This window comes from Aeromonas sp. ANP5, from assembly GCF_963870295.1.
Taxonomy (GTDB): domain Bacteria; phylum Pseudomonadota; class Gammaproteobacteria; order Enterobacterales; family Aeromonadaceae; genus Aeromonas; species Aeromonas veronii.
Genome location: NZ_CAWMRY010000014.1, coordinates 57,672 through 103,968, shown reverse-complemented (window position 1 = coordinate 103,968; position 46,297 = coordinate 57,672). Strand labels below are relative to the sequence as shown.

Annotated in this window: 40 protein-coding genes and 1 pseudogene (1 of these 41 running past the window's edge); 21 read left to right on the top strand and 20 right to left on the bottom strand. The window is 58.3% G+C overall.

The features are described from left to right. Positions 1-88: 88 nt before the first annotated feature. Together AACT07_RS10260 and AACT07_RS10255 are read right to left on the bottom strand one after the other, a co-directional pair. Positions 89-775, bottom strand: a complete 687-nt coding sequence (locus tag AACT07_RS10260; protein WP_069527592.1) for a DUF2987 domain-containing protein — start codon at positions 773-775, stop codon at positions 89-91. 16 nt (positions 776-791) lie between these two features. Beyond that, the gene (locus AACT07_RS10255; protein WP_005351939.1) at positions 792-1,529 is read right to left on the bottom strand and encodes a hypothetical protein; all 738 of its coding nucleotides are present in this window, start codon (positions 1,527-1,529) and stop codon (positions 792-794) included. Between the two features lie 201 nt (positions 1,530-1,730). Between AACT07_RS10255 and potA the strand changes: the two genes are divergently transcribed. The 13 genes and pseudogenes from potA (at position 1,731) to AACT07_RS10190 (ending at position 14,870) form a co-directional block, all read left to right on the top strand. Continuing rightward, positions 1,731-2,834 carry a spermidine/putrescine ABC transporter ATP-binding protein PotA gene (potA, locus tag AACT07_RS10250; protein WP_069527590.1) on the top strand — a complete coding sequence of 368 codons (1,104 nt, stop codon included), beginning with the start codon at positions 1,731-1,733 and terminating at the stop codon, positions 2,832-2,834. Continuing rightward, positions 2,821-3,708 carry a spermidine/putrescine ABC transporter permease PotB gene (gene potB / locus AACT07_RS10245; RefSeq protein WP_052200020.1) on the top strand — a complete coding sequence of 296 codons (888 nt, stop codon included), beginning with the start codon at positions 2,821-2,823 and terminating at the stop codon, positions 3,706-3,708. The genes potA and potB overlap by 14 nt, the downstream gene beginning before the upstream one ends. Beyond that, entirely contained in the window at positions 3,705-4,475 is a 771-nt protein-coding gene (potC, locus tag AACT07_RS10240; protein ID WP_005336644.1) for a spermidine/putrescine ABC transporter permease PotC, read from the top strand. Before potB ends, potC begins: the two co-directional genes overlap by 4 nt. Before the next feature lie 81 nt (positions 4,476-4,556). After that, on the top strand, positions 4,557-5,624 hold the full coding sequence (locus AACT07_RS10235) for an extracellular solute-binding protein (RefSeq protein ID WP_083249957.1): 1,068 nt from the start codon (positions 4,557-4,559) through the stop codon (positions 5,622-5,624). A gap of 496 nt (positions 5,625-6,120) precedes the next feature. After that, the gene (locus AACT07_RS10230) at positions 6,121-7,458 is read left to right on the top strand and encodes a Vps62-related protein (protein ID WP_069527589.1); all 1,338 of its coding nucleotides are present in this window, start codon (positions 6,121-6,123) and stop codon (positions 7,456-7,458) included. A gap of 436 nt (positions 7,459-7,894) precedes the next feature. Next, positions 7,895-8,230, top strand: coding sequence for a hypothetical protein (locus AACT07_RS10225; protein ID WP_083249955.1), 336 nt, complete (start codon positions 7,895-7,897; stop codon positions 8,228-8,230). A 324-nt stretch (positions 8,231-8,554) separates the two neighbouring features. Further along, a pseudogene (locus AACT07_RS10220) lies at positions 8,555-8,734 on the top strand (glutathione binding-like protein); the annotation flags it as partial. A gap of 233 nt (positions 8,735-8,967) precedes the next feature. Further along, the gene (gene rbsD / locus AACT07_RS10215) at positions 8,968-9,387 is read left to right on the top strand and encodes a D-ribose pyranase (protein WP_069527587.1); all 420 of its coding nucleotides are present in this window, start codon (positions 8,968-8,970) and stop codon (positions 9,385-9,387) included. Between the two features lie 36 nt (positions 9,388-9,423). Further along, positions 9,424-10,953, top strand: coding sequence for a ribose ABC transporter ATP-binding protein RbsA (gene rbsA / locus AACT07_RS10210; protein WP_069527585.1), 1,530 nt, complete (start codon positions 9,424-9,426; stop codon positions 10,951-10,953). After that, positions 10,950-11,918, top strand: a complete 969-nt coding sequence (rbsC, locus tag AACT07_RS10205; RefSeq protein ID WP_005336670.1) for a ribose ABC transporter permease — start codon at positions 10,950-10,952, stop codon at positions 11,916-11,918. The genes rbsA and rbsC overlap by 4 nt, the downstream gene beginning before the upstream one ends. 30 nt (positions 11,919-11,948) lie before the next feature. Further along, positions 11,949-12,824 (top strand): ribose ABC transporter substrate-binding protein RbsB, encoded by an 876-nt coding sequence (rbsB, locus tag AACT07_RS10200; protein ID WP_005336672.1) that lies wholly within the window; start codon positions 11,949-11,951, stop codon positions 12,822-12,824. A gap of 109 nt (positions 12,825-12,933) precedes the next feature. Next, a complete protein-coding gene (rbsK, locus tag AACT07_RS10195; protein WP_069527584.1) occupies positions 12,934-13,866 on the top strand; it encodes a ribokinase in 933 nt (310 codons plus the stop codon). After that, positions 13,866-14,870: a substrate-binding domain-containing protein gene (locus tag AACT07_RS10190; protein ID WP_069527582.1), complete on the top strand. Its 1,005-nt coding sequence runs from the start codon at positions 13,866-13,868 to the stop codon at positions 14,868-14,870. Before rbsK ends, AACT07_RS10190 begins: the two co-directional genes overlap by 1 nt. Positions 14,871-14,956: 86 nt before the next feature. Here the strand turns inward: AACT07_RS10190 and AACT07_RS10185 are convergent, their stop codons facing one another. The 14 genes from AACT07_RS10185 to AACT07_RS10120 form a co-directional block, all read right to left on the bottom strand. Continuing rightward, entirely contained in the window at positions 14,957-16,606 is a 1,650-nt protein-coding gene (locus tag AACT07_RS10185) for a GGDEF domain-containing protein (RefSeq protein WP_069527580.1), read from the bottom strand. After that, positions 16,606-17,082 (bottom strand): hypothetical protein, encoded by a 477-nt coding sequence (locus tag AACT07_RS10180; protein ID WP_069527601.1) that lies wholly within the window; start codon positions 17,080-17,082, stop codon positions 16,606-16,608. The genes AACT07_RS10185 and AACT07_RS10180 overlap by 1 nt, the downstream gene beginning before the upstream one ends. Before the next feature lie 91 nt (positions 17,083-17,173). Next, complete coding sequence (gene cobB / locus AACT07_RS10175) at positions 17,174-17,947, bottom strand: Sir2 family NAD+-dependent deacetylase (RefSeq protein ID WP_069527578.1); 774 nt, start codon at positions 17,945-17,947, stop codon at positions 17,174-17,176. Between the two features lie 60 nt (positions 17,948-18,007). Then, entirely contained in the window at positions 18,008-18,649 is a 642-nt protein-coding gene (locus AACT07_RS10170; RefSeq protein ID WP_069527576.1) for a GNAT family N-acetyltransferase, read from the bottom strand. A gap of 3 nt (positions 18,650-18,652) precedes the next feature. Then, positions 18,653-19,897, bottom strand: coding sequence for a response regulator (locus AACT07_RS10165; RefSeq protein WP_069527574.1), 1,245 nt, complete (start codon positions 19,895-19,897; stop codon positions 18,653-18,655). Continuing rightward, entirely contained in the window at positions 19,884-23,873 is a 3,990-nt protein-coding gene (locus AACT07_RS10160; protein WP_069527572.1) for a response regulator, read from the bottom strand. The genes AACT07_RS10165 and AACT07_RS10160 overlap by 14 nt, the downstream gene beginning before the upstream one ends. A 15-nt stretch (positions 23,874-23,888) precedes the next feature. Next, on the bottom strand, positions 23,889-24,185 hold the full coding sequence (gene ihfA / locus AACT07_RS10155) for an integration host factor subunit alpha (RefSeq protein WP_005300715.1): 297 nt from the start codon (positions 24,183-24,185) through the stop codon (positions 23,889-23,891). Positions 24,186-24,188: 3 nt separating this feature from the next. Beyond that, positions 24,189-26,576 (bottom strand): phenylalanine--tRNA ligase subunit beta, encoded by a 2,388-nt coding sequence (gene pheT, locus AACT07_RS10150; protein WP_069527570.1) that lies wholly within the window; start codon positions 26,574-26,576, stop codon positions 24,189-24,191. Positions 26,577-26,588: 12 nt separating this feature from the next. Further along, a complete protein-coding gene (pheS, locus tag AACT07_RS10145; protein ID WP_005336686.1) occupies positions 26,589-27,572 on the bottom strand; it encodes a phenylalanine--tRNA ligase subunit alpha in 984 nt (327 codons plus the stop codon). Positions 27,573-27,951: 379 nt separating this feature from the next. After that, positions 27,952-28,308 carry a 50S ribosomal protein L20 gene (gene rplT, locus AACT07_RS10140; protein ID WP_005336687.1) on the bottom strand — a complete coding sequence of 119 codons (357 nt, stop codon included), beginning with the start codon at positions 28,306-28,308 and terminating at the stop codon, positions 27,952-27,954. A 15-nt stretch (positions 28,309-28,323) separates the two neighbouring features. Beyond that, entirely contained in the window at positions 28,324-28,521 is a 198-nt protein-coding gene (rpmI, locus tag AACT07_RS10135) for a 50S ribosomal protein L35 (protein ID WP_005336688.1), read from the bottom strand. Between the two features lie 86 nt (positions 28,522-28,607). Beyond that, positions 28,608-29,138, bottom strand: a complete 531-nt coding sequence (gene infC, locus AACT07_RS10130) for a translation initiation factor IF-3 (RefSeq protein WP_196783562.1) — start codon at positions 29,136-29,138, stop codon at positions 28,608-28,610. Positions 29,139-29,159: 21 nt separating this feature from the next. After that, positions 29,160-31,088, bottom strand: coding sequence for a threonine--tRNA ligase (thrS, locus tag AACT07_RS10125; RefSeq protein ID WP_069527569.1), 1,929 nt, complete (start codon positions 31,086-31,088; stop codon positions 29,160-29,162). A gap of 232 nt (positions 31,089-31,320) precedes the next feature. Then, positions 31,321-31,908, bottom strand: a complete 588-nt coding sequence (locus AACT07_RS10120) for a tetratricopeptide repeat protein (RefSeq protein ID WP_069527567.1) — start codon at positions 31,906-31,908, stop codon at positions 31,321-31,323. 173 nt (positions 31,909-32,081) lie between these two features. On the opposite strand from AACT07_RS10120, the gene AACT07_RS10115 reads away from it, so the two are divergent. Then, positions 32,082-33,137: a PA0069 family radical SAM protein gene (locus AACT07_RS10115; RefSeq protein WP_069527566.1), complete on the top strand. Its 1,056-nt coding sequence runs from the start codon at positions 32,082-32,084 to the stop codon at positions 33,135-33,137. A gap of 158 nt (positions 33,138-33,295) precedes the next feature. Here AACT07_RS10115 and AACT07_RS10110 read toward each other — a convergent pair whose 3' ends face one another. After that, positions 33,296-33,451 carry a hypothetical protein gene (locus tag AACT07_RS10110; RefSeq protein ID WP_005345370.1) on the bottom strand — a complete coding sequence of 52 codons (156 nt, stop codon included), beginning with the start codon at positions 33,449-33,451 and terminating at the stop codon, positions 33,296-33,298. A 298-nt stretch (positions 33,452-33,749) separates the two neighbouring features. Between AACT07_RS10110 and AACT07_RS10105 the strand changes: the two genes are divergently transcribed. Next, on the top strand, positions 33,750-35,111 hold the full coding sequence (locus AACT07_RS10105) for an alpha-amylase family protein (RefSeq protein ID WP_139123791.1): 1,362 nt from the start codon (positions 33,750-33,752) through the stop codon (positions 35,109-35,111). Between the two features lie 118 nt (positions 35,112-35,229). Here the strand turns inward: AACT07_RS10105 and gyrA are convergent, their stop codons facing one another. Next, positions 35,230-37,977, bottom strand: a complete 2,748-nt coding sequence (gene gyrA / locus AACT07_RS10100; RefSeq protein ID WP_005352118.1) for a DNA topoisomerase (ATP-hydrolyzing) subunit A — start codon at positions 37,975-37,977, stop codon at positions 35,230-35,232. A gap of 198 nt (positions 37,978-38,175) precedes the next feature. Between gyrA and ubiG the strand changes: the two genes are divergently transcribed. From ubiG to yfaE, 5 genes are all read left to right on the top strand, one after another. Beyond that, complete coding sequence (gene ubiG, locus AACT07_RS10095; protein WP_064341269.1) at positions 38,176-38,892, top strand: bifunctional 2-polyprenyl-6-hydroxyphenol methylase/3-demethylubiquinol 3-O-methyltransferase UbiG; 717 nt, start codon at positions 38,176-38,178, stop codon at positions 38,890-38,892. Then, on the top strand, positions 38,892-39,587 hold the full coding sequence (locus AACT07_RS10090) for an HAD family hydrolase (protein WP_069527562.1): 696 nt from the start codon (positions 38,892-38,894) through the stop codon (positions 39,585-39,587). Before ubiG ends, AACT07_RS10090 begins: the two co-directional genes overlap by 1 nt. A gap of 592 nt (positions 39,588-40,179) precedes the next feature. Continuing rightward, positions 40,180-42,447 carry a class 1a ribonucleoside-diphosphate reductase subunit alpha gene (nrdA, locus tag AACT07_RS10085; protein ID WP_069527561.1) on the top strand — a complete coding sequence of 756 codons (2,268 nt, stop codon included), beginning with the start codon at positions 40,180-40,182 and terminating at the stop codon, positions 42,445-42,447. 80 nt (positions 42,448-42,527) lie between these two features. Next, positions 42,528-43,661: a class Ia ribonucleoside-diphosphate reductase subunit beta gene (gene nrdB / locus AACT07_RS10080; protein ID WP_005336708.1), complete on the top strand. Its 1,134-nt coding sequence runs from the start codon at positions 42,528-42,530 to the stop codon at positions 43,659-43,661. Further along, on the top strand, positions 43,658-43,981 hold the full coding sequence (gene yfaE / locus AACT07_RS10075; protein ID WP_021230069.1) for a class I ribonucleotide reductase maintenance protein YfaE: 324 nt from the start codon (positions 43,658-43,660) through the stop codon (positions 43,979-43,981). The genes nrdB and yfaE overlap by 4 nt, the downstream gene beginning before the upstream one ends. 117 nt (positions 43,982-44,098) lie before the next feature. On the opposite strand, the gene mltA is transcribed toward yfaE, so the two are convergent. Then, positions 44,099-45,250 (bottom strand): murein transglycosylase A, encoded by a 1,152-nt coding sequence (mltA, locus tag AACT07_RS10070; protein WP_069527559.1) that lies wholly within the window; start codon positions 45,248-45,250, stop codon positions 44,099-44,101. Positions 45,251-45,400: 150 nt separating this feature from the next. Between mltA and AACT07_RS10065 the strand changes: the two genes are divergently transcribed. Continuing rightward, the gene (locus AACT07_RS10065; RefSeq protein ID WP_040065610.1) at positions 45,401-45,652 is read left to right on the top strand and encodes a DUF1289 domain-containing protein; all 252 of its coding nucleotides are present in this window, start codon (positions 45,401-45,403) and stop codon (positions 45,650-45,652) included. A gap of 131 nt (positions 45,653-45,783) precedes the next feature. On the opposite strand, the gene AACT07_RS10060 is transcribed toward AACT07_RS10065, so the two are convergent. After that, on the bottom strand, positions 45,784-46,297 hold the end of the coding sequence (locus AACT07_RS10060; protein WP_069527558.1) for an inorganic phosphate transporter. The gene runs 956 nt beyond the window's last position; the window shows 514 of its 1,470 coding nt (coding positions 957-1,470); its start codon lies beyond the right edge, outside the window; it ends in the stop codon at positions 45,784-45,786.

Here is a 46,297-nt window from a genome sequence, read left to right as displayed (position 1 = left end):
CGGGACACACGCAATAAAAAAGGAGCGATCATCGCTCCTTTTTTGCTTTCTTGATCTGCCTGTTACCAACGTGACAGCACCACCAGCATCAGCCCTTGTGCAGCCAGGGGGTCAGTCGCAACACGTCACCCTGCAAGCGCAGTTGCCCGGCAGCGAACGCGGCCAGTTGCTCATTGCTCAGCTGCAGGTGGCCTTCCTCCCAGGACAGCGCCTCCTGACGGGCGCCATCAATCAGATAAGCCGTGCCGCTCTGCTGCACCAGGGTAATGCGTACCCCTTCCATCTTCGGCAGGAAGTGCTTGCCGACCATGCCCGCCATCTTGTCGAGCAGCGACTGCATCTGCTGCTGACGGGCCGCCAGCTCAGCCAGCGGCAGCTCGGGTCCTTTCGGCGCATCGGCCATCACCTGTACCGTCATATCGCATGTGACGTGCTCCTCTTTCAGGCCAACGGTCACGATCCCCTTGTCGAGGTTGAGATCCTCATCAAAAGGCAGGCGTAGTTCGCTATCGACCGTTACCTCGCCCGCGACCTCCTTGCTGTCGGTTGCAGCCCGGGCAAAGGTGAGGCCACAACGCTGACCATTTTGCGGATCGGTCAGATAAAACCCCAGTCTGGCGTGACCAAACTCCCCTTTGGCAAAGGTCTTCATCTGGCTGTAAAAGGTGCTGTATTGCAGATCCAGCACCGGCTCAGCCAGCGCCAGCCCTGGCAGCAAGAGCGTGGCCAGCAGGCTCAGGCGCAAGGCTTGGGTCACTCCATATCGACGGGTCATTCAACGTCCTTTTGCATCATGCATTGAAATGGTTGGGGCCTTCTGTCACCTCGTTAACCTCTACCCCCACCCCGCAGAGATCCCGATAGAGGATCCCCTTGCAGTTGAAATAGAGCGGTGCCACCCAGATAAGCCCCAACCCCATGGGGATCAGAGCCAGGAAGAAGAGCGCGGTCATCACGCCATGGAACAGCACAATGCTGGGCCAGCCGCGCGCAAAGAGCTTGAGAGAGACCAGAATGGCCTGGGGTGGCGTCAGGCCGCGCTCCAGCACCAGCGGCACGGTAAAGAGCAGCCCCATGCCGATCAGGGCCGAGGGAATGAAAGAGAGTACGGCGGGCAATCCCAGCAGATCGAATAGCGGGCCAAACAGGCTGGTGAGCAGACTGCCAAGCAGGCTCAACATGCCGAGGCGCACAAAGTGGCGGAAGAAGTCGAACACCTGGTTGGCCCGGGCACGCACCCCGACCGACTGCTGCAACCCCAGCATATCGAGGGAGCTGGTCATGGGGGCCATTACCACCGTCATCAGCAGGCTCAGCACCATGGCCACATTCATCTGGCTGTCATCCCCCAGATAGGGCAACAACAGCACATTGCTAAGCAGGATCCAGATCGCCGTCACCCCGACAATCGCCAGCAGCAGGCCAAATCCGGTACGGCGGGTCTGTTGCCATCCCTCCTGGATGACCCCTTTCAGATCAAGGCGGTAGCCCTGGTTCAGAGACTGCTCAAGGGAGCCGCCAATACGCATTTTATTACTCAATTGACTATCCAATATCGAAAACGACCAAATCAGGTGGCACATTATAGCGATTTGGTCTGCTATTCGTAGCCGTTTTTCCTGCGCACTTGCGGCTAATTCGGGCCAAAAAGCCTTTAATTTCATGTGTCGGCTGCATAGAATGCGGCCCTCTTTCAACACGATGGCCACTGGCTGGGGTGAGACTGGCGGATGATGAACAATCCACAGGTAATTGTCGCGCTGAACAAGATCAGCAAAAAATACGATGGCAAGGTGATCCTGAGTGACCTTGACCTTGAAATCTACGACGGTGAATTTCTTACCCTGCTGGGCCCCTCCGGCTGTGGCAAGACCACCCTGCTGCGCCTGCTGGCCGGGCTCGAATCGGTCGACGGTGGCACCATCCATCTGGCCGGTGACGAGATCACCCATATCCCCGCCGAACACAGGCACATCAACACCGTGTTCCAGAGCTATGCGCTCTTCCCTCATATGACGGTGTTTGAAAACGTCGCCTTTGGCCTCGAGATGCAGAAAGTACCGGCCAGCGAGATCCGCCAGCGGGTCGAGGAGACCCTCGCTATGGTGCAGCTCACCGAGCTGGCCAATCGCCGCCCGGATCAGCTCTCCGGCGGCCAGCAGCAACGGGTCGCCATCGCCCGCGCCGTGGTCAACAAGCCCCGCCTGCTGCTGCTCGACGAATCCCTCTCGGCGCTCGACTACAAGCTGCGCAAGCAGATGCAGAGCGAGCTCAAGGCGCTGCAGCGTCGCCTTGGCATCACCTTTGTCTTCGTTACCCATGATCAGGAAGAGGCGCTCACCATGTCGGATCGCATCCTGGTGATGGAGGGGGGCCAAATCATCCAGCGTGGCACTCCGCGCGATATCTACGAATCGCCAGCCAATCTGTTCGTGGCCCGCTTTATCGGCGAGATCAACGTGATGGATGGCAAACTGATCAGCCAGCGCGAACCCGGTATCTGGCAGGCCGAGGTAGAGGGGCGCGAATGCCTGCTCCATACCACCTTGCCATTCCAGCCAGACGACAAGGTGCTGGTGCTGCTGCGCCCGGAAGATCTGCGCATTCTCGATCAGGATGACGATCAGAGCGGCGCGCTGCGTGGCAATATCCGCGAGCGCAACTATAAGGGGGCGACGCTGGATTCGGTGATCGAGCTCGAAAGCGGCAAACAACTGCTTATCTCCGAGTTCTTCGACGAGGATGACCCCGATTTTGACTACCGTCTGGGTCAGGAGGTGGCGATCCACTGGGTCGACAGCTGGGAGGTGGTGCTGCCCTATGAGCCTCACTAATCTGCGGGTAGCGCACAGCTTTGCCCACAACGGCTTTCGCAACACGGCCATCGCGCTGATCCTCGGCTGGCTGACGCTGTTTGTCTTCCTGCCCAACCTGATGATCATCGGCGTCAGCTTCCTGACCCGTGACGAGTCCGAGCTTATCGCGCCGCTCTTTACCCTGAGCAACTATGGCCGCTTGCTGGACCCGCTCTATTTTGAGGTGCTGCTTCACTCCCTCTGGCTGGCGCTGCTCGCCACCGCCATCTGCTTGCTGGTGGGCTACCCCTTTGCCTGGCTGCTGGCTCATCTGCCAGCGCGTATCCGCCCGCTGCTGCTGTTTCTGGTGGTGGTGCCGTTCTGGACCAACTCCCTGATCCGCACCTATGCGCTCAAGGTGCTGCTCGGCACCCGGGGGCTGATCAATGGGTGGCTGCTGGATCTGGGGCTCATCGAGCGACCGCTGCAGATGATGTATACCGAGGTGGCCGTCATCATCGGGCTGGTCTATGTGCTGCTCCCCTTTATGGTGCTGCCGCTCTACTCCAGCATCGAGAAGCTGGATGGCCGTTTGCTGGAGGCGGCGCGAGATCTGGGCGCCAACGGCTGGCAGCGACTGGTGCGGATTATTTTGCCCCTCACCCTGCCCGGCATCATCGCCGGTTGTCTGCTGGTGTTCCTGCCCGCCATGGGGATGTTCTACGTCTCCGACTTGCTGGGGGGCGCCAAGCACCTGCTGATCGGCAACCTGATCAAGACCCAGTTCCTCAACAGCCGTGACTGGCCCTTTGGCGCCGCCATCAGCGTGATGCTGACGGTGCTGATGGCGCTCTTGGTCTACTGCTACTGGCGGGCGGGCAAGCTGCTCAGCAAGAAGGGGGAGCTGGCATGATGCGCGCACTGAAAGCTCTGTTCCTGCTGCTGGTGTTTGGCTATCTCTATGTGCCCATCGGGGTGCTGATCGCCAACTCTTTCAACCTGTCGAAATATGGTATCGACTGGCGCGGCTTTACCCTGGGCTGGTATGAGAAGCTGTTTGCCAGCGCCAGCCTGATGCAGGCGGCCCAGCACTCCCTGACCATCGCCGCCCTCACCGCCACCGCGGCCACCCTGATCGGCACCCTCACCGCCGTAGCGCTGTTTCGCTACCGCTTTCGCGGCAAACAGTACGTGAGCGGCATGCTGTTTGTGGTGATGATGTCCCCCGATATCGTGATGGCCATTTCGCTCCTGACCCTGTTTGTGGTGACCGGCATTGCGCTGGGCTTCTGGTCGCTGCTGATCGCCCATATCACCTTCTGCCTGCCGTTTGTGGTGATCACCGTCTACTCGCGGCTGTGCGGCTTCGATGTGCGGATGCTGGAGGCGGCGCGGGATCTGGGGGCTGGCGAGTGGATCATCCTGCGCCGCATCATACTGCCGCTGGCCCTGCCGGCGGTGATGGCAGGCTGGCTGCTCTCCTTTACCCTGTCGCTGGACGACGTGGTGGTGAGCTCCTTTGTTACCGGCCCGGCCTACGAGATCCTGCCGCTCAAGATCTACTCCATGGTCAAGGTGGGGGTCTCCCCCGAGGTCAACGCCCTGGCCACCCTGATGCTGGTCGCCTCCCTCGGGATGGTGCTGCTGGCGCAACTGTTACTGCGTAAACGGCAGGGGTGACCCTGCCCGTTTCGTCCCCGCCACCTTTGGCGAACTCTGTCACGGTGGGCCGCAAGGCCCCATAACCCCAAGGAGTTGTTAATGACAATCCAACACAAGGCCGGCGCCCTGCTGGCAGCCGCCCTCACCCTCACCACCCCGCTGCTGAGCCAGAGCGCTCACGCGGCCGATGACAAGGTGGTCTACTTCTACAACTGGTCGGAATATGTGCCGGACGGTCTGCTGGAGCAGTTCCAGCAAGAGACCGGCATCAAGGTGATCTACTCCACCTACGAATCCAACGAGACCCTCTACGCCAAGCTGAAAACCCATGGCGACGGCTATGACGTGGTGGTGCCCAGCACCTACTTCATCTCGAAAATGGCCAAAGAGGGGATGCTGCAGCCACTGGATCGCGCCCAGCTGCCCAACTTCAAGCACCTCGACCCCACTCTGCTCAACCACGAGTACGACCCGGACAACCGCTACTCCATTCCCTATATCTGGGGCGCAACCGGGATCGGCACCAACACCGACATCATCGAGCAGCCGGTCACCAGCTGGAAACAGCTCTGGGCGCCAGAGTGGAAAGAGAGCCTGCTGCTGATGGACGATGCCCGCGAGGTGTTCCATATCGCGCTGGTGCAGCTGGGCTACAGCCCCAACACCCAGGACAAGGCGCAAATTGCCGAAGCGTTCGAATACCTGAAAAAGCTGATGCCCAACGTCAAGGCGTTCAACTCCGACAACCCGGCCGACCCCTTTATCGCCGGTGAGGTCAATATCGGCATGCTGTGGAACGGCTCGGCTTATGGCGCCCAGCGCGAATACCGCTCCATCCAGATGACCTACCCCGAAGAAGGGGCGGTACTCTGGATGGACAACCTCGCCATCCCGGCCAAGGCCAAGCATGTGAAGGAAGCCCACGCCCTGATCAACTTCCTGATGCGCCCCGATGTGGCCGCCAAGGTGGCCGAGGCAATTGGCTACCCCACCCCGGTCAAGGATGCCATTCCCCTGCTCACCCCGGCGTTTCGCAACAACACCATGGTCTTCCCGAGCGACGAAATCAAACGCAAGGGCGAATTCCAGTCCGATGTGGGTGATGCCTCCCGCCTCTACGAGCAGTACTTCCTGCAGCTGAAAGCCATGGTGGCCAAGGCCGGTTAAGTCGACAGTTAATCCGCCCTGACGGGATTAATGGATTAAGGGGGCCATTGCCCCCTTTTACATCTTGGTGCGCATACTCTCACCATCCAAGAAGCAGACTTTAACTACACGGATCTGTGATCCACCTTCACCTGACCCCATCCCCGAGCACAACTAAGGTCCAACGAACTTAAAGAGTTTCCTATCCCGACCTGTCAGAACTGTCAGAACTGTCAGAACTGTCAGAACTGTCAGGTATGACCATATATATCAGGACTTACACTCTGACAGCTGTGTTTAAAGACCTAGTGAACGATATGCGCCCATACAAATTGCACATATCGGCCATTGATGACGCAGCATCAGGTAGACGTGGTGATACGCAGTTTCTCACTACCAGAGATAGAAGCAGTTTGGCTTGCTCCTGTTGTTCGCTGACATTGATACCTGTACTCAATCTCATATGAGTCGACCAATTCAGATCTCGAGCACACTATCCAACAAAAGGACTTTGAATATGGAAACAAACATCATTGCTGAAACAACGTTCAATACTGAAGCCATTTCCAAAACTGATACGATGGTTGCTCGTGTAATGCAGTTCGGCGATCTAGAGCTGGCCTTTACCACCGAGTATGAATATCGCTGGAATGATCGCGGCAGTGGTGCTGACCATGACATCGGATTTTATCACCCGATCCCGCCAGCAGGTTTTTATGCACTGGGTAGCATCGGAGTGAACAATTACGATAATCCCAACGGAAAGTTCGCGTCATTGTGCGTGAAAAACGTGTCCAAACCGAATCAAAAGCCCGCCTTGGCACAGCCGATTAGGTTTGACTTAATTTGGACAGATCGTGGCAGCGGTGCCAAAGCTGATGGCTCGTGCTGGCGGCCAGTTCCGCCTGCAGGCTATGTCGCACTGGGCGATATCTTTGTCACTGGATACAACGCCCCTACAGGGCTTCAAGTAATGTGTGTGGCCGAAGAGCTCGTTTGCGATGGAAAAATTGGCAATTTGATCTGGGATGACACCGGCTCGGGGGCAGACCGTGATTTTGGCGTCTGGCAAATCGACGCTAGTAAGTCTTTTCTGGATACGCCAGATGGAATTTTTGCTGTCAACAGTTTCGTTGGTCGCGACAGTCACCAAAAGCCTGACAGCGCTTCCGTCGCTTATAATCTCCGACTGCCATTGCCAACCGAAGTAGTAACCCACTCCATCGATAAACCCATACTCACGGGTCGAACCAAGCCGCCAACACACACCAATCCCAAAGTTGATCGAATCGTCACCGTGCCATTTACAGCTGTACGTGATGACACAAAAAACGTGGAATGGCGAGTGAGGAACTCTCCGTTCTACACAGTTGAACGCAGCGTCGACTACTCATTGGTACTGTTTATCGACAACACGACGCAAACCGAGCAATCCGCATCAACATCCATCACAACAGGTGTGTCAAAAGAAAGCAGCCAGACGTTCTCCATCAATACGGGTATTACCGTCGGTTATGAAAGCGGTATAGATGCAGGTGGTTTCAGTACGAAAGCAAGTGTTTCCCTCAGCATCGAGCTGGGATACTCAACAACACAATCTGTGACCCAGTTTCGCTCGGAGACCGACGAGGCAACCCTTATCGCAGCGCCAAACCACGCAGCAGCGCTGTGGATTGAGTCGAACAGTTTGCAAGTACGGCGTGCGGATCGCTCTCCGGTTGGAGCACCATTGTCTTTCGAAACGATCGATACTGGTTATGTGATCTCCGAATATCCGGCTGATCTCAGAGGTACTGAGAATCGCTCCACAGTGATGCTGCGACGCAATCGCAGTCGCCTTCCGACCCTAGAATAATTTCGAACAATCATCATATGATGACCCCTAGATTGTGACGGTGTAAAACAGTGGCGGCAGTTTGACCTGTCGCCACACTCTATTGCAGCTACGATCTAGGTCATAACTGCTCCGCCAAAAAGAAGAAAGATCAACAAGCCATTTATCTGGTCTATACCATTTTAATGACTGCTGCCTAACAATGACCGCGACTTAGCTTCACTGTTCATAAATCCAGTTTCATTGTAAAAAAATCTCATGTGAATAAATCTAGACAGTTGAGACAAACTTGTAATACCATGTCACTGTTTAGCTGCATAATGACACTGAACATTATTATATCAACCTCTCCCATATAAATTACAATGAGGCTTATGATACTTTTTTGTTAATTCAGCAAAGAATCACAGCCCCCAAAATGCAATGAATTTATAACCTAAGACTAAAAGGGAAATTTATGGAGTCAATTCAGTATAGTGATTTGGAGAATGGGAAATTAAAACAACTAATATCCCAGAGAAAGTCTTTTGAGGTTAGAGGTTTAAGTGGAAGAATGGATAGTGCAGTTACCTACGTTGAGAGAGAGATAGAGTCTTCCGGGCTGAGTTGCCGTATTTATTTATATGGTCGAGTTGCGGCTGCTGGAGCCTCTGTTTTTGGGGGAGTTACCGGTCTTTTGGGTATTGCATCAGCGGTTGGTATGGTTGCTCATAACTTGGCTACGTATGATCCTGATTATGAAATCGCCAAACATAAAATTGATAATAAATTAACGGTTACCTTCAAGAGATAAGTACTATTAAAAATTTAGTGGTCGGCATTTTTACTATGAATTTGTTTTAGGTATATGTTTTTATTTAAATAAAACATATAAATCATGCCTTTCGATCGATGATTGTCAAAGTGTCGACCCTATTTCCATACGATAATCACATGCATTGTTGCATACATACAACCCCCATGGATTTAAATTGCCATATTTATTTCCATACCAAGTCAAGATGTTATATGTGATAAAGCCATCCTCTTATAAAAATAAAATATCGCTTATTACGACACTACCAATTAAAATCAAAAAAATAACAAAATCGAGCTATCGATAGACGCACAGCGATAGCACTATCTGGCAGGCCCCTGGGTGCTCGGCGAGCAGTTCAGCGTGGCGGATATCTATCTGTTCGTGGTCGCGGGCTGGCTGAAAAGCGATGGGGTCGAGATCGGTGAATTCCCCAAGGTTGCCGACCATTATCAGCGCATGCTGAGCCGTCCGGCGGTCGCCAAGGCACTGGACAACTAACCATAAAATCAATAGCTCGATAAATAACAAGGGTGTCAGGGCTCTGCTGACACCCTTCCTATCTCCTCACCTGCACTTCTTCTCCCGCCTTTGAGATCGTTTTCACATTTCCGTGGTATTGCCGTGGCCCTTCCTTAGTAAAAAGCCTATCTTTGCGCCATGACGCAACCGGTTGCGTAACCGGTTGCCTAGCGGTTCACAGATTGACGGGCCAAGGCCTGATGAGGTGCTGTATGAAACGAGGCGTACTGCTCAATGCTCCCCTGAGTGCTCTGGTGGCACAGATGGGCCACACCGACGAGATCACCGTCTGCGATGCAGGCTTGCCCATTCCGGCAGGTCCGGAGCGGATCGATCTGGCGCTGATGGCGGGGACGCCCAGCCTTGCAACCGTACTGACTGCCCTGCTTACCGATCTGGTGGTGGAGAAAGCGATCATGGCAAGCGAGATCAAGCAGATCAGCCCCGCCGCCCATCAGGCGCTGGTCGATCAGCTTGAAGCCCACGCAGCCGCCCAGGGCAAGCCCATCGCCATCGAATACTGCCTGCACGAGGAGTTCAAAACCCGCTCCCGCCAGAGCAAGGCGATCGTGCGCAGCGGCGAGGTGACCCCCTACGCCAACCTGATCCTCTGCGCCGGTGTGGCGTTCTGACATTCTTCAAAGAAGGCCTCTTCAAGGAAGCTGCAAATGAGCACAACCTCCCCCCTCTCACCCATTCTGGAGCTGACCGGGATCGTCAAGACCTTCCCCGGTGTGCGCGCCCTCGATGAAGCGGGTCTGCGGGTCTATCCGGGCCAGGTGATGGCCTTGCTCGGTGAAAATGGCGCCGGCAAATCCACCCTGATGAAGGTGCTGACCGGCATCTATCAGGCCGATGCGGGCAGCGTCAGCTACCGCGGTCAGTCGGTCCACTTCAAGGGCCCCCGCGACTCTCAGGATCAGGGGATCAGCATCATCCACCAGGAGCTGAACCTGCTGCCGGAGTTGTCGATTGCCGCCAACATCTTCCTCGGTCGCGAACCCCGTACCCGTTTTGGCAACATCGACCACAAACAGCTGCGCGAACGGGCAAGCGGCCTGCTGGCACGACTTGGGGTCAAACACGGGCCGGATACCCGACTCGGGGATCTCTCCATCGGCGAACAGCAGATGGTGGAGATCGCCAAGGCGCTGTCGTTTGATGCCAGCGTCATCATCATGGACGAGCCGACCGATGCGTTGACCGATACCGAGACCGAGCAGCTGTTCAAGGTTATCCGCGAGCTGCGTGAGCAAGGTTGCGGCATCGTCTATATCTCCCACCGCCTCAAGGAGATCTTCGAGATCTGCGATCGGGTCACCGTGCTGCGCGATGGCAAGTGGATCGGCGAGAAGGCGGTGAGCGATCTGGACGAAGACAAGATCATCGAGATGATGGTGGGTCGCCGGCTGGAAGAGCAGTACCCGCGCCTTGAGCGCGAGCTCGGCCCCGTCAGCCTGCAGGTGAAAGATCTGGCCGGTCCCGGCGTGCGCGGGGTGAGCTTCTCCCTGCGTCAGGGGGAAATTCTGGGCTTCAGCGGCCTGATGGGCTCCGGCCGTACCGAGCTGATGAAGCTTATCTATGGCGCCAGCCCCATCAGCGCCGGTGAAGTGCAAGTTGACGGTCATGCTCTGGTACCCAAAAGCCCGGCCGACGGGCTGGCCGCCGGCATCGCCTATATCTCCGAGGATCGCAAGGGCGATGGGCTGGTGCTGGAGCTGTCGGTGCGCGAAAACATGAGTCTGTGCGCCCTCGACGAGTTCATCAGCAACGGCAAGATTGACGGCAAGGCCGAGCGGCAGGCGGTGAGCGACTATGTGCGCCTGTTCAACATCAAGACCCCGAGTCAGGATCAGCTGATCAAGCTGCTTTCCGGCGGCAACCAGCAGAAGGTGGCCATCGCCAAGGGGCTGCTGACCCGGCCCAAGGTACTGATCCTCGACGAGCCGACCCGCGGCGTCGACGTGGGGGCGAAAAAGGAAATTTATCAGCTGATCAACCAGTTCAAGAAGGAGGGTATGAGCATCATTCTGGTCTCCTCCGAAATGCCGGAAGTGCTCGGCATGAGTGATCGCATCATGGTGATGCACGAAGGGCGCATCAGCGCAGAGTTCAACACCCGCGATGCCAATCAGGAGAAGCTGATGGCGGCGGCAGTCGGTAAACAGTGGCAAGCAGAGCAAGAGGCATCCCAATGACAACCCAAACCCTTTCCCGCCGTGGCGTTATGAGCAAGGCGTGGTGGATCGAGAACAAATCCCTGGTCGCGCTGCTGGTCCTGATTGGTGTGGTCTCCTTTCTGAGCCCCAACTTCTTCACCGCCGACAACCTGCTCAACATCCTGCGCCAGACCTCGGTCAACGCCATCATGGCGGTCGGTATGACGCTGGTTATCCTTACCGCCGGTATCGATTTGTCGGTCGGCTCGGTACTGGCCCTGTGCGGCGCGCTGGCCGCGACCATGGTCGCCATGGAGCTGCCGATCTGGCTGGTGGTGCCCCTCACTCTGGGTGCCGGTGCCCTGCTGGGCGGCGTCAGCGGCCTCATCATTGCCAAGGGCAAGGTACAGGCATTTATCGCCACCCTGGTCACCATGACCGCTCTGCGCGGCATCACCATGGTCTATACCGAGGGTCGCCCCATCTCCACCGGTTTCAGTGACGGCGCCGATCACTTCGCCTGGCTCGGTACCGGTTACCTGTTCGGTCTGCCGGTGCCCATCTGGCTGATGGCCATCGTCTTCCTGCTCGCCTGGTTCATGCTCAACCATACCCGTCTCGGTCGCTACATCTACGCGCTGGGCGGCAACGAGTCTGCCACCCGTCTCTCCGGTATCAATGTGGATCGGGTGAAGCTGGCGGTGTATGGTCTGTGCGGCGCGCTCTCGGCACTGGCAGGGCTTATCGTTACCTCTCGCCTCTCCTCTGCCCAGCCGACAGCGGGCATGGGTTACGAGCTGGATGCCATCGCCGCCGTGGTGCTGGGTGGTACCAGCCTGATGGGAGGCAAGGGCCGCATCATGGGGACCCTGATCGGTGCCTTGATCATCGGCTTCCTGAATAACGCCCTCAACCTGCTCGACGTATCCTCCTATTACCAGATGATCGCCAAGGCCAGCGTGATCTTGCTTGCCGTGATGATCGATAACAAAAGCAATCGTTGATAAGACAAGCCACACACAAGGAATGAAATGATGAAAAAGCTCAATACCCTGCTCGCTGCCGCCATCATGTCCGTGCTGGGCACCGCCCATGCCGCCGATCAAACCCTGGCGATGGTGGTCTCCACCCTCAACAACCCCTTCTTCGTCACCATGAAAGAGGGTGCCGAAGCCAAAGCCAAGGAGCTTGGCTACGAGCTGGTGGTACTGGACTCCCAGAATGACCCGGCCAAAGAGCTCTCCAACATGGAAGATCTCACCGTGCGCAAGGTCGGCGCCATCCTGATCAACCCCACCGACTCCGAAGCAGTCGGCAACGCCATTCGTCTGGCCAACCGCGCCAGCATTCCGGTACTGACCCTGGACCGCGGCGCTGCGCAGGGTGAGGTCAAGGCCCACATTGCCTCCGACAACGTGGCAGGCGGCAAGCTGGCCGGTGACTTTATCACCGAGAAACTGGGTACCGGTGCCAAGGTGATCCAGCTGGAAGGGATTGCCGGTACCTCCGCCGCCCGTGACCGTGGCGAAGGTTTTGCCTTGGCCGTGGCGGCCAACAAGCTGCAGGTGCTGGCTTCCCAGCCTGCCGACTTTGACCGCACCAAGGGTCTGAACGTCATGGAAAACCTGCTGGCTGCCCACCCGACCGTTCAAGCAGTCTTTGCCCAGAACGACGAGATGGCGCTGGGTGCCATCCGCGCCGTGCAGGCTGCCGGTAAAGAGGTGATGATCGTCGGCTTCGACGGCACTGACGATGGCAAAGCCGCCGTAGCCAAGGGTAAACTGGCCGCCACCGTGGCCCAGCAACCTGCGCTGATCGGTGCCATCGGCGTCGAGACTGCCGACAAGGTGCTGAAAGGTCAACCGGTCGAAAAATCCATTCCGGTACCGCTGCAAGTGGTCAGCAAATAAATCACAAGGGGGAGGCTCGCCTCCCCTTTTTCCCCTCAATTACGGTGCCTCCCGGCTTGGTCTCACTCAATCACAGTGTTCAAGCCAAGATGCATCAGGAGTAGTCAACATGAATCGTCTCGTCGTTCTGGGCAGTGTCAATGCAGACCATGTGCTGCGCGTTCCCCACTTTCCTCGCCCGGGTGAAACCCTGACCGGCCACAGCTATCAGGTGGTGCCCGGTGGCAAGGGGGCCAATCAGGCGGTTGCTGCCGCTCGTCTCGGTGCCCCCGTCTCCTTTATCGCCCGCATCGGTGATGACGCCATAGGCCACCAGATGAAGAGCGGCTTTGCCAAAGATGGCATCGACGTCAGCGCCGTCGAGCTCGATCCCAAGCTCCCGACCGGCATCGCCATCATCTATGTGAGTGATGAGGGGGAGAACAGTATCGGTATCTCCGCCGAAGCGAACGGCGCCATCACCCCTGCCGTGGTGAAAAACCACGAAGCGATGATCGCCGACGCCCACACCCTGCTGTTGCAGCTGGAAGTGCCGCTCGAGAGCGTCCACGAAGCTGCACGCCTGGCCCGCGCCCACGGCACCCGGGTGGTGCTCAACCCCGCCCCTGCCCGTCCGCTCTCAAGCGAACTGCTGGTGCTGGTCGACCTTATCACCCCCAACCAGACTGAAGCCGAGCTGTTGACCGGCGTAAAAGTCACCGACGAAGCGAGCGCCCGCGAGGCGGCCGCCCGCTTCCACCAGATGGGCATTGCGGATGTGATGATCACCCTGGGCTCTCAGGGGGTTTACTGCAGCAACGCACAGCAGCAACAGCTGATCCCGGGCTTTCGGGTCAAGGCGGTGGATACCACTGCCGCGGGCGATACCTTCAATGGCGCCCTGCTGGCAGCGGAACTGGCCGGAGCCGATTTCCACAGCGCGGTACGCTTTGCCCATGGGGCGGCGGCGCTCTCCGTCACCCGGTTCGGCGCCCAGAGCTCCATCCCGAGCAAGCAGGAGGTCGACACCTTCCTGCTTGAGCAGACTGCGCAGGGGCACTGATGGCCAATATCAAGGAGGTGGCGGCGAGGGCCCAGGTCTCTACCACCACCGTCTCCCATGTCATCAACGAGACCCGCTTCGTGGCCGAGGAGACCCGCGAGCGGGTCTTCGCCGCCATGCGCGATCTCAACTATGCCCCGAGTCTGGTGGCCCGCAGCCTCAAGGTGAAGGAGACCAACAGTATCGGCATGCTGGTCACCACCTCCAGCAACCCCTTCTTTGCCGAGGTGGTGCGCGGGGTGGAGCGTTACTGCTTCGAGCAGGGCTACAACCTGATGCTGGGCAACACCGAGGGGCAAGCCGAGACGGCGCTCTCCTACCTCAAGATGATGCTGCGCAAGCGGGTCGATGGCCTGCTGATCATGTGTAGCGAAGGACAGCAAGAGGTGTTCAATCAGCTCGACTGGCTCAAGAGCCTGCCGGTGGTGGTGATGGATTGGGGGCTGGTCAGCGAGGATGTGGATCTTATCGCCGACAACTCCTTCCACGGCGGTTATCTCGCAACCCGCCATCTGATTGAGCTGGGCCATACCGCCATCGGCTGCATCACAGGCCCCCACAGCCGTGCCCCCGCCAACCAGCGCCAAGCTGGCTTTGAGCAGGCGTTGCAGGAGGCGGGTCTCACGATCAATCAAGAGTGGATCCAGGAGGGGGACTTTGACTGCGCCAGCGGCCATCAGGCGATGACCCGTCTGCTGGCATTGCCCGAGCGCCCCACCGCCCTCTTTGTCTGCAACGACATGATGGCGATGGGAGCCATCAGTGCCGCCCATCAGGCGGGGCTGGTGATCCCGCGCGACCTATCCATCGTCGGCTACGACAATGTGGCACTGGCAGAATTTATGTCGCCGCCGCTAACCACCGTCAATCAGCCCAAAGAGGAACTGGGTCGCCTCGCCGTCACCCGACTGCTGGCTCGCATCAACGGCGAAGCGGTGGAGAATCACCTGATCACCGTCGACCCTGACCTGGTGATCAGGCAATCCTGCGCCCCTCGTACCTGATTTTCAGGGGCAATAAAAGAACAAGGCGACCCCGAGGTCGCCTTGTTTCATTTTGTCTCTTGCCGGTGCAATACCGCTTTTTGCCCTCAGGCCAGCGACCGGGTCTCCCTGGCTGCCAGCACTTGCAGTGGCACCAGCCCCAATCGTCTGGACAGAGGCTGCAACAACTCGCCATCATCATCACCCTGCGGCAGCCAGTAGCGGACAGGCCAGCCGGCGACCAACTGCGCCGCGGTGGTACTGCCAATCTCTCTAAGCGCCAGAGTGCAACCCTGCTGGCGCAATCCCGCCAGCAAGACACCATCCGGCTGTAGCGTCGGTACCAGCAACACTAGCGGCGTGCGGGACCCGCCCGGCAGATAGGCCAGTAGATGAGTCAGCTGGGCCTGATTGTCAAGCGGGACCAGCAGTGCACGACCATCGGCATACTGCGCCTCGTGCGTTTGCAGCACACGGGCCAACACGGACCCCAGCACGCCGCACTCCTGCAGCCAGCGCATCTGACAGGGCGCCCCCTGCTCACGCCACTCAAGCGCCAATTGCCACATCTCGGTGCCCTGCCCGTCCGTCAGCGCCTGCAATGCCACTCGCAGCGGGGCTAGCTCGCGCCCCGCCAACCACTCTCGCAGCTGATGAAGCTGCTGCTGACTCAACTGCAACTGCTGCAGCATGGCAGGCTCAAACCAGCTGATCGCCCCCTCCTGGCTACGCTTGGCCTGGTTAAGGGCCAAGATGGCCTGATCCAGCAACCGGGCGGCATCCTGTTGCTGCGCCTTGGCGACCCCGAGCCGACAGGCCAGATCGAAGCTGCACTCCCGGGTCACGAACTCGAAATGGAGCAGATCCACCAGCTCATGAATGGCGGTTTCCAGCGCATCATTCGCCTTGGTCAGCACCACGGCAAATTCATCTCCGCCGAGCCGGTAAGCGTGGCTGCCATGGGCCTGCAGCAGCTTGTTGGCCACCATCTGCAACAGCCGATCACCGACCTGATAACCCAGCAGATCATTGACCTGCTTGAAGCGCTTGAGATCGAGCACCACCAAAGCGCTCACCTCGCCAGCATGCAGAGCGCGAGAGAGCTGTTCCTGCAGGGCACGGCGGTTGCCCAGCTGGGTCAGGGGATCGAGCAGAGCAAGCCGGCGGTTCGCCAGATTGGCGCGAATGAGGGCTGCGACCAGAGCACCCCCGGTCAGCAACAGGATCAGTTGCCAGACCTGCAGCCAGAACAGGCTGTTGCGGATCTGGCTGACCGAATGCTCCCGCTCCTGGCCCGAGAGGATCTGATCCCCTATCTGTTCGATGAGACGGGTCTGGCTGGCGATCGCCTCCTGCAAGCGGGCAAGCTCAGCCCCCTCGCGCAGCGCACCGGCCTCCATCTGGGGTTCGAGCTGCTTGATCTGCTCGAACAAGGTGGCCAGCACTTTGCCGAGCCCATGCCGCTGGCGCATCTCGGCGGTTTCACTGCTGATGAGGAAGATGTCGAGCCGGTTCCACAGCAGATCGTAATCGAGGCTCAGGGTCTCCATCGACAGTCTGCCAGCCCGATAGAGCTGCAGGTCGTAGAGAAAACGCTGGGATTCGAGCATCACCTGGCTGATGTTCCAGTGAACATTGCGGTAGAAGGTATCGACCAACTGCTCCTGCCGATGCTGCAGATAGAGGCTGCTGCCCGACGAGAGTAGAAACAGCAGCGACACCGCAACCAACAGCAGTTTGTGGCGGGACAACCCCATCAGTCGACGATCTCGATGCGGGTAACCTGCCACACCATGCAGTTGTGGATAGCTGGCACGTCCAGCTTGGGATAGGTGGTGAACGGGATGAGCAGCCAGAGCGGCCCCTTGTTGCGCCGGGTCAGCGGTTTGCCGTCCTCCTGACGCACCAGGGTCAGCGGCACGCCGTCGAACAGGGCCAGATCCACCACCTGCTGATAACCGTTGAGGGCCGAGACGGCGATCTTGCGGGCATCCGGGATCCCTTGCGCCGCCAGCACGGCTGACAGGGTCGGCCCGCGATAGTGGCGGGCGCCCTGAGTCCAGGGGGTAGTCGTGGTGAATTCGGTCTGTGGCAAGGCGGAGAGGGCCGCCTCATCGAGGGTCACCTGCTGGCCATCTGGCAGTACCAGGGTCATCAGGGGGATGGAGGCCGATGCACTGGCACTGGCTAGCATCAGGAGAAAAAAAGCGATCCATTGCTTTACTGCGGTCATGGTAATTTGCGCCAACTGCGTCCCATTTTTTAAATGGTTGCCAGTGTGGCGATTTCACCGAACCATTGCAACTGTCCCGTCGCACAGTAGCTCAGGGACCGCGCATCTCCATCCAGTTGTGCCCCTCGACTTGCCTCGGTTGATGAATGCCGCACGCCTCCAGCAACTCATCGACATAGGCGGGCACCAGCAGGGAGGCTGGGCCATAGCGCTTTTCGTCAAACTGGCTACCTACCTCGCTCGGTTCGAGATTGAGCTCGATGGTGTGCGCCCCGTTCAATCCCGCTTCATGGACAAACCCGGCGGCCGGATAGACAGCGCCAGAGGTGCCGATGGAGATAAAGAGATCGCACTGGGCAAGCGCGCTGTAGATGCGATCCAGCCCGAGCGGCATTTCGCCAAACCAGACCACATGGGGACGCATCGGCTGAGGGAACTGGCAGCAGGAGCAGAGCTCGTCCTGATGGAGATCACCGCGCCACTCGATCACCTGACTGGACTCGGGGCAGCGGGCCTTGAGCAGCTCGCCGTGCATATGGATAAGGTTCTTGCTGCCCGCGCTCTCATGCAGATTGTCGATGTTCTGAGTGACCAGGGTCACCGAACCGGGCAGCAGTCGCTCGAGGCGGGCCAGCGCATAGTGGGCCGGATTGGGATGAACCTGGGGCTGTTGCAGCTGTTTACGGCGGGAGTTGTAAAAGCGCAGCACCAGTTCGGGATCCCGGGCATACCCCTCGGGGGTCGCCACATCCTCGACCTTGTGCTCTTCCCACAAGCCGTCGCAGGCACGAAAAGTCTTGATGCCGGATTCGGCAGAGATCCCCGCGCCGGTCAGGATCACGATATGTTTATATGACTGCGCCATAAGCTGCTCCGTCTATCCCCGCACAATAAATGTGACCTTAGCACAGGGAAAAAAGTGTCACTATTCGCCCTTGGTCTTAAGCGGCGCCGCTGGCGGTGCGGGTAACCAGGCATCCAGTACCGACAGATCCAGCCTGACAAAGACCATCTCCCGCCCGGTCACCAGGGTCAGCGGCAAGCCAAGGCGCTTGAGCAGGGTCAGCATGGGCCGGTTCTGGGCCAACACTTCCGCCGTCCACTCCCGGATCCCATCCTCCCTGGCCAGCAGTGCCAGCGCCAGCAGAATCCGCCTCCCCGCCCCCTTGTGCTGAAAGTGATCCGCCACGATGCAAGAAAACTCCGCCCGATCGGGATGAAGGCGGCGGCGGATTGATTGCGCCTGAGCCAGCGGCTCACCAGCCAGATCGGTCAGTAGCAGCGAGATCTGTTGTTCGGGATGGTAATTGAGAAATTGGGCTACCTGTTCCGGTGGCGGCGTCCGTTTCGGACGCATAAAGCGCAGATAGATGCTCTCTTCACTCAATGCATCGTAAGCAGCCAGCATGCGGGCAGGCGGCACCCCATGCAGCTCGCGCAGCAAGCACGGCCCCCCGGATACCTCCATAGCCAGTGGCAGCGCAGCTCGGGAAAGCGGATGGGGCCAGCCCTCCAGTCCTTTGCCAAGGCGCTCCCGGTGCATGGGCCAGCAGAGGTAGCGCGGCATGGCTTACCAGCGCCCCGTCATACCGCGCTCTCGCCACACCTCGACGTCGAGCAGGTTGTAAGGATCATCCAGATAGACGGCGATCCCCAGCTCCCGAACCCTGGCCATAAAGCGTCCCAGCAGGGAGTCACCGGTCAAGGACTCCATCTCCGGCAAGATCCCCTGCCCCAGCAGCAAGGCTTGCAGCGGCAAACGCTCCAGCAGATCGAATGGCAGATGTTGGCTGTTATCGAGCAGCAGCGCAAGCTTGCTCCCCGCCAGACTGGCTTGCAGCACCAGCGCGAAGCGATCGGCATTGCCGAGCAGGTGGTCACGACGGTGGATCAGCAGAGTCAGTTCGGCTGGGGTACGCGACTGCTCCGTCAGCCAATCCTTGAGCGCCTCCCAGCGGCTGGGTAAACCCGTTACCGCCAGCCAGACCGGATGAGGGGTCGCGGGACTGGAGAGCAGCCCAAGCTGACCCTGCACCTCCCCCTGCCACCGGCGGATGGAGCGGCGCTGGCCGCTCAAGCGCTGCTGACGCAGCGGGCCCAGATAGAGTCGACGCAGCAACCTGAGCAGCTCGTCGCAATCAAGCGGCTTGGCCAGCGCCGCCAGAATATTGAAACCGGCATCGTGCAGCAGGCGGCGGGCACCGTCGATCAGCGTCTGCTCATGGGCCGAAAGCAGCACAATGGGCAGCCCGGCCTCCTGCAACTGGGGCTGGTTCATCAGCAGACTGATGGCATCTTGCTCCACCAGACTGAGATCGCACACCAGCAGGCTGATGTCGCCCGCCGACAATGCCGCAAGACAGGCCGATTCATCCTGTACCCACTGACAGGAGAGCCCCAACCCGGCGATGGTCTGTTGCAATTGCATCCCCTGAAACGGGTGATCCTCGAGCAGCAGCACCTTGTTAGCGGCCAGCCAGTTGCACCAGTTACGGTAACTGGCGGCAAGCCCCCCCAGCCAATCCTCGCCGATAGCGTAGATCCCCTCATGCTGCTGCAACTGGGGGAAATAGTCCGCCTGCTGATGAGCGGCGGGGTCGTAAAGGGCAATGGCACCTGCCGCAAACAACCCTTCCCACTGCCAGCAGGCATCCGGTCGGGTACGGTGCAGCGTGACATAGGAGGGCAATGTCATGGTGCTGGCCAACTCATGGGCGGTGCTGTCGAGGGCATAGAGCACAATGGGGCAAAATCCTGCCGCCTCATGCTCTTCCGAATCGAGCAACGCCAGTAATTCTTCATCAGTGATGATCATCTTGAGCCCTCTTTGAAAACTGCTGGCTGAACTCATCCAGTGCCCGGTTCAATCTGGCTTGCAGCATCGGATGGGGCGCCTGTTGCCACTCTTCAATGACTGCCACCAACGCAGTCGCCCCTACCATTCTGGCGGCCCCCTTCAACTTGTGTAAAGCAGCATTCACGCCAACTTCATCTTCTTCTGTGCTGCAGCGCTCAAGTTCGGCCAAATCATCACGGGTAGCCTTGAGATAAAGGGCGGCCAGTTCATCGGTCAGCAGCGAGGCAACCGGTGTCGGGGCGACAACATTGCTCCCCTCTTTGGCAATATGGCGCAGCAAGGTCGCAAGCTCCTTGAGGGCGACCGGCTTGTCCAGATGGCCATCGCAACCGCAGGATTGCAGCTCCCTTGCCGCCTGATCACTGAGATCTGCGGTGATCACATAGACCGGCAGACGGGCCCAACGGGCGGATTGGCGCAATTGCCTGCACAGCTCGGCCCCGTTCATCACCGGCATCTGCAGATCGGTCAGCACAAAATCCACCTCCTGCTGCGCCAGCATCTCCAGCGCCAGCTGCCCGTTGGCGGCAGTGATAACGCTGGCACCAAGTTGGCCTAGTTGCAGGCTGATCAGCTCGCGATTGACATCGTGATCTTCAACCAGCAGTACCCGCATGCCAAGCCCTGGCTGGGTGCCGGCCACCGGTTGATCAGGGGTCAACCGTGGTTGCAGCAGGGTGATGATGGTCCCGGGCACCCAGGACTCCCCTTGCCAGGCCCAATAGTAGAGCCCCTTCTCGTCCACCTCCGCTTGCAGCGTATCAACGGCGTTGCTGACGGTGGCGATCCCCAAGCGACTGAGCCAGGGCGACAGCGCTTGCGCCTCATCGTGGGGTAAAGAGAGTGCCAGCTGCCGCACATTGGGCAGCCAGTCCGGCTCCTGCTGCACCCGCTTCAGGGGCAACTCGCAATAGAAGCGGCTACCACCACCGGCACGCCCCTCGACATCGATAAGACCCCCCATCTGCTCGATCAGCTGCTTGCATATCGCCAGACCAAGACCGGTGCCCGGCGCCCGCAGCTGGCCTTCAACGGCAAACTGCTCGAACGGCATAAAGAGCGTGGTGCGCATCTTGGCGGTGATCCCCGGTCCCTGATCATCCACACCAAAGCGCAAGGTCGATGCGACCACCTCGGCCCACAGCACCACTTCCCCACGCAGGCTGAACTTGATGGCATTGGAGAGCAGGTTGTGGAGCACTTGCCGAACCCGGTGAGGGTCGAGGGTCTGCAGGGCTGGCAGAGCCGGATCCAACTTAAGGCGCAGTTGCAATCCCTTGGCCCGCGCCTTGGTCCAGTGCACCGCCGCCACGTGCTCGCACAGCTCGGCAAAATCGGTGGGCTGGGGCGAGAGGGAGAGTTTGCTGTTTTCGTTGCGGCTAAAGTCGAGCACATCGTTGAGCAGGCCGAGCAGCTCATCCCCCGCCTGACGCACCCGCGCCAGCGCAGAGTCTTGCTCTCTCGACAAAGGAGTACTGGCCAGCCACTCCAGCAAGCCGAGCATGGCGTTCATCGGCGTGCGGATCTCGTGGCTGATGGCGGCCAAAAAGCGCCCCTTGGCCAGCACTGCCTGTTGCGCCTGCTCATGGGAGTGCTGCAATGCTTGATCCTGCTCGACCCGGGCAGTGGCATCCTGCATCACCGCATAAATTCGCCAACCCTGCGGTTGACTGCGGCCACGGCCATAGAGCTGCAACCAGCGCAGACCCTTGGTCGGATGGTGATAGCGCATGCTGAACGCGAAGGGTTTGCCAGCCTGCAACATGGCGAACATCTCACGGCTTACCCGACGGCGATCCTCGCGCTCCAGCATAATGAGCACCCGTTTGGGCTCACGACGGATCTGCTGACTCGCCAGCCCCAGCAGCTCGTAACAGCCCCGGCTGATAAACTCGATCCCCCCTACCCGTCCCCGCTCGAACATAAACTGCAGCACCACGCCGGGCACGGTATTGGTCAGGGCGCGCAGGCGGCGCTCTGCCTGACGCAAAAAACGAGCCTGCTCACGCAGCACACTGATATCCGACAGGGCGATGAGATCGGTGGCGGGTGCTTGCTTGTCCAGTCGCAGCGGATGCTGGGCATAGGCGAACACCTGATCCCCCAGCACCAGCTCCCCTTCGCTCTTTTGCGGCTGTACCGGCGGCAGCATCAACTGCTGCGAATAGCGCAGGGCCAGACGTCGTCCCTGTTTGTTGGATTTGATCACCTTCCCCTGGCTGTTGCGCAGATAGACGGGCACCGGCAACGCCTGAAACATGGTTTCCCGCAGCTCGCTCTCGATGGCCAACGCCTTCTCGGCGGCGTGACGCTGGGCCACCTCCCGTGCCAGTTGCTGACGAGACCGCCAGATCCCGCCGATGACGATACCGCTGATCAACAGTGCCATGGCAATGGAGCCAAACCAGGCGGCGTAGCTCACGCCGGGCTGCTGCACGACGAGCAAGCGGCGCCAGCGCTGGTTAAGTTCGTCAATCTGGGTGCTGGTCAGGGCCATCAGGTTGCGATCCATCACCCCGACCAGCTCGGTCTGACTCTTGTTGATGGCAAAGCCAAGACTGAAGCGATCTTCCAGCTCCTCGATATCGAGCCCTTCCAGCAAGTTGGTACGCTGGGGATATTGCAGCTGATATAGCTCGCTCAGCATGGCGTCAGCCTTGCCCTGTTTGATCGCGGCAAGCCCCTGTTCGATGCCGTCGGTACGAACCCACTCCTGATCACCGAGCAGGGCGAGCAAGGAGGGATCGTAGAGGGATTCCGGCACCAGAATACGCTGCCGCTTGAGTTGGGTAATGCGATCGGCAGCCAGCTTGCGCTTGCTGATCAAGGCAAACCGGTTGGTGGAGATCGTCCGGCTGAAAATGAACTGATCCGTCAATGCCGGGGATTCCGGCAAGCCGGCCATCATATCCGCCTCACCACGGCGCAGCTTTTCTACGGCCTCCGCCTTACTGGCGGCAGGCACCAGCTTGTATTTCAGGCCGGTCTCCTGGGTGACCCAGCCCAGCACATCCGCGCTCCACCCTTTCGCCTCCCCCAGATCATTGACGCCGCTATAGGGCATCAACTCGGGATTGACCACCAGGCGAATGGTGCGACCGCGGCCGGATAACCAGGCCTGCTCGGTATCGCTGAAGTGGGGCTGGTTGACGTAGAGCGACCCCTGATCGAGATAACGGGCCAGATCGGTATAGATAGTACCGGCGGGCATATGACGGATCAGGGTGTCCACCAGATTGGCCAACTCAGGCTGATCACGCATCATCAGGCGATAGCTGATGATCCGATCCTCACCAAACAGGCGGCGCAGGCGCAAACCATCGGCAGGAAACTCGCGCATCAGATAGCGCAGTTGCAGATAGTCCCCCAGATAGGCATCACCCTTGCCACTCTGCAGCGCGTCGTAGACCTTCTCTCCGCTTTTTAGGGAAATAATGCGTGCCTGGGGATAGAGCTCGTGCAGCAGGCGGGCAGAGTCTGCCACCGAGTAGACCAGAAAGCGGGCCTGTTTGAGATTTTCTCCCTTGTAGAGGATGGCTGCATCGGTCTCCATCATCGGACGACTTAACCGCATGCCCTCCACGGCCTTCTTGCGGGTTCCGACATAGGGAATGATGTCGCAGTCACCCTCTGCGAGCCCGTTGCGCAATGTCTGCCAATCGGGCAACTCTTTGAGCACCAGCGGAATCGGGAACAGCTCCTGCAACCGGGCGAGACGATCCTTGAGCAGTCCCCCCTCGGCCATCAGGTATGGTGGAGGAAGCGTCGCAGGATAGCAGAGCGAAAGCTGACTCAGTGAATTTACATAAGCCTGGGTCGCCGGCGCCAACGGCAGCACTGTGGTCTGCAAAGGCTTGGCGTGCAATGGCAGTGCCAGTACGGCACCCAGAAGAAAAACGGGGAATTTGGTCATCTGAAAACAAAAGCCAGGCATCTGCCTGGCTTTTTATCACTCGTTGGGTTCAACATTTTCTACCCTGGCCTTGAGCTTCTGGCCAGGCCGGAAGGTCACCACGCGGCGGGCGCTGATAGGAATATCCTCGCCCGTCTTGGGGTTACGTCCGGGACGCTGATTCTTCTCACGAAGGTCAAAGTTACCGAAGCCTGAAATCTTGACTTGTTCACCACGCTCAAGCGCCTGTCGGATTTCCTCAAAGAAGGCTTCCACCATATCTTTGGCTTCACGCTTGCTCATCCCGAGCTGGGTGAACAGGTGCTCTGCAATGTCGGCTTTGGTAAGCGCCATAGATCAATCCCTCAAGGATGCATTCAACTCTTCACCAAGGGCCCGCACGACATTGTCTACGGTCTCGGCAATCTCTTTCTCCTCCAGGGTGCGCTGGGTATCTTGCAATACAAGACTGATGGCCAGGCTCTTCTTGTCCTCTGCCATACCAGCACCCTGGTATACGTCAAACAAGTTTATTCCAACTACCTGATTTCCGCCAACTTTTTTAATTACCGCAAGCACATCACCTGCCAGAACCTGACGATCGACCACCACGGCGATGTCGCGACGGTTCGCCGGGAACTTGGAAACTTCGGCTGCCACAGGCACCTTGGCCGGGGTCAGCTTGTCCAGCTCCAGCTCAAACATCACCGCGCGGCTCTTGAGGCCCAGCTTCTTCTCGAGGCTCGGGTGGATCACGCCGATGTGGCCGATGACCTCGCCATTACGCAGGATGGCTGCGCTCTGGCCCGGGTGCAGGGCGCTGTGCTCGGTGCGCTCGAAGGTAAAGGTGGCCCCTTCGGCGGTCAAGTCCAGCACCGCTTCCAGATCTCCTTTCAAATCAAAGAAGTCGGCTGCACGGGTTTTGATATCCCAGTGCTCGTCGCTCTGGTTGCCAGTGATGATACCGGCCAACATCGGCTCCTGACGGATGCCGTTCTCGGCGCTTTCATCCTTGATGAAACGCAGACCCTGTTCAAACAGACGCACCCGCGGCTGCTGACGGTTCTGGTTGTAAACGACGGCCTGCACCAGACCCGGGAACAGAGAGACACGCATGGCGGACATCTCGACCGAGATCGGGTTCGGCAGTACGATGGCATCGCTCTGCGGGATCAGGGTTTGCTGGGTTTTGGGATCGACGAAGCTGTAGGTGATCGCTTCCTGGAAGCCGCGGTCAACCAGCAGGTCGCGCACGCGCTTCAGGGTCACCTGCCCTTCTGCCTGCTCCACCATCGCCAGAGAGGCGGCGGGTTTGAGGTTCGGGATATTGTTGTAGCCGTAGATGCGGGCCACTTCCTCGATGAGATCTTCCTCGATGGCGATATCGAAACGCCAGGAGGGTGCCAGCGCAGTCCAACCGTCAGCATCGACAGTGACTTGCATGCCGAGGCGGGTCAGGATTTCGACCACCTGAGCATCAGCCACGCAGATACCGATCACCTTGTCGAGCTTGGTCCGACGCAGCTTGATGGGTGCCGCTTTCGGCAGATGGGCATCGGATTTGACCTCGATGACCGGACCCGCTTCGCCGCCGCAGATATCCAGCAGCAGACGGGTGGCTCTGTCCATCACCTTGGCTTGCAGCTCCGGATCAACCCCGCGCTCGAAGCGATGGGAAGAGTCGGTGTGCAGACCGTAGGCACGGGCACGGCCGGTGATGGAGAGCGGCGCGAAGAAGGCACACTCCAGCAAAATGTCGGTAGTGGTCTCAGATACACCGGTGCGGTTGCCGCCGAAGATACCGGCCATGCAGGCAGGACCTTTGGCATCGGCAATCACCAGGGTGGTCTCTTTGAGCTTCACTTCGTTGCCGTCGAGCAGGGTCATCGGCTCATCAGCGTGGGCGCGACGTACCACCAGTTCCCCTTCCAGGGTAGCCAGATCGAAGGCGTGCATCGGCTGACCGTATTCCAGCAGCAGGTAGTTGGTAATGTCGACAATAGCGTCGATGGAGCGGATGCCACCACGGCGCAGCTTCTCTTGCATCCAGAGCGGGCTCTGGGCCTGCAGGTTCAGCCCCTTGATGACGCGCCCCAGATAACGGGGGCAATCGGCGGTTGCTTCAACCCGGATCGGGAAGGTTGCATCAATGGTGGCAACAGCTGGTACCCAGGTCGGCTCGACCACGTCGACGCTGTTGAGCACGCCGATTTCACGGGCCAGACCCGCGATACCGAGGCAATCGGCACGGTTCGGAGTCAGATCCACGTCGATGGAGACGTCATTCAGATTGAGGTAGTCACGAATATCGGTACCGATGGGGGCATCGGCCGGCAGCTCGATGATGCCATCGGCTTCAACGTCGATACCCAGCTCGCTGAAAGAGCAGAGCATGCCGTGGGACGGTTGGCCACGCAGTTTGGCTTTTTTGATAGTGAAATCACCAGGCAGAGTCGCCCCTACTTTGGCCACGCACACTTTCAAGCCCTGACGGCAGTTCGGCGCGCCGCAGACGATGTCCAGCAGCTCGGCTTCACCCACGTTGACCTTGGTCACCCGCAGCTTGTCGGCGTCAGGATGCTGGGCGCACTCGACCACTTCACCCACAACCACATTATTGAACTGGCCAGCCACCGCTTCCACGGCGTCCACTTCCAGACCGGCCATGGTGATCTGCTCGGCCAGCGCGTTGTCACTCAACTCGGTGCGGACCCACTCCATCACCCAGGATTTACTGAATTTCATGTTCTCTCGCCCTTACTTGAACTGCTTGAGGAAGCGCAGGTCGTTTTCGAAGAAGGCACGCAGGTCATTGACCCCGTAACGCAGCATGGTCAGGCGCTCAACGCCCATGCCGAAGGCAAAGCCGGAGTATTTTTCCGGATCGATGCCGACCGAACGCAGTACGTTCGGGTGCACCATGCCGCAGCCCAGCACTTCCAGCCACTTGCCATTCTTGCCCATCACATCTACTTCGGCGCTCGGCTCGGTGAACGGGAAATAGGAAGGACGGAAGCGAATGGTCAGGTCTTCCTCGAAGTAGTTGCGCAGAAAGTCGTGCAGAATGCCCTTCAACTCGGTAAAGCTGGCATGCTCGTCAACCAGCAGACCTTCAACCTGATGGAACATCGGGGTGTGGGTCATGTCGTAGTCGTTACGATAAACGCGACCCGGTGCAATGATGCGGATCGGCGGCTGCTGATGTTCCATGGTGCGGATCTGCACGCCCGAGGTGTGGGTACGCAGCATCAGATCAGGATTGAAGTAGAAGGTATCGTGATCGGTACGCGCCGGGTGATGAGCCGGAATGTTCAGCGCATCGAAGTTGTGGAAGCCATCTTCAATCTCGGGACCACGGGCAACCTTGAAGCCCATCTCGCCAAACAGGCGCTCGATGCGCTCTATGGTGCGGGTTACAGGATGCAGACCGCCATTCTCGATGCGGCGACCCGGCAGGCTGACGTCGATGGTCTCGGCAGCCAGCTTCTGGTTCAGCACGGCGACTTCGAGCGCTTCACGACGCTCATTCAGCGCATCCTGAACCTGCTGTTTTGCCTGGTTGATCACGGCGCCCGCGGCGGGACGCTCTTCGGCAGACAAGGCACCCAGGCCCTTCATCTGCTCGGTAAAAAAGCCCTTTTTACCCAGATATTTGACCCGGATTTCGTCGAGGGTAGCGATATCGCTCACGCCCTCAATTTCGGCTCTGGCTTGGCCGACTACTTCTTCAAGCTGTTGCATGTCTTCCTCGTCACCACTCCCGGTACAGGAGCCTTTAGGCTAAATAAGGTCAAGAGGGGAATAATACAAAAAAAGCCCCTTCGCTGACCATAGCTAAGGTTGGCTTTTCTCCCTACAAATCATTTTGTTATATCAAGCGAGTCTTATCGTCTCACCGTCACTCCTGAAATAATGGAACAAACATCTAGTTTGTTGGCATATAAACTATTTGTAGAACAGGTCATCTCGCACATATCATCTTGTGTGGAGAAATATGCAGCTCGTGTAAAACAGTGGACAGAATATGGGCGGGAGAAAGGAAAAAGTAATGTAAAACAGAGAGTTATAGATACAAAAAAGGAGGCCTGAGCCTCCTTTTAGTGTTTATAACAGAACTGGATTAAACCAGAGCTGCTTTAGCTTTTTCAACCAGGGCGGTGAAGGCCATTTTGTCGTGAACGGCGATATCGGACAGGATCTTGCGATCGATCTCGATAGAAGCCTTCTTCAGACCGTTGATCAGACGGCTGTAGGACAGACCGTTCTGACGGGCTGCAGCGTTGATACGCGCAATCCACAGCTGACGGAACTGACGCTTTTTCTGGCGACGGTCACGGTAGGCATACTGACCAGCTTTGGTTACCGCTTGTACCGCTACGCGGTAAACACGGGAACGGGCGCCGTAGTAACCTTTGGCGGCTTTCATTACTTTCTTGTGACGAGCTCGAGCAGTCACACCACGTTTAACTCTTGGCATTTTTCACATCCCCCCTTATGCGTACGGCAGACAAGCGACAACACGTTTGTGGTCGGCAGCAGAAACCATGAATTTCGGTCCCAACTGACGCTTACGCTTGCTGCTCTTCTTGGTCAGGATGTGACGCAGGTGGTTGTGCTTGCACTTGAAGCGACCCGAGCCAGTTTTTTTGAAGCGCTTTGCAGCACCCCGGTTGGTTTTCATCTTCGGCATTTCATACTCCGCATTGTGAGTGACAACAAAATCGCAAGGCGAACTAACTCATGGGGCAGGCCCCATGAGTTAATTTCTTGTGGGCCTTAAGATTTCTTCTTAGGTGCGAGGACCATCACAGCTTGACGGCCTTCGACTTTCGGGAACGACTCGACTACGGCCAACTCTTCCAGATCGTTCTTGACGCGCTCCAGAACCTTGATACCAAGATCCTGGTGGGCCATTTCACGACCACGGAAGCGCAGGGTGACCTTAGCCTTGTCCCCGTCTTCCAGAAAGCGAACCAGGTTGCGTAGTTTTACCTGATAGTCGCCTTCGTCAGTGCCAGGACGGAATTTGATTTCCTTAACCTGGACGACTTTCTGCTTTTTCTTCTGTTCTTTGGTTGTTTTGCTCTTTTCGTAGAGGAATTTGCCGTAATCCATGATCCGGCAAACGGGCGGCTCAGCATTTGGACTGATCTCTACCAGATCAACTCCGGCCTCTGCGGCCAAGTTCAGAGCATCCTGAATGGATGTGATGCCAATGGCTTCACCATCCAGACCAGTCAGACGAACTTCTTTCAGACGGATCTCTTCATTGATCCGGTGAGCGCGGGCTTGCGGTTGCTTGCCCAGTTTTTTTCCGCCTTTTATAGCTTATTCCTCCACTTTCTTTTGTCCGCGGGTCTGAACTTCCTGGGTCAACAGAGCGATGAACTCTTCAACAGGATAAGTGCCCAGGTCAGCCCCTTTACGAGTCCGTACTGCAATCTTACCGGCTTCAACTTCTTTATCGCCGCAGACCAGCATGAAAGGTACTCGCTTCAAAGTATGCTCGCGGATTTTAAAGCCAATCTTCTCATTTCTCAAGTCCGCTTTTGCGCGAAGGCCCGCATCATTCAATGCTTTGGCTACTTTCACCGCATAATCGGCCTGATTGTCCGTGATATTCATGACCACAGCCTGAGTCGGTGCCAACCAGGTCGGGAACAGACCGGCGTACTCTTCAGTCAGAATACCGATGAAGCGCTCGATAGAACCCAGGATGGCCCGGTGGATCATCACAGGTACGTGGCGCTCGTTGTTTTCGCCCACATAAGTGGCACCCAGACGACCAGGCAGGGCAAAGTCGAGCTGCACGGTACCACATTGCCACGCACGATCAAGGCAATCGTGCAGGGTAAATTCAATTTTGGGACCGTAGAACGCCCCTTCACCCGGCTGCAGATCGTACTTCAGACCGTTGAGCTCCAGCGCTTCGGCCAGCGCTTTCTCGGCGCGATCCCACATCTCGTCGGAGCCGATACGCTGCTCGGGACGAGTGGAGAGCTTGACCACGATGTTCTCGAAGCCAAAGGTACCGTAGACGTCATAGACCATACGAATACAGCCGGAGACCTCTTCCATGATCTGCTCTTCGGTACAGAAGATGTGCGCGTCATCCTGAGTGAAGCCGCGCACCCGCATCAGACCGTGCAGGGAACCGGACGGCTCGTTGCGGTGGCAGGAGCCAAACTCGGCCATACGCAGCGGCAAATCACGGTAGGACTTCAGACCCTGGTTGAAGATCTGGACGTGACCCGGGCAGTTCATCGGCTTGATGGCGTACTCGCGGTTTTCGGACTGGGTAGTGAACATGGCCTGGGCGTATTTCTCCCAGTGACCTGAACGCTCCCACAGAACGCGGTCCATCATGAACGGACCTTTCACTTCCTGATAGTCGTACTCTTTGAGCTTGCCGCGGATAAAGGTTTCCAGCTCACGGAAGATGGTCCAGCCATCGTTGTGCCAGAACACCATACCGGGTGCTTCTTCCTGCATGTGATACAGGTCGAGCTGCTTGCCGATCTTGCGATGGTCGCGCTTGGCGGCCTCTTCCAGACGCTGCAAATAGGCCTTGAGCTGCTTCTTGTCAGCCCAGGCAGTACCGTAAATACGCTGCAGCATCTTGTTGTTGGAGTCACCGCGCCAGTAGGCGCCGGACATCTTCAGCAGCTTGAAGTGGTGGCAGTGACGCATGTTGGGCACATGCGGGCCGCGACACATGTCGATGTACTCTTCGTGATGATAGAGACCTGGCTGGTCATCACGGGCAATGTTCTGATCCAGGATTTCGACTTTGTAAGACTCGCCGCGCGCCTCGAATACATCGCGAGCTTCTTGCCAGGAGACTTTCTTCTTGATGACGTCGTAATCCTTGGCTACCAGCGCCAGCATGCGCTCTTCCAGGGCAGCCAGATCTTCATCGGTCAGGGTACGGTCAAGATCAACGTCATAGTAGAAGCCGTTGTCGATGACAGGACCGATGGCCATCTTGGTCTGGGGCCAGAGTTGCTTGATAGCATGACCCAGCAAGTGGGCGCAGGAGTGGCGCAGGATGTCCAGACCTTCTTCGTCTTTGGCGGTGATGATGGCCAGCGCAGTATCGGCTTCGATCAGCTCGCAAGCATCCACCAGTTCACCGTTTACCCGACCGGCAATGCACGCCTTGGCGAGACCGGGACCGATGTCCGCAGCCACATCCATGACGGAAACAGAGTGGGCAAATTGACGTTGGCTGCCGTCAGGCAGAGTAATGATTGGCATTATGTGTTTCCTTATACAGTGGTGACCCCTACCAAAGGTCACATGCGGGATGGAAAAGAGATTCAAAAAGGTGATGTTTTGGTTCTCCACAGCACTTTGCGAAGACGGCCTGACACGTAAACCACATGTCTAACGTGACAAACCAAGCCAAAACGGCCCCATGCTACCAGAAGTCGGGCGTGCTGTATCGGATTTGCAGATATTTTCTACAGTCAAATGAGTCGCCTGCCGACTATTCGCCAAGCAGGGATTGCCAGTTGAAGTCAAAGTCACTGCTCCCCTCCTCTGCCAGCGCCAGCTCTTGCAGCACCTGAAGCGCCAGCTTGTTGCCCTTTTGTGCCGCCTGATAGAGCCACTGTTTCGCCTGAGGCAAATCGACCCTGCCGCTGACCCCCATCAGATGAAGGACGCCGACTTTCAGCATGGCCGGGACGTCACCATTGCGGGCTGCCTGATCCATCCAGTGAAAGGCTTGGCGCAGATCTCGCTTGACCCCGACACCGCGCAGATAGAGCTCTGCCAGCCGATATTGGCCGAAGGGATCCCCTGCCTGCGCCGACTGGCGATAGAGGCTGATGGCCTGATGGATATCCTGCTCGCTCCCCTGCCCCACTTCATGGCTCCAGCCCATGAGTGCCTGTGCCCGAGGTTGGCCTTGATCGGCCAGTGGCGACCAGATCCGGGTCGCCTCATCAAAGTGACCGGTACGCCAGGCACGGTTGGCAGCAGCCATCTCCTGCTCGGTGGAGAGCGGAAGCAGACGCCAGATAACCAGCGCAATCAGACCGATAAATAGCCAACGGGAAATGGTGGGGCGCATGATGATTTCCGTGATCCAGTTCTCATTTCGTCTATGTAAACGAAATGTAGCGTTGCGATCAAGCAAGAGATCCCTGCGACAACCCTTTTTGCACCCGCTCGATCAGCAGTTGTTGTCATTTATCCGGGGCACCTGCAAAATAACTGTATGTATAAACAGTATAGGTGCACACCATGGCAGGACGAGGCAGCCCCCACAATATCGATCACCGTTTTAGCGGCCCCCTTGTCGAAGCGGTCGATGACGGCTGGCAATCGTCCGATTGGGATGCCATCTTCACTCCTTCTGTGCCTGGCACCGAGGTGCGGGAGATTGATGCACGCAGCATCATCAGCTACAACAGCTCGCCGGATGTCCCCTTTGGTCGCTCCATCAACCCCTATCAGGGGTGCGAACACGGCTGCATCTACTGCTATGCCAGACCCAGCCATGCCTATCTGGAGCTCTCCCCCGGCCTCGATTTCGAGAGCAAGCTGTTTGCCAAACGCAATGCAGCCGATCTGCTGCGTCGGGAGTTTGCCAAACCGGCCTATCAGCCACAGACCATCTTCATTGGCGCCAATACCGACCCCTATCAACCCATCGAGCAGCGCTATCGCCTCACCCGGCAGTTGCTGGAAGTGATGCTGGCCCACCGCCATCCGGTCGGGCTCATTACCAAGAGCGCCATGATCTTGCGCGACCTTGATCTGTTGACCGAGCTGGCCAGAGAGGGACTGTGTCAGGTGATGGTGTCGGTGACGACCTTGAACGAAACCCTGCGCCGACAGCTGGAGCCCCGCGCCAGCACAGGTGTAGGCCGCTTGAAAGTGATCGAGAAGCTGGCCAATGCTGGCGTGCAGGTGGGGGTACTGGCCGCCCCCATGATCCCGCGGCTCAATGAACCGGAGCTGGAGCAGATCATCAAATCGGCCGCCGAGGCTGGCGCCAGTTGCGCCGATTACATCCTGCTGCGCCTGCCCCACGAGCTGGCTCCGCTATTTGATGACTGGCTCGATACCCACTATCCGGGCCAGAAGGAGGCTATTTTGAATCAGTTGCGAGCCAGCCGCGGTGGCGGGCTCAACAGTACAGCCTTCGGCACCCGCATGCGCGGTGAGGGGCACTTTGCCGATCTGCTGGCCCAGCGCTTTCGCCTTATCAGCAAGCGCCTCGATCTGGGCAAACACCATATTCAGCTCAGGCTGGATGGGTTTATCCGCCCCGGGGAGCAGCTGTCGCTCTTCTAATCCCCCTGCTCACGCCCTTCACACATCAGGTGTGCCAAGAGGTTGAGAGGAAGGCCTGCCGCAACACATCCTGTGGAAACCCCGCTTTTCAAAATTTTCCAACGGAGTAGCCATGTCACGACAAGAAAGCGCTACCCGGTAAAGAGAGGGCTAACGCCTTAGCCTGCGCGCTGATCCCGCCCCTGCTGCACCATTTCAACCGGTAGTCGCGAGGGTTCATGAGCCACTTCGTGCTCATCCTCTTCATACAGCGGCACCTCTGACTCGCCCCATACCCGGCTCCACCAAATTTCCCACGTGATCCAACTGGTCATATGCAGCTCCTGACGGTGAAGGTGATGGCAACAACGCACCACTCGCCCGGCAGGATAACGGCTGGGAATGACAGGGAAATGACAAAAAAATCACTTGTAAAAAGACAACTGGCGGTGGCGAGGAAAAGCCGAAATAGCTCACATAATCGGCGAAATCATCCTGAAAGCGGTCACAAATCTGCAGGTTGTGGATTGCAGCACATCCTGTTCCCGCCAAAGCTGGGTTGCCCATTCAGGCATCTATAAAAACAGGGACATAACAATGAAACACACAGCGGGAATATGGGCGATCGCAGGCATGCTAATCGCCCCCTTGGCGCACGCCGACGTCATATTGCACGCCTTCAACTGGAAGTACAGTGAAGTGACCGCCAAAGCCGACCTTATCAAGTCAGCCGGTTACAAACAGGTACTCATCTCGCCACCTCTCAAGTCCTCCGGCAACGAATGGTGGGCCCGTTACCAGCCGCAGGATCTGCGTCTTGTCGACTCCCCTCTTGGCAACAAACAGGATCTCGAGCAACTGATCGCCGCCATGAAGGCGCGGGGCATCGCCGTCTATGCCGATGTGGTGCTCAACCACATGGCCAACGAAAGCTGGAAACGCCAGGACCTCAACTATCCCGGCAACGAGCTGCTGCAAAGCTACGCCAGCAACCCGGCCTATTTCGAGCGCCAGAAACTGTTTGGCGATCTCGGGCAAAACTTCCTCTCCGGTCAGGATTTTCATCCCGAAGGGTGCATCAGCGACTGGAGCGATCCGGGTCATGTCCAGTATTGGCGACTCTGTGGTGGCGCCGGTGACAAGGGGCTGCCGGATCTGAATCCCAACAACTGGGTAGTGAGTCAGCAACAGGCCTACCTCAAAGCACTCAAGGGGATGGGGATCAAGGGTTTTCGGGTCGATGCGGTCAAACACATGAGCGATTACCAGATCAATGCCGTGTTCACCCCCGAAATCAAACAGGGGATGCACGTGTTTGGCGAGGTGATCACCACTGGGGGGGCAGGCAGCACCGATTACGAGCGCTTTCTCAAACCCTACCTCGACAGCAGCGGTCAGGGAGCCTATGACTTTCCGCTGTTTGCCTCCCTGCGTGGCGCGCTGGGGTATGGCGGCAGCATGAACCTGCTGGCGGATCCGGGCGCCTATGGTCAGGCGCTGCCGGGCAGTCGCGCCGTCACCTTTGCCGTGACCCACGACATCCCCACCAACGACGGCTTCCGCTATCAGATCTTAAGCCAGACTGACGAGAAGCTGGCCTACGCCTACCTGCTCGGCCGCGATGGTGGCTCGCCGCTGGTCTATTCGGATCACGGCGAGACCCAGGCCAAGGATGGACTGCGCTGGCAGGATTACTACCAGCGCGCCGATCTCAAGGGGATGATCCGCTTCCACAATGCGGTGCAGGGTCAACCCATGCAACAGGTCGGCAGTGGCGACTGCTTCGTGCTGTTCAAACGGGGCAAACAGGGGCTGGTCGGTATCAACAAGTGCGACTACGAGCAGGAGTATTGGCTCGATACCGCCAGGTTCGAGATGAACTGGTATCGCATCTATCGTGACGTGCTCGACCAAGGTGCCGTGGTCAACGTGCAAAGCCAGTGGGTACGGGTCGCCATTCCCGCCCGCAGCGCCAGAATGTGGCTGCAGGAGTGATCAGGCCAGCACCCGGCCCTACTTTCATCTGCCTGTCATAAAAAGCAGACAAATAAAAAGAGCGACCACCAGGGTCGCTCTTTTTGCTCAGAGACGTTGCTCGGGTAACAGGTGACGATTACTCGTCGCCCGCTTCCCCTGCATCGACTGCATCAGTACCGGTCGCGGTATCGGTACCTTCAGATACCTCACCGTCAACGGCCAGTGCGTCGTTCTCGTCTTCGTCGCTCTCGGCGATGCGCTGCAGGCCAACCACGGTCTCGTCTTCACCGGTACGGATCAGACGGACACCGCCGGTGTTACGGCCAATGACGCTCACCTCGGCAACACGGGTACGCACCAGGGTGCCGCCGTTGGTGATCAGCATGATCTGGTCGGTATCTTCGACCTGGATCGCATCGATCACCTTGCCATTGCGCTCATCCACCTTGATGGAGATAACGCCCTGGGTACCACGGCTCTTGGTCGGGTATTCGGCCAACGCAGTCCGCTTGCCGTAACCGTTCTCGGTGGCGGTGAGGATGGCACCTTCGCCGCGCGGAACGATGAGGGAAACCACCTTGTCACCTGCGCCCAGCTTGATGCCACGGACACCGGCTGCGGTACGACCCATCGGACGCACACCCTTGAAGGTACCCTTGCTTTCGGTGCCTTCGCCGTTGTCGCTACCATCATCGTCGTTGCCGGCATCGTCGTCGGTTTCAACGTCATCGCTGACATCCGCATCGGCGCGACCGCTGCCTTCGGCGAAGCGAACGACTTTGCCCGCGTCGGAGAAGAGCATGATCTCGTTGCTGCCGTCGGTGATATCCACCCCGATCAGCTCATCGCCCTCTTTGAGGTTGATGGCGCGGATACCGGAGGAGAGCGGACGGCTGAAGTCAGAGAGACTGGTCTTCTTCACGGTACCGTTGGCGGTGGCAAAGAACACATACTTCTCGGCGTCATATTCCTTCACCGGCAGGATAGCGGTGATACGCTCACCCTCTTCCAGCGGCAGCAGGTTGATGATCGGACGACCACGGGCGCCACGGGACGCTTCCGGCAGCTGGTAAACCTTGAGCCAGTAGACCTTGCCACGGGTGGAGAAGCACAGAATGGTGTCGTGGGTGTTGGCCACCAGCAGACGCTCCACAAAGTCCTCTTCCTTGATCCGGGTGGCCGACTTGCCACGACCACCACGGCGCTGGGCCTCGTAGTCGGAGAGCGGCTGATACTTCACATAGCCCTGGTGAGACAGGGTAACAACCACATCTTCCGGGGTGATCAGATCTTCGATGTTGATCTCGGCACTGGACATGCTGATCTCGGTGCGACGCTCGTCGCCATACTGCTCACGCACAGCCAGCAGTTCATCGCGGATCACTTCCATCAGACGAGCCGGGCTCGCCAGGATGTGCAGCAACTCGGCGATGAGATCCAGCAGAGATTGGTACTCTTCCAGGATCTTCTCGTGCTCGAGGCCGGTCAGCTTGTGCAGACGCAGGTCAAGGATGGCCTGGGCTTGCTGTTCGGTCAGGAAGTATTGGCCTTCACGGATACCGAACTCGGGCTCCAGCCACTCAGGCCGTGCCGCGTCGTCGCCCGCTTTTTCCAGCATGGCGGCCACGTTGCCGAGTTCCCAGCCCTTGGCAACCAGGCCCGCTTTCGCATCGGCCGGGGTCGCGCTGTGGCGGATCAGCTCGATGATGGGATCAATGTTGGCCAGCGCAACCGCCAGACCTTCCAAAATGTGTGCCCGATCCCGCGCCTTGCGCAGTTCGAACACGGTCCGGCGAGTCACCACTTCACGGCGGTGCAGCAGGAACGCATCCAGGATCTCTTTAAGGTTCATCACCTTGGGCTGGTTGTTATCGAGCGCCACCATGTTGATGCCGAACGTGGTCTGCATCTGGGTGTGCTTGTAGAGATTGTTCAGCACAATCTCGCCGGACTCGCCGCGCTTGATCTCGATAACGATGCGCATGCCGTCTTTGTCAGACTCATCGCGCAGGGCACTGATGCCCTCGATCTTCTTCTCTTTGACCAGCTCGGCGATCTTCTCGATCAGTCGAGCCTTGTTCACCTGATAGGGGATCTCGTGAACGATGATGGTCTCGCGACTGGTCTTCTCGTCCACTTCCACTTCAGCTTTGGCCCGCACATAGATGGAGCCACGACCGGTACGGTACGCCTGCACGATGCCGGAACGACCGTTGATAATGCCGCCAGTGGGGAAATCCGGGCCGGTGATGTAGGTCATCAGCTCGTCAATGGTGAGGTCGCCGTTTTCGATCAGCGCCAGACAGCCATTGACAATCTCGGTGAGGTTGTGAGGCGGAATGTTGGTCGCCATGCCCACCGCGATACCGGAGGAGCCGTTGACCAGCAGGTTGGGAACCTTGGTAGGCATGACAGCCGGGATCATCTCGGTGCCGTCATAGTTCGGCACCCAGTCCACTGTCTCTTTGTCCAGATCAGCCAGCAGCTCGTGGGAGATGCGGGCCATCCGCACTTCGGTATAACGCATCGCCGCGGCGCTGTCGCCGTCGACTGAACCGAAGTTGCCCTGACCATCGACCAGCATGTAACGCATGGAGAAATCCTGCGCCATCCGGACAATGGTGTCATACACAGCGCTATCGCCGTGCGGGTGATATTTACCGATTACGTCACCGACCACACGGGCCGATTTTTTATAGGGCTTGTTCCAGTCGTTCCCCAACTCGTTCATAGCAAACAGAACGCGGCGGTGAACCGGTTTCAAGCCATCACGCACATCCGGCAGAGCTCGTCCTACGATCACGCTCATGGCGTAATCAAGATAGGAACTCTTGAGCTCTTCTTCGATGTTGACCGGCGTGATCTCTCTGGCCAGATCGCTCATAGAAAGCCTTATCCCTAATTAGTTGTTCTTTGGCTTAAACAGCGCGACATGGTAACACACTGAGCCAAATACCTTAAGCCACAAATCGGGTATCAGATCGGGCTGGTGTGACAAAGTCCGTCCGTTATAATGCCCGCCAGGACAATAGATTGCGCCCATGACTCAGAAGCGGGCGCCCTGCCACAGGATCTTCGAAAAATGAACAGTGATGCCAATGTCGATCTGACAGAAATCGCCAAGTTTGAAGCCATCGCCTCCCGCTGGTGGGACATGGAAGGTGAATTCAAACCCCTGCATCAAATCAATCCGGTACGCCTTGACTGGATCACCGACAAAAGTGGCGGTCTGTTTGGCAAGCGCATTCTCGATATCGGCTGCGGTGGTGGCATCCTCTCCGAGAGCATGGCCCGCCGTGGTGCCAAGGTCACCGGCATCGATATGGGCAAGGAGCCCCTCGGCGTCGCCCGCCTGCACGCCCTGGAGCAGGGTGTCGAGCTCGAGTACCGCCAGATCACCGCCGAAGCCCATGCCGCCGAAGTACCGGGCCAGTATGATGTGGTCACCTGCATGGAGATGCTGGAGCATGTGCCGGACCCCGCCTCCGTGCTGCGCGCCATCGCTACCCTGGTGCGCCCGGGCGGCCGGGTGTTCGTCTCCACCATCAACCGCAACCCCAAATCCTATCTGATGATGATCATCGGGGCCGAATACCTGATGAAGATGGTGCCCAAGGGTACCCACGATCACAAAAAATTCATCACCCCGGCCGAACTGTGTCGCATGGGGGAAGCAGCTGGCCTGCTGGTGCGGGACATGAGCGGGGTGCACTATGCACCGCTCTCCAACAGTTTCAAGCTCGGCAAGAATGTCGACGTCAACTATATGGTGGAGTTTGTCCGCCCGGAGCAAGGTTGATGAGCGCCTCTCACCTGCAGCCTCTTCGTTGCGTGCTGTTCGATCTGGATGGCACCCTGCTCGACACCGCGCCAGACCTTGGCGCCGCCGTCAACCATGTACTGATCAGCGAAGGCTTTGCGCCGCTCTCTGACGACATCATTCGTCAGACCACCTCCCACGGGGCGCTCGGGCTGCTGAAAGCGGGCCTCGGCGACGAACTGCTTGAGGAGCTGGGGGCCACGCGCCTGCGCAATGCCCTACTAGACTACTACGCGGCCAATCTCTGCGTCGGTACCCGTCCCTATGAGGGAATGGTGGATCTTATCGAGTGGCTGGATGAAAAACAGCTCCCCTGGGGTATCGTCACCAACAAGCCGGGCTTTCTCACCGAGCCACTGCTGGCAGCCCTGCCACAGCTTGCCAGCTGCGGCGTCACTGTCAGCGCCGATACCCTGCCGGTACGCAAGCCCGACCCCGCCCCCATGTTCTTTGCCTGCGAGAAGCTGGGGGTCGAGGCAGCTCACTGCCTCTATGTGGGGGATCATGTGCGGGACATCGAAGCGGGCCGCAATGCTGGCATGCGCACCGCGGTCGCTGGCTGGGGCTATCTCAATGATGAGGAAGATCCCGCACAATGGGGCGCCGATCTGCACTTTGATACCGTGCAGGCCCTGCACCACTGGCTGCGCTACGAGTTGACGGCCAAGGTGTAACGCGCAGCCTTACCGGCTGACATGCGAAAACGGGGGCGAAGAGACTCTCCGCCCCTTGCATCTCTTCCTTTACGCTCCCGCGTCCTGCGCCACCATCACGCCTCTATTGATACCCATTTGACAAGCTCGCAACCGTCACAAAACGGCCACAAACCACCATCGTCTAATGCAAAGCCCTTGCCACGCTGAGCCCACGGCTGCGACAACTGGACAGCTTTTGACCCTTGTTGCATAAGGGATAATCAGCCGCCGTTTGCTAGTAAAAAGCCCCCTGTTTCGCAAGCAAAAAAAGTTATTTAAATTTTCCATCTTCGATCGGGAGACTTGCATTTAGCGGAGCGGACGAATGAAAACCCGCTCACTGTGAGCAGTCACTAACTGATGGGGCAAGACTCACAATTTATCCACAGCTCGTCACTTATCCACACATTGCAATGGCGGGCTGACCTCACTATCTTGTAGCTCGAACTTAAAATAACACTACATCTTGTGATTCATCGCACAATCTCTACCCACCTCCCGCATATTGCCGGGGCCAGGGTAGCGCCATTGTGCGATGGTTTTTCGGGAATCAACTGAAGGTCATCAGCCAATGAACTTGTTTGTGACGAAGCGTAACGGACACAAAGAACCCATCGATCTGGATAAAATTCACCGCGTGCTGGACTGGGCCGCCGAAGGGCTCGACAACGTGTCGGTCTCCCAGGTAGAGCTCAAATCCCACATCCAGTTCTATGACGGTATCCGTACCGCCGACATTCACGAAACCATCATCAAGGCAACGGCTGACCTCATCTCCGAGCAGACCCCGGACTACCAGTACATGGCAGCCCGTCTGGCCATCTTCCACCTGCGCAAGAAGGCCTATGGTCAGTTCGAACCGCCCCACCTCTACCAGCACGTGGCTCGTCTGGTGGACATGGGCAAGTACGACAAGCACCTGCTGGAAGACTACACCCAGGCCGAATTCGAAGAGCTGAACAACCATCTGGATCACTGGCGCGACATGGATTTCTCCTACGCGGCAGTCAAACAGCTGGAAGGCAAATATCTGGTCCAGAACCGCGTCACCGGTGAGATCTACGAGAGTCCGCAGTTCCTCTACATCTTGGTAGCGGCCTGCCTCTTCTCCAAGTATCCGAAAGATACCCGTCTGGACTACATCAAGCGCTTCTATCATGCGGTCTCGACCTTCAAGATCTCCCTGCCGACCCCGATCATGAGCGGCGTGCGTACCCCGACCCGTCAGTTCAGCTCCTGCGTACTGATCGAATGCGACGACAGCCTGGACTCCATCAACGCCACCGCCAGCTCCATCGTGCGTTACGTTTCCCAGCGCGCCGGTATCGGCATCAACGCGGGGCGCATCCGCGGTCTGGGCAGCCCCATCCGTGGCGGCGAAGCGTTCCACACCGGTTGCATCCCCTTCTACAAATACTTCCAGACTGCCGTGAAGTGCTGCTCCCAGGGCGGCGTGCGCGGCGGTGCGGCCACCCTGTTCTACCCGCTGTGGCATACCGAAGTCGAAAGCCTGCTGGTGCTGAAGAACAACCGCGGCGTGGAAGAGAACCGTGTTCGTCACATGGACTACGGCGTGCAGATCAACAAGCTGATGTACCAGCGCCTTATCAAGGGCGGTGACATCACACTGTTCTCCCCGTCCGATGCGCCGGGTCTGTACGATGCTTTCTTTGCCGATCAGGACAAGTTCGAAGAGCTCTACGTCAAGTACGAGCAGGATCCGGCCATTCGCAAGAAGACCCTCAAGGCTGTCGATCTCTTCTCCCTGATGATGCAAGAGCGTGCCGGTACCGGTCGCATCTACATCCAGAACGTCGATCACTGCAACACCCACAGCCCGTTCGACCCGAGCGTGGCGCCGGTACGCCAGTCCAACCTCTGCCTCGAGATTGCGCTGCCGACCAAGCCGCTCAACAACATCGACGACGAGAGTGGCGAAATCGCCCTGTGCACCCTCTCCGCCTTCAACCTCGGTGCCATCGAGAAGCTGGAAGACCTGGAAGAGATGGCCGATCTGGCCGTGCGTGCCCTCGATGCCCTGCTCGACTATCAGGATTACCCGATTGCCGCCGCCAAGAAGGGCAGCATGGGTCGTCGCACCCTGGGGATCGGCGTCATCAACTACGCCTACTACCTGGCCAAAAACGGTGCCCGTTACTCCGACGGTTCCGGTCTGGCCCTGACTCACCGTACCTTCGAGGCCATCCAGTACTATCTGCTGAAAGCCTCCGTGCAGCTGGCCCGCGAGTTCGGCCCCTGCCCGCTGTTTGGCGAGACCACCTATGCCCAGGGCATCCTGCCCATCGACACCTACAAGAAGGATCTGGATGCGCTGTGCAACGAGCCGCTGCATCTGGATTGGGAAAGCCTGCGTGAAGAGATCAAATCCGTGGGTCTGCGCAACTCCACCCTGACCGCCCTGATGCCGAGCGAGACCTCCAGCCAGATCTCCAACGCCACCAACGGCATCGAGCCGCCGCGCGGCCTGGTCTCGGTCAAGGCCTCCAAAGATGGCATTCTCAAACAGGTGGTGCCCGAGTATGATCGCCTGAAAGATCAATACGAATTGCTCTGGAAGCAACCGAGCGTTGACGGCTACCTGCAGCTGGTCGGTATCATGCAGAAGTTTGTGGATCAGGCGATCTCCGCCAACACCAACTACGACCCTGCCCGTTTCGAAGGCAACAAGGTCCCGATGAAACAGCTGCTCAAGGACTTGCTGACCGCCTACAAATACGGCCTCAAGACCCTGTACTATCACAACACCCGTGATGGTGCAGACGATGCCCAGACCGATCTGCAAGATGACGGTTGCGCTGGCGGGGCTTGCAAAATCTAAGTCACGGCAAGAACTGATAACCGGGCGGGAGCATGAAGCTCCCGCTCTCCTGTTTTCTCTATTCACATATTCTGGTAACCATGGCCTATTCAACTTTCTGCCAAACCCAAAACGACCAGCTCAAAGAGCCGATGTTTTTTGGCCAATCGGTCAACGTAGCCCGTTATGATCAACAAAAGCACGAAGTGTTCGAGCGGCTGATCGAGAAGCAGCTCTCCTTCTTCTGGCGCCCGGAAGAGGTGGATGTCTCCCGTGATCGCATCGACTATCAGGCCCTGCCGCCCCACGAGCAGCACATCTTCATCTCAAACCTGAAGTACCAGACCCTGCTGGACTCCATTCAGGGCCGCAGCCCCAACGTGGCCCTGCTGCCGCTGGTCTCCATTCCGGAGCTGGAAACCTGGATTGAGACCTGGGCCTTCTCCGAGACCATCCACTCTCGCTCCTACACCCATATCATCCGCAATATCGTCAACACCCCCGCCCAGGTGTTTGACGACATCGTGACCAACGAGCAGATCTTGAAGCGCGCTGGCTCCATCAGCCACTTCTACGACGATCTGATCGAAGCGACCGCCCTCTACAACCTGCATGGTGAAGGGACCCACACCGTCGCGGGCCGCGAGGTGACCATCACCTTGCGCGAGCTTAAAAAGAAGCTCTATCTGTGCCTGATGAGCGTCAACGCGCTGGAAGCAATTCGCTTCTACGTCAGCTTCGCCTGCTCCTTTGCCTTCGCCGAGCGTGAACTGATGGAAGGCAACGCCAAGATCATCAAGATGATCGCCCGCGACGAAGCGCTGCACCTCACCGGCACCCAGCACATGCTGAACCTGATGCGCACCGGCCAGGATGACCCGGAGATGGCCGAGATCGCCGCCGAGTGCGAACAGGCCTGCTTCGAGATCTTCAAGGAAGCGGCCATTCAGGAGAAAGAGTGGGCCGAGTACCTGTTCCAGGACGGCTCCATGATCGGCTTGAACAAGGACATCCTCTGCCAGTACGTGGAGTACATCACCAACCTGCGCATGAGTGCAGTCGGCTTGCAGCCAGCCTTTGCCGGCACCAAGCAAAACCCGATCCCCTGGATCAACACCTGGCTGTCATCCGACAACGTACAGGTCGCCCCGCAAGAGGTAGAGGTCAGCTCCTATCTGGTTGGTCAGATCGACAGCGAAGTCAATGCCGATGACCTGGGTGATTTCGAGCTGTGAGTGATGCCACCAACACGCTGACCCCGGCCCCGCACGCACCTGCCGAACAGCATGCGGTCGTGGCACCACGGGTACATACCCGGGATGGTGCCGTGCTGCACGCCCATCCCGGCGAAAGCGTGTTGGAGACCCTGGAGCGCCACGGTCATCATGTGGAATTCCAGTGTCGCAGCGGCTATTGCGGCGCCTGCCGCACTCCGCTGATGGCTGGCAAGGTGCACTACCCCAATGTGCCGCTGGCATTTGTCGCCCAGGGGGAGTGTCTCCCCTGCTGCTGCAAACCGGTCGGCGCCATCCGGCTGGATATCCAGAAGAGCTGACACCGCCACAGGCTGGCAACTCGCGCAAAATAGAAAGCCGCCGGAGCAATCCGGCGGCTTTTTTGTCTCTTCACATTGCCCGGGCGCCCGATTACAGACGCGCGAACCCTCAGAGGATTACAACCAGGGGGCGGCAGTCGGCCCGTGGTGCAGGCCCAGTTTCCAGACTCGGCCGAAGTGCTTGTAGTGACCGGCCGCGACACCGGCCTTCTCACCCATACCGTGGTAGAGATCGAGGTGCCCCTTCTTCACCGCCCCGCCCACATCCAGCGCAATCAACAGCCGCAGCTGGTGCTTGCCGGTCCAGTTGCCCTCTTTGTCGAGCAAGGGGACTTCAGCGAGGATCGGGGTCCCCATCGGCAGCAGGGTCTTGTCGGCGGCAACGGCAGCCAGCGGCAGCAGCGGGATACCGGCAGCGCCGATCACATCATTGGTGGGGCGACGCTCGAAGAAGACATAGGAGGGGTTCTGCTCCACCAGCTCCTTGACGGTCTCCTCCGGTTGACGGTTGGCCCATTCCTTGATGGCCTTCATCGACATCTGCTCTTTGGGCACTTCACCGCGGTCGATCAGTACCCGGCCGATACTGACGTAACCGTGGCCGTTCTTGCCGCTGTAGCCCAGATACTGCAGCCGATCGTCATCCCCGTAGTGGACAAAGCCCGAGCCCTGCACATCCATCAGGAAGTTGTCGATAAGGGATTTGCTGTAACCCAGCTCCAGCCCGCGGTTGGCCAGGGCCCCCTGATGGATCTCGGCCCGGGTCGGACAGCGACCGCCACATTTGGGCATGGCATAGATGGGATATTTGTACTTGGCATCCGGGCGGTGGCGCACTTCCAGCACCGGCGAGTAGTAACCGGTAAAGAGCACGTTACCCATGCGATCGGCGCCGCCCAGCTGAGCGAGGCTGATACCGTAACGGGTGATGTCAGCAGGGTTGCCACCGCCCGCGACCCAGCGGGAGAGCTGGTGATAGAGCTCGCCATAACGGCGGGTCATCTTGCCGGAGCGCTCCAATACAAGTCTGCTTTGCGGGCCAAACTTGCTGTAGTCGGCATGCGCACGGCTATTGACTCGCTCCACCCTCACCAGATCCTCTGGCAAGGTTCCGTCCAGATACTGCTTGCCCAGATTTTCCGGCACCTCGCAGTTAAGAAAGCATCTGTTGTCGGTCTGTTTTTTGGGCACTTCTGCTTTGTCAGAGTTGCCCGCACAACCGGCCAGTCCCAGCACTGCGGCGGTCAGCCAGTACGCGTGTTTGTTCATATGTCCTCATATAACGCCAAGAGCCATGCTCGGCGGGGAAGATGCCAAATTTGCAGGGGGAAAGCAAACGACATCAATCACTTGAAGCAGGATTTCTCCAAAGGGGATCCGCTGGGTTATAACAAGGTGACAGGATGTGCGAGGTGATGGATGGAACAGCTCGAAATATTCCCGCTGCAGAGCCCCTGCATCGGGGTATGCGAAGTGAACAACAAAGGCTACTGCAAGGGGTGCCTGCGCAATCGCGAAGAGCGTTTCAACTGGCTCACCATGACCCCTGCCCAGCAACAAGAGGTGATGCGCCTGTGCCGGGATCGCAAACGCCGGGTCGAGGCTGCCCGCCGCAAGGCTCATGAAGGCGATCAACCTGAACCAATACCGCAATCTGGCTGGGATTTCTGACCCGCTCCTAACATCCCTGCAAGCCATATTCCTGCGCTCACGAAACACGACCTATCCAGCATATAAAAACGCCGCCCGATCATTCGACCGGGCGGCATTGTCATTGTGATGCGCATTATGAGCGCGGCAGATCAACCAAACAGATGGTGGCTGACGATGAACAGGCCACCGGAGAGCAGCATGGTCAGCGGCAGGGTCAACACCCAGGCCATCAGGATGGTCTTGATGGTCTGGCTCTGCAGGCCGGATTTGTTGGCAATCATGGTACCCGCCACCGCAGAAGAGAGGATGTGGGTGGTGGACACCGGCATACCGGTCAGACTGGCGACCCCGATGGAGGTTGCAGCAGTGATCTGGGCCGCAATGCCCTGGCTGTAGGTCATGCCGGTGGTGCCGATCTTCTCGCCCACGGTATGGACGATACGACGCCAGCCCACCATGGTGCCGCAACCGAGCGCCAGCGCGATGGAAACGATCACCCAGGTCGGTGCGTATTCAGCGGTCGCGGTCAGATCCTTGCGCCATTTGGCCAGATCGGTCAGCTCCTTGGCTGGCAGCGGCAGCTTGGCAGCCTTGCGGGCGGTGTCATCGATACAGAGCAGCAGACGACGCACTTCGCGGCGGTCGGTCAGGCTCATCTGATCA

Bases quoted from the DNA above. Each gene is read 5' to 3' on its own strand.
- AACT07_RS10230 (WP_069527589.1), top strand. From the start codon at position 6,121: ATGGAAACAAACATCATTGCTGAAACAACGTTCAATACTGAAGCCATT.
- AACT07_RS10185 (WP_069527580.1), bottom strand. From the start codon at position 16,606: ATGGGGTTGTCCCGCCACAAACTGCTGTTGGTTGCGGTGTCGCTGCTG.
- cobB (WP_069527578.1), bottom strand. From the start codon at position 17,947: ATGGCGCAGTCATATAAACATATCGTGATCCTGACCGGCGCGGGGATC.
- potC (WP_005336644.1), top strand. From the start codon at position 3,705: ATGATGCGCGCACTGAAAGCTCTGTTCCTGCTGCTGGTGTTTGGCTAT.
- ubiG (WP_064341269.1), top strand. From the start codon at position 38,176: ATGAACAGTGATGCCAATGTCGATCTGACAGAAATCGCCAAGTTTGAA.
- potA (WP_069527590.1), top strand. From the start codon at position 1,731: ATGATGAACAATCCACAGGTAATTGTCGCGCTGAACAAGATCAGCAAA.
- rplT (WP_005336687.1), bottom strand. From the start codon at position 28,308: ATGCCAAGAGTTAAACGTGGTGTGACTGCTCGAGCTCGTCACAAGAAA.
- pheT (WP_069527570.1), bottom strand. From the start codon at position 26,576: ATGAAATTCAGTAAATCCTGGGTGATGGAGTGGGTCCGCACCGAGTTG.
- AACT07_RS10235 (WP_083249957.1), top strand. From the start codon at position 4,557: ATGACAATCCAACACAAGGCCGGCGCCCTGCTGGCAGCCGCCCTCACC.
- AACT07_RS10260 (WP_069527592.1), bottom strand. From the start codon at position 775: ATGACCCGTCGATATGGAGTGACCCAAGCCTTGCGCCTGAGCCTGCTG.
- rpmI (WP_005336688.1), bottom strand. From the start codon at position 28,521: ATGCCGAAGATGAAAACCAACCGGGGTGCTGCAAAGCGCTTCAAAAAA.
- gyrA (WP_005352118.1), bottom strand. From the start codon at position 37,977: ATGAGCGATCTGGCCAGAGAGATCACGCCGGTCAACATCGAAGAAGAG.
- rbsA (WP_069527585.1), top strand. From the start codon at position 9,424: ATGAGCACAACCTCCCCCCTCTCACCCATTCTGGAGCTGACCGGGATC.
- AACT07_RS10170 (WP_069527576.1), bottom strand. From the start codon at position 18,649: ATGCCGCGCTACCTCTGCTGGCCCATGCACCGGGAGCGCCTTGGCAAA.
- AACT07_RS10105 (WP_139123791.1), top strand. From the start codon at position 33,750: ATGCTAATCGCCCCCTTGGCGCACGCCGACGTCATATTGCACGCCTTC.
- AACT07_RS10090 (WP_069527562.1), top strand. From the start codon at position 38,892: ATGAGCGCCTCTCACCTGCAGCCTCTTCGTTGCGTGCTGTTCGATCTG.
- AACT07_RS10255 (WP_005351939.1), bottom strand. From the start codon at position 1,529: ATGCGTATTGGCGGCTCCCTTGAGCAGTCTCTGAACCAGGGCTACCGC.
- rbsD (WP_069527587.1), top strand. From the start codon at position 8,968: ATGAAACGAGGCGTACTGCTCAATGCTCCCCTGAGTGCTCTGGTGGCA.
- potB (WP_052200020.1), top strand. From the start codon at position 2,821: ATGAGCCTCACTAATCTGCGGGTAGCGCACAGCTTTGCCCACAACGGC.
- AACT07_RS10165 (WP_069527574.1), bottom strand. From the start codon at position 19,897: ATGATCATCACTGATGAAGAATTACTGGCGTTGCTCGATTCGGAAGAG.
- pheS (WP_005336686.1), bottom strand. From the start codon at position 27,572: ATGCAACAGCTTGAAGAAGTAGTCGGCCAAGCCAGAGCCGAAATTGAG.
- AACT07_RS10190 (WP_069527582.1), top strand. From the start codon at position 13,866: ATGGCCAATATCAAGGAGGTGGCGGCGAGGGCCCAGGTCTCTACCACC.
- AACT07_RS10110 (WP_005345370.1), bottom strand. From the start codon at position 33,451: ATGACCAGTTGGATCACGTGGGAAATTTGGTGGAGCCGGGTATGGGGC.
- AACT07_RS10115 (WP_069527566.1), top strand. From the start codon at position 32,082: ATGGCAGGACGAGGCAGCCCCCACAATATCGATCACCGTTTTAGCGGC.
- thrS (WP_069527569.1), bottom strand. From the start codon at position 31,088: ATGCCAATCATTACTCTGCCTGACGGCAGCCAACGTCAATTTGCCCAC.
- AACT07_RS10065 (WP_040065610.1), top strand. From the start codon at position 45,401: ATGGAACAGCTCGAAATATTCCCGCTGCAGAGCCCCTGCATCGGGGTA.
- nrdB (WP_005336708.1), top strand. From the start codon at position 42,528: ATGGCCTATTCAACTTTCTGCCAAACCCAAAACGACCAGCTCAAAGAG.
- rbsB (WP_005336672.1), top strand. From the start codon at position 11,949: ATGAAAAAGCTCAATACCCTGCTCGCTGCCGCCATCATGTCCGTGCTG.
- AACT07_RS10120 (WP_069527567.1), bottom strand. From the start codon at position 31,908: ATGCGCCCCACCATTTCCCGTTGGCTATTTATCGGTCTGATTGCGCTG.
- AACT07_RS10225 (WP_083249955.1), top strand. From the start codon at position 7,895: ATGGAGTCAATTCAGTATAGTGATTTGGAGAATGGGAAATTAAAACAA.
- nrdA (WP_069527561.1), top strand. From the start codon at position 40,180: ATGAACTTGTTTGTGACGAAGCGTAACGGACACAAAGAACCCATCGAT.
- ihfA (WP_005300715.1), bottom strand. From the start codon at position 24,185: ATGGCGCTTACCAAAGCCGACATTGCAGAGCACCTGTTCACCCAGCTC.
- rbsC (WP_005336670.1), top strand. From the start codon at position 10,950: ATGACAACCCAAACCCTTTCCCGCCGTGGCGTTATGAGCAAGGCGTGG.
- AACT07_RS10180 (WP_069527601.1), bottom strand. From the start codon at position 17,082: ATGACCGCAGTAAAGCAATGGATCGCTTTTTTTCTCCTGATGCTAGCC.
- AACT07_RS10160 (WP_069527572.1), bottom strand. From the start codon at position 23,873: ATGCCTGGCTTTTGTTTTCAGATGACCAAATTCCCCGTTTTTCTTCTG.
- rbsK (WP_069527584.1), top strand. From the start codon at position 12,934: ATGAATCGTCTCGTCGTTCTGGGCAGTGTCAATGCAGACCATGTGCTG.
- mltA (WP_069527559.1), bottom strand. From the start codon at position 45,250: ATGAACAAACACGCGTACTGGCTGACCGCCGCAGTGCTGGGACTGGCC.